Raw genomic sequence first — 56,764 nt, 5'->3', positions numbered from 1 at the left:
ATTTTCGATCTCCAACCGGATGCGTTCAGCAACTTTCAGGGCACCACTCATCGGTGTCTCGGGCAGCAGCACCACGAATTCCTCACCACCGTATCGGGCTGCCAGGTCCTGAGGGCGGGTGATGAATTTCTGGATGCACTGAGACACCATCTTCAGACAGTCGTCACCGACCAGATGGCCGTAGGTATCGTTAAACTTCTTGAAGTGATCGATGTCGAGCACCAACAGCGACAGGATTTCATCGTACCGGTAAGCCCGCACCACAGCCGACTGGAAGATCCGATCAAAATGCCCACGGTTCTTTAGCCGGGTTAAGGCGTCGGTGGCACTGAGCTCCTGCAACTGCTCGTTCAGGTGTTCCAGGTCCTGGGTGCGTTGCTGAACCCGTTCTTCAAGCTGGGTATTGGCCTCCCTCTGCACCTGCAAAGATTTTTCCTGGGCCATTCGCGCTTTACGTTCTTCACGAATCAGTCGCTGCTGGGTTTCGAAAACCCGCTTCTTTTCCCTTTCCAGACGGTCTGCCAGGGCAATGGACAGCAGAATCACACCCAGCGCGGAGCCAACCTGGGTGGCATTTTCCGTCAACAGGTTTCGCGGCAAAACCGTGAACTTGCTCAGCGCCAGCACCATACCGCCGAACAGCATGGATACCCAGGCAAAGGTGTAGTAGCGGGCCGCTGGATCTTGTTGAATCCACCGAACAATGCTCATCACCAACATGGTGGAACAGGTAATGAAAGCCAGCAATATGGTGGGCAGAATCAGATACTTGTAAGGCACCATCAAACCCGCGAACGCGAGCACAGCGGCGGCCACGACGACCCCGACCGCCCACCGGTGTAGAAACGGGTGATTGCTGGGTGAGACATTGATGAATCGAAGACTGAACGTACCGCCGAACACCAGAGCCAGATTCAGAAACACGGTGATTGCCTGGTCATTCCACCAGGTTGCCTGCGGCCAGAGATACTGAAAGGCCAAGCCATGGAGGCTGGCCAGGAACAGGGGCATTGCCGTGATATAGCCAACATAATGCAGAAAGCTCTGCTCTTTGACCGCCATAAACACGAACAGATTGTAAAGCACCATGACCAGGATAATGCCGTAATAAAACCCCTGGAAGATGCTGCGCGCCTGCTCTGCGGAAAGGAAGTTGTCCTGCTCCCACAAGATCAGCGGCACCTGCATGGAACTGGTGGTTTCCACCCGCAGGTAAATCCAGGTTTGCTCGCCGGCCGCCAGATTCAGGGGAACCACGAAGTTACGATGCTCGATGGGCCGAGCATGAAATGGCTGCTTGTCGCCGAGCACTAAAGGTTCGGCGCCTTCGCTTTCCGGATTGATGAAGATCTCTATCCGATCCAGTACCGGGTAGGCGATTTCCATCACGGGCTGCAGAGCTTGGTCGGTTGGATTTTCCACCGCTAACCGAAACCAGTAAGCCGATTTTCCATAGCCCAGGCTGAGGCTTTCACTGTTATTCGGCGTCCAGCGTTGTGAATCAAGGTCCGTCACGTCCGCAATGCCCATGGGCAGCTCTGGTTCCGGCCAGTAATCAACGAAGCGCGAGAGTTCAATGCGCTTGGATTGCAGATCCCAGGTAGCCTGGCGATCCGCAGCCGCAGCAACGAGAGAGAAAAAGCCAACCATCAGGCCGAAGAAAATGGTCAGTACACGCAACAATGGCATCCGTAATCCGCCGCTCAGAATTTGTTGTTTTCGACCGCATTATCGTTTAGGAAGTCGGTTCTTGCTGGTAATTACTACCATTCGAAGCAAAACAACATAAAAAACTACAAACTGCGAACTCACGGAAAGATCGATAGCACCTGCTGGAAACTGGATTCCGGCGCGGCTTCAATCACCAGCGTCTCGCCTGTGACCGGATGAGCAAATTCAATACCCGTGGCCGCGAGCATCAACCGTCCCTGCCCGAACCTCTCGGCAAAGTACCGGTTATGGCGACCACGACCGTGATTGGCGTCGCCGATGATAGGATGGTTAATGTGCTTCATGTGCCGGCGCAGTTGATGCTTGCGCCCCGTTTCCGGATAAAGTTCAACCAGCGCGTAGCGGCTACTCGGGTACCGTTCGATTGCCACCGGAATTTCCGTGGTCGCCAGGGTTCTGTAGCGACTCCGAGCATCCCGCACCGGCTGTTCCGAGCCTTTCTGACGCCGATCCTCCGGCTCTTCTCGCAACGGATGATCGATGAAACCGGACTCCGCCGGCCAGCCGCGAACTACGGCCTGGTAGGTTTTGCTCACCTCTCCCGCCATCATGGCCAGACCGAGTGTCCGTGCCGTTTCTGAATCTTTCGCAAACACCAGCACTCCCGACGTCGGCCGATCCAGCCGATGAACCGGGTAAACATGTTCACCACCGTTCAGTGCCCGGGCATATTGCAGCGCGAATTCCGTTTCGTGCTTATCGATCGGGCTTCGGTGCACCAGCAGCCCCGCGGGTTTATGAACCACCAAAAGGCATTCATCCCGGTAAAGAACACTCAGGGGATTGCTCGACGTCAACACCATCAAAACGAACCCATCTAGCAAGCACCGTAAAAAGAAGCATGAAATTCCCGGAATTTGCTCCCGAAAATTAAAGAAACTGAAATATCCGCCGATTATAGTCTTAAGAGCCGGTGCATAGGGACATTCGCTGGCATGAGCGATTTACGTCCCTTGCAAAAAGGCCACCCAATGAATTGGTACTCCCGCAGTATTCTCAACCGCATTCTCACCATCGTATTTATCGCCAACCTGGTTATTGCGATTGTGGCAGGTTTCTATTTCAAGGCTTCGCTCGAAACAGGTGACGATTACAGCAGCCTGGTTGGTAGCGAAATGGTTCATGCGCTTGAAGCGCAGGACATACTGGCCAGTTTCAAGACCCAGGTTCAGGAATGGAAAAACGTTCTGATACGAGGCGATGACGACGGCCAGCGCGAGAAATACTGGGGTCGGTTCCAGGAGCGGGAAGCAGAAATACAGTCTGAGCTGAACGAACTGATTCCGAAGCTAACAGACCCGGAAGCCAAGAAGCTGATGACCCAGTTCCGCAGATCGCATGAGCGTATGGGCAGCGCCTACCGCAAAGGATTCGAAGCTTTTGTGGAGTCTGGCTATGAACACGCCGCCGGCGACGCCGCGGTAGCCGGTATCGACCGCGAGCCGGCCAAACTGGTTGAAGAGGCATCGAGCCTAATCCGTGCGTCCAGTCTGACTTACGCTGGTGACCTGAAAGAATCGGTACAATCCAGCACCTGGCAGATCGGTACCCTGCTGTTCGCCGCGATTCTGCTCGGCACCCTGGCCTGCGTCATCGTTCTGATCCGATCTGTGGTGCGACCGGCCCAGCAGCTCATTGGACAACTCGATAAGCTGGGCAAGGGTGACCTGTCTGAGCCCACTACCCTGACCCGAAACGATGAGCTCGGCAAACTGGCAGACACCTCCCGTCTGCTACACAGCTTCCTGGCCGAAACCGGTGGTCTGATGCAGAGCAACGCCACCCAGATGGAGCATACCGGAGCGCTGATCCGAAACAATGCCGACCGGGTATCGTCCCAGTCTGACCAGGCCCACCAGCGTATTGATCAAATTGCCACTGCCATGAACGAGATGTCGGCAACGGCACAGGATGTAGCCCACCACGCGGCTTCCGTAGCCTCTCAGGTGACAGAGACCACGGGCCAGACCCAGCAGGCTGACCAGCAGATCAACCAGGCGGTCGAGAGCATGCGACGGCTGACCGACCAGATCCAAAGCTCGGCCAAAACGGTGAACCAACTGGCCAGTGATGGCCGCCGGGTTGGCGACGTCATGCGGGTAATTCGAGAAATTGCCGATCAGACCAACCTGCTGGCCCTGAACGCCGCCATTGAAGCAGCCCGGGCCGGCGAAGCCGGACGTGGCTTTGCCGTAGTGGCGGATGAAGTCCGCAACCTGGCCGCCAAAACCCAGGAAGCCACGGTGGAAATTGACCAGATCATTGAGACCATTGGCTCCGCCTCGCGGGATGCCACCGAATACATGCAGGCCTCCGGCGTGGTTGCCGAGGAAAGCAGCGAATCGGTAGAAGCGGTCCGACACACTCTGAGCGAAATCAGCCAGCGTATGGCCAGCGTCAACGACGCTACCACTCAGGTAGCCACCGCAGCCGAGCAGCAGACCAGCGTCAGCGAAGACATCAGCCGCAACGTAACCGAAGTGGCCGAGATCTCGGAAAGCATGAGCGAAGCGGCTGAAGAAAACCTGCGCACTGTCCCGGAGCTGGACAACATGGCGCGAAAGGCCCGTGAAATGGCTGGCCGAATTCGCAGCTAGAATTCGCAGCTAATAGGATCGTTTTGTGCGGGCCGGATGGCACAGCCACCGAGCCCGCACGAAAAAACTGACAAGAAACGGTTGCAACCGGTTAAAAACGTGGGGTAGATTCTAACCTTACGCAGTTAACGAATTCAGAGCAGATTGTTGATCTTATGAATCTCAGCGCAGTGATTGTCCTAGTGAAGCTTGTCCTGGTGGTCGTGGTACCGTCCGGGGGCTTTTGCGTGGACAAGCGGGTGAGATAGCAACAACCTGACAAGACACCAAGAGCCCCCGGCACCGAAAGGTCCCGGGGGCTTTTTTTGCCGCCACAAAAAGGAAAACATCGATCATGAACGGCGCACAGTACATCCTCGACGCGTTCCATCGCCACGGCATCTCCACCGTTTTCGGCTACCCGGGTGGCTGCATCATGCCGCTCTACGATGCACTCGTGGATGATGTCGGAACCGAACACGTGCTGTGTCGCCACGAACAGGGATGCGCCTTAGCCGCCGACGGCTATGCCCGGGCCAGTGGCCAATTGGGCGTATGCATCGCCACCTCCGGGCCGGGTGCCACCAACCTGATCACCGGTGTTGCCAACGCCCACCGGGATTCCATCCCGATGCTGGTGATCACCGGGCAAGTGCCCTCCGGCCTGATCGGCACCGACGCCTTCCAGGAAACCGACGTTCTGGGCATGACCCTGGGCATCGTCAAACACAGTTACCTGGTGGACAGCACCGACGAGCTGGCCGAGATCATGGACGAAGCGATTGATCTTGCCCAGAGCGGACGCCCCGGGCCGGTATGGATCGACATTCCCAAAGACGTATTGCTGGCATCGGCTCCAACACCCTCATGCGAGCCTCAGACCGCGAGTGCCGCTACCACCAGCACCGATGTTTCCGAAGCGGTGGCCATGCTGCGCTCGGCCCGAAAGCCCCTGCTCTACAGCGGTGGCGGTGTGAGCCTGGCCCACGCTGAAGACAACTTCCGCGAATTTTCCGAAACCTCCGCCCTGCCCAGCGTTGTCACCCTGAAAGGCATTGGTAACGGCGGTAAACACAGCACCCATCACTTGGGCATGCTGGGTATGCACGGCTCCCGCGCCGCCAACCGCGCCGTCGACGAATGCGACCTGCTGCTGGTCATCGGCGCCCGCCTGGATGACCGGGCCACTGGCAAACTGGACACCTTTGCCCCCAACGCCCGAACCATCCACATCGACGCCGATGCCGCCGAGATCAATAAACTGCGTTCGGTGGATTTGGCCCTGCGCGGTGATTTGAACGGCATTCTGAAGGCAATGACCGCCGAGCTTGAATCGTCACCGCTGGCAATCGGCGACTGGCAGACCCAGTGCCGCACCTGGAACACCACCGGCGGCTTCAGCGCCGCGGACAACGAGGAGCCTTTGGCGCCCATCACCGGACCGGCCTTCGTGCGGCAATTGTCCCGTATTGCACCGGACGACACCGTTATTGCCTGCGACGTTGGCCAACACCAGATGTGGGTGGCCCAGCATTACCAGTTCGACCACCCGCGCCACCATCTCTCCAGCGGTGGCCTGGGCACCATGGGCTTTGGCTTGCCCGCCGCCATTGGCGCGCAGTTTTCCGATCGCCGCAGCACGGTTATCAACGTCGCGGGCGATGGCTCGTTCATGATGAACGCCCAGGAGTTGGCCACTATTCGCCGCTACAACCTGCCGCTGAAAATGATCATCCTGGACAACCAGTGCCTGGGCATGGTCCGCCAGCAACAGGAGCTGTTCTACAACAATCGGGAAAGCCAGATCGACCTTAACGACAACCCGGACTTCGTCGCCATGGCCCGCGCGTTCGACATCCCTGCCCTGCACATCGAACGCACCGATCAGATCCGCCGCGGCATCGAAACCATCCTTGCCTACGATGGCCCCATGCTGCTGCACGTTGCCATTGCCCGTGAAGAAAACGTCTGGCCCATCGTCAAACCCGGTGCCAGTAACCGCGAAATGATCGACGAAACCAAGCGCACCGCCAAACAGAACAGGGAGCAAGTTGCATGAACTCTGAAAACCAGCCCGCAACGCCGAGTTACACCATTACTTGTCGGATGTCGCAGGAAGCCGCCGCCCTTGAGCGGTTATGTCAGGTGGTCCGCATTCGCGGTTTTAAGATTGCCCGCATGGCAGTCGAAAGTGCCGGGGAGCATCTGGATATCGCCCTCACCCTGGAAGGCACCCGGCCCATTGCGATGCTTCAGTCGCAGTTGCTGAAGTTGCATACGGTGGCGGAGGTTGTCCTCGATCAGGGGGCTTTGGCGCGTTCGCTTCGGGCATGAGTTAGGAGGCGGGCTCTTTGAAGCCCGCCCCCAAACCAACCAGTCTACGAGCCGAAAAAACTACCAAGCCTTATAAGGCAAAAACTTCCCATTCATAGTCACAACCACCCGATCACCCTTCGGATTTTCTTCCTTCTCCACATCCATGGTGAAATCGATCGCACTCATGATGCCGTCACCGAACTTCTCGTGGATGAGCTCTTTCAGGGTGTCACCATACACACCGACAATTTCGTACAGCCGGTAGATAAGAGGGTCCTGGGGAATGGCGTCGTCCCAGGATTTTTTGGGGCACACCTGCAGGGTCTCGGCGACTTCCTTATCCAGGCCCAGGGTTTCGCACAGAGCAAAGGCCTTGTCTTCCGTCAGGCTGTTCATGCCCAGGCAGGCCGAGGTGGTAAACACGGGAGACAGGCCAATCGCCGAAGCCAATTTTTCCCAGGACACACCTTGGGTCGCTTTGGCTTCCAGAATTTTTGCTGTCATCAGCTCTTTGTTCATCATGAGGCACTTACCCTTCGATTCAGTTAATTGTGCACCAGTAAGGCGCAGGGCAATTCACAGGGAACCGCCTGCAGTGGAACATTACGTCTGTATCACCGAGGGTTTTGCAGGGTTCGTGCCAGAAGGCCGTGCAAAAAAACACCCGCCAAACCGGACGGTCGGGCGGGTGCAAGCACAGGAAACTGTGTTATTCGATTAGATCAGTTCGATAGCAACCGCAGTGCCCTCACCGCCACCGATGCACAGTGAGGCAACACCGCGCTTCAGGCCGCGTTGCTTCAGGGCGTTGATCAGGGTGATCAGGATGCGTGAGCCTGAAGAACCGATGGGATGGCCGAGCGCACAAGCGCCGCCGTGGACGTTCACCTTCTCCGGGGCCAGACCCAGCTCGTTGATGGCTGCCAGGGTCACCACGGCGAAGGCTTCGTTGATCTCGAACAGATCGACGTCGTCTTTGCTCCAGCCGGCTTTCACCAGAACCTTCTCAATGGCACCGATGGGCGCCAGGGTAAACTCGGACGGCAGGCGCGCGTGAGTCGCGTGGGCAATGATTCGAGCCTGCGCAGTCAAGCCGCGGGCGTCGGCTTCAGCGGCTGAAGCCAGCACCAGGGCCGAGGCGCCATCGCTAATGGAGCTGGAGTTAGCGGCGGTGACCGAACCGTCTTTTGCGAAGGCCGGTTTCAGATTCGGAATTTTTTCCGGCTTGGCATTGCCCGGCTGCTCGTCGGTATCGACAACGGTACCGCCGCCCCGGCCCGGCACGATGACCGGTACGATCTCATCCCTGAACCAGCCATTTTCGATGGCGGCCAGGGACTTCTGCAGGGAGCCGATGGCGAATTCGTCCATGGCCTGGCGACTGATGTCGTACTTGTCCGCGGTGCGCTGGGCAAATACGCCCATCAGACCACCTTCGTAGGCGTCTTCCAGACCGTCCAGGAACATGCTGTCCATCACCTGGCCGTGACCCATGCGCATGCCTGAGCGGGCCTTGGGCAGCAGGTACGGGGCCTGGCTCATATTCTCCATGCCGCCGGCGATCATGATGTTATTGGTGCCGGCCTTGATCTGGTCGTGGGCCATAATCACAGACTGCATGCCGGAGCCACACATCTTGTTGATGGTGGTGCAGCCGGAGCTGTCCGGGATACCCGCGGCGCGGGAGGCCTGACGAGCAGGCGCCTGGCCGAGGCCGGCCGGCAACACGCAGCCCATGATCACTTCCTGGACATCCGCAGGCTGGAGCCCGGCCCGCTCGATGGCTGCCTTGATGGATTCGGCACCCAGTTGCGGTGACCGCACCGAGCTCAGTGAGCCCATCATGCCGCCCATGGGGGTTCGGGCGGAGCCTGCAATTACAACGCTGTTGTCACTCATAAACTTTCCTCACTAAAACTTGTTGGCTTGTCAGCCTCTGCCCACCTTTCAACTCAACCTCTGCCCAAGACGGAGCGGGCAATGATTTCTTTCATGACTTCCGAGGTACCGCCATAGATTCGCTGAACCCGCGCATCCATGAACGCCCGGGAAATCGGGTATTCGGTGGTGTAGCCATAGCCGCCGAAAAGCTGTAGACAGCCATCGGCTACCCGGCACTGCATCTCGGTGGCGCTGTACTTGGCCATGGAGGCTGTCGGAGCATCCAGATCACCGCGCTCGTACTCGGCGATGCACTGATTCACGAACGCCTGGTTAACGCGGTAATCGGTCTCCATGCGCGCGATTTCAAAACGGGTGTTCTGCAGTTGGGCCAGTTTCTGACCGAACAGTTCCCGCTCCTGGGCGTAGGCAATGGTCAGATCCAACGCACCACGGGCCGCCGCGACGCCCAAAGCACCGATGACCAGACGCTCCCGCGGCAGCTCGTTCATCAGGTACATGAAGCCCTGCCCCTCTCCGCCCAGCAGCGCGGACGAAGGAATTCGCATATCGGAGAAGAACAGCTCGGAGGTGTCGCCGGAGTGCTGGCCGATCTTGTCCAGGTTACGGCCCTTGCTGTATCCCGACAGAGAGGTATCCACCAGGAACAGACTGATCCCGCGCGCACCAGCGGTCGGATTGGTCTTGGCCGCCACAATTACCATGTCGGCGTGCTGGCCGTTGGTAATGAAGGTCTTGGAACCGTTGAGGATGTAGTCGTCACCGTCTTTCACGGCGCTGGTGCGAATGGCCTGCAGGTCACTGCCAGCACCCGGCTCGGTCATGGCGATGGCACCCACCGCCTCACCGGAAACCAGCTTTGGCAACCAGTACTGACGCTGCTCCTCGCTGCCCATGTGGCTCAGATACGGAGCAACAATGTCTGAGTGCACCATAACGTTGGTCGACAGGGCACCGAAGCCCATGCGGGCAAGCTCTTCGCCGACCACCACCGAGTACTGGAAAGGCGCACCACAACCGCCCCACTCTTCCGGCACATCCACGCAGAGCATGCCGGCGTTGCCCAGGGTGTTCCAGAGCTCACGCGGCACCAGGCCGGACTTTTCCCAGGCTTCGTAGTGCGGCTTCACCTCGGTTTCGAGGGCCTTGATAACCGAATCCCGGAACAGGGCCAGTTCTTCTTGATCAACAGGGCTGCTCATTACTTTCTCCCGCCAATTAAGGCTATTACTTCGGCGCCATGCGCAGGGCACAGTCGAGACGAATCACTTCGCCATTCAAAATCGGGTTGCGAACCATCTGGTCCACCATCATGCCAAACTCTTCGGGCTTACCCAGACGCTTCGGGAACGGCAGGGTCGCCGCCAGGCTCTCTTGAACTTCCTCCGGCATACCCGCCAACATCGGCGTCATGAACAGACCCGGGGCAATGGTGTTCACCCGGATGCCCTCACGGGCCAGTTCGCGGGCTGACTGCAGGGTCAGAGACACCACGCCGCCCTTCGATGCACTGTAGGCCGCCTGGCCAATCTGGCCTTCATAGGCAGCCACGGAGGCAGTATTGATGATCACACCTCGCTCGCCATCGGCGTTGGGCTCACGGGTTGCCATATCAGCAGCCGCCAGTCTCAGGATGTTAAAGGTACCGATCAGGTTGACCTGAATAACCTTGCTGAACTTCTCCAGCGGCATCACGCCCTCGCGGCCCAGAATCTTAGAGGCAGGGGCGATACCCGCACAGCTCACCGCCACACCGCAGGGGCCGTGGGCTTCACGCGCTGCGGTGATCGCCGCTTCCGCGCTGTCTGGCGAGGTGACGTCGCAATGTAGAAAGAGGCCACCGATATCTGCAGCCACTTTCTCACCCTGTTCCTGGTTAACATCCAGAATGGCGACCTTGCAACCAGCCGCAGCCAGTGCCCGGGCAGCGCCCTCACCAAGGCCGGAGGCCCCACCTGTTACAATCGCCGCAACGTTTTTGAATTCCATTGTTTGCTCCTTTCTCGCGAATCCCGATGGATCTTTTTGTATAAATGTCGACCGCAAATACTTTACGTTTACGTAAACTTTATCTAACCTAGCTCTAAAAAGGAAATAGCTATGGTCAAAAAAGAAACATACAGCATCAGTGAGCTCGCCAAAGAGTTCGATGTGACCACCCGAAGCATCCGGTTCTACGAGGATCAGGAGCTGCTCAAGCCCACGCGCCGTGGGCAGACACGCATCTTCAGTTCCAAGGATCGTGTACGGCTGAAACTTATTCTCAGGGGCAAGCGCATGGGCTTCTCCCTGTCAGAAACCAAAGAACTGTTCGACTTGTGGGACGAGACTCTCAGCGGTAACGAAAAGCAGTTGCTGCTGATGCTGGACACCCTGGGCCGCAAGCGCGCTCAACTCGAACAACAGAAGAACGACATCGCGATGGCCGAAATGGAAATGGACACCGCTGAAGCACGGTGCCGTGAAGCATTGGCTGATCTGGAAAAGCGAAAGAAAGAACAGAAGATGCCGGCCAACGATGAAGAATCAACCACTGCCGAACAGCGATAGTCAGCAAACCACCCGATCAACAGGTGCCCTGCTCCCCAGCTGTCCGGTCTGAAAAAATTGCCAGTAGAGATCATAGGAAAGGTAACTAACATGAAATCACAATACTCAGAGCTCAACTTTGGCCTTGGTGAAACCCTGGACATGCTGCGCGAGCAGATCAACGGCTTCGCGGCCTCCGAAATTGCCCCCCGTGCCGAAGAAATTGACCGCAACAACGAGTTCCCCATGGACCTCTGGCGCAAAATGGGCGACATGGGCCTGCTGGGTATTACCGTTTCCGAGGAATACGGTGGTTCTGACATGGGCTACCTGGCGCACGTTATCGCCATGGAAGAAATCAGCCGCGCGTCTGCCTCTGTTGGCCTGTCCTACGGTGCCCACTCCAACCTGTGCGTGAACCAGATTCACCGCAACGGTACCGAAGAACAGAAGAAAAAATACCTGCCCAAACTGGTGAGCGGCGAGCACGTAGGTGCCCTGGCCATGTCCGAGCCTAACGCCGGCTCCGACGTAATCTCCATGAAACTCTCTGCCCGGGACGAAGGCGACCACTTCGTGCTGAACGGCAACAAGATGTGGATCACCAACGGCCCCGACGCCAGCACCTTCGTGATCTACGCCAAGACCGACACCTCGGCCGGCTCACGCGGTGTTACCGCCTTCATTGTTGAGCATGACGCACCGGGCTTCACCCGCCACCAGAAACTCGACAAGCTCGGCATGCGCGGCTCCAACACCTGTGAACTGGTATTCCAGGACTGCAAAGTACCCCGGGAAAACATCCTGGGCGGCGAAGGCAACGGCGCCAAGGTACTGATGAGCGGTCTCGACTACGAGCGCCTGGTACTCTCCGGTGGCCCGCTGGGCATCATGCAGGCAGCCCTGGACGTAACCGTGCCCTACATCCGCGAGCGCAAACAGTTCGGCCAGGCCATCGGCGAGTTTGAGCTGGTTCAGGGCAAAGTGGCTGACATGTACACCTGGATGAACACGGCCAAGTCCTACGTCTACATGGTGGCTATGTCTGCCGACCGCGGCGAGACCACCCGCAAAGACGCTGCCGGCGCCATCCTCTACTCGGCAGAAATGGCCACCAAACTGGCTCTGGATGCCATCCAGCTGCTCGGTGGTAACGGTTACATCAACGAATACCCGACAGGCCGCCTGCTGCGTGACGCCAAGCTGTATGAAATCGGCGCGGGCACCTCAGAAATCCGCCGGATGCTGATCGGTCGAGAGCTGTTCCTGAACAAGTAACAGCACCAGGACGTCAGCACCTAATGTTCGACAAGGAGTTGGCGGAAGGACGGACCGGGAATGTTGTAGGCCAGGGATGGCCGAAAACAAGCGCACATGGATGTGCTAGTAGCGGTTCCCGGGCCGTCCTTCCGCCAACTCCGACGCCCCCGAATGCACGGATGAAGAAGCTATGACCACACTCCAAAGCAAAATAAATCCAAGGTCTGAAGAGTTCCTGGCAAACCAGGAAGCCATGGCGAAAGCTGTCGCCGACTTGCGAGACAAAGTGACCACCATCCAACAAGGTGGCGGCCCCTCCTACCAGGAACGGCACATCGCCCGCGGCAAGCTGCTGCCCCGGGAGCGCATCAACCGCCTGCTGGACGACGGCTCCCCATTCCTCGAAATCGGCCAGTTTGCCGCTTACAACGTCTACGGTGAGGAAGTCCCGGCGGCCGGCGTAATTGCGGGCGTGGGCCGGGTGTCCGGCACTGAGTGCATGATCATCGCCAACGATGCCACGGTAAAAGGCGGCAGCTACTACCCACTGAGCGTGAAAAAGCACCTGCGGGCCCAGGAAATTGCCCTGGAAAACCGCCTGCCCTGCATCTACCTGGTGGACTCCGGCGGTGCCAACCTGCCCCGCCAGGATGAAGTCTTCCCGGACCGCGACCACTTTGGCCGCATCTTCTACAACCAGGCCCGCATGTCTGCCGACGACATTCCGCAGATTGCCGTGGTCATGGGCCTGTGTACCGCCGGTGGCGCCTACGTGCCGGCCATGGCCGACGAATCCATCATCGTCCGCAACCAGGGCACCATCTTCCTGGCGGGTCCGCCGCTGGTCAAAGCAGCCACCGGTGAAGTGGTCACCGCCGAAGAACTGGGCGGTGCCGACGTGCACTGCAAGACCTCCGGTGTTGCCGACCATTATGCCGAGAACGACGCTCACGCCCTGGAAATCGCCCGGCGCAGCATCTCCAACCTGAACCGCCGCAAGCCGGCTGAGGTGGAAATCCGCAAGCCCAAGGCACCACTGTACGACGCCGAGGAAATCTATGGCATCGTGGGCACCGACCTGCGCAAGCAGTTTGACGTGCGCGACGTGATTGCCCGTATCGTCGACGGCTCCGAGTTCGACGAATTCAAACGCTATTACGGCCAGACCCTGGTCACCGGCTTTGCCCACATCCACGGCTACCCGGTCGGCATCATTGCCAACAACGGCATTCTGTTCAGTGAAGCCGCCCAGAAAGGCGCCCACTTCATCGAACTGTGCTGCCAGCGCAACATCCCGCTGCTGTTCCTGCAGAACATCACCGGCTTCATGGTCGGCCAGAAATACGAGGCCGAAGGCATCGCCAAGCACGGCGCCAAGATGGTTATGGCCGTGGCTTGCGCCAACGTGCCAAAAATCACCGTGCTGATTGGCGGCAGCTTTGGCGCCGGTAACTACGGCATGTGTGGCCGCGCCTACAGCCCGGATTTCCTGTGGATGTGGCCGAACGCGCGTATCTCGGTCATGGGTGGCGAGCAGGCCGCCGGTGTACTGGCGCAGGTTAAGCGTGAAGGCATGGAGCGCAAAGGCCAGGACTGGAGCACCGAAGAAGAGGCCGAGTTCAAGCAACCGGTCATCGACAAGTACGAGGAGCAGGGGCACCCCTACTACGCCAGCGCCCGCCTGTGGGACGACGGTGTCATCGACCCGGCCCAAACCCGGGAAGTGGTTGCCCTCAGCCTGTCCGCCACGCTTAACCGACCCGCGAAGCCGACACGCTTTGGCGTGTTCCGCATGTAATCGGGAGATCAGTCATGACAGAACAAGAGAATGCGGTTCTGATCAAACGCCGCGCACAGGGCGTCACCGACGTGGTGCTAAACCGCCCGGACAAACGCAACGCCTTTGACGACGTCATCATCCAGCAGCTGATCAACGCGCTGGACGAGGTCAACCAGGATCCTGACACCAAGGTTGTGGTGCTTCGCTCCGAAGGCAAACACTTCTCCGCCGGTGCGGATCTCGGCTGGATGCGTCGCATGGCCGACAACACCCGCCAGGAAAACCTGGACGATTCCCGGGAACTGGCGCGGCTGATGAACGTGCTCAACCACTTATCCAAGCCGGTTATCGGTCTGGTGCAGGGTGCTGCCTTTGGCGGCGCGGTGGGCTTGGCCGCATGCTGCGACATTGTCATCGCCACCGAGAAAGCCAGCTTCTGCCTGAGTGAAGTGAAGCTGGGGTTGATACCTGCTGTCATCAGCCCCTATGTCGTGCGTGCCATCGGCGAACGCCAGGCCCGCCGGTATTTCATTTCAGCCGAAGTGTTCACCGCCCGAAAGGCGAAAGATTACGGCCTGGTGCACATCGTTTGTGACACAGTAGAAGCCATGGAAAGCCAATGCGACGCCATGGTTCAGCAACTGGCCCAGAACGGCCCGGAAGCCATGACGGCGGCCAAGGACCTGGTGTTCGCAGTCAGCAACAAACCGATCGACGACGTTGTGATTGACGATACCGCCCATCGCATTGCCGATATTCGCGTGGGAGAAGAGGGACAGGAAGGGCTGAGTGCCTTCCTGAACAAGCGTCGCGCCAACTGGATTCCGGAGAACAATTGATATGTTCAGCAAAATTCTGATCGCCAACCGGGGCGAAATCGCCTGCCGGATCATACAGACGGCCCACGACATGGGAATCCGCTGCGTCGCGGTCTATTCCGACGCAGACGCCAACGCCCGCCACGTGGCCATGGCCGACGAAGCCTTCCACATTGGCCCGGCACCCAGCTCAGAGAGCTACCTGCGGTCCGAGAAGATCATCGAGATCGCCAAGGAAAGCGGCGCCCAGGCAATCCACCCGGGCTACGGCTTCCTGTCGGAAAACACCGGGTTCGCCGAAGCCTGTGAAGCCAACGATCTGGTCTTTATCGGCCCGCCCTCTTCCGCCATCGCGGCCATGGGTTCCAAGTCGGCCGCCAAGGCCATCATGGAAAAAGCCGGCGTACCGCTGGTACCGGGTTACCACGGCGACGACCAGGCTCCGGAAACCCTGCGCACCGAAGCCGAAAAATGCGGCTTCCCGCTGTTGCTGAAAGCCGTCGCCGGTGGCGGTGGTAAAGGCATGCGGGTTGTGGAACGCATGGAAGAATTTGACGATGCCCTGGCCGCGGCCAAGCGTGAAGCCAAGAACGCTTTTGGCAACCCGGACATGCTGATCGAGCGCTACCTGACCCAGCCACGTCACGTGGAAATTCAGGTGTTCTGCGATCAGGACGGCAAGGGCGTGTACCTGGCCGAACGTGACTGTTCTGTGCAGCGCCGCCACCAGAAGGTTCTGGAAGAAGCCCCGGCCCCGGGCCTCAGCGAGGACACCCGCAAGGCCATGGGTGAAGCCGCCGTGCGCGCAGCCCAGGCCATCGATTATGTGGGTGCCGGTACCGTCGAGTTCCTGTACGACGTGGACGGTTCCTTCTTCTTCATGGAAATGAACACCCGCCTGCAGGTGGAGCACCCGGTCACCGAAATGGTCACCGGCCAGGACCTGGTGGAATGGCAGCTGAAAATCGCCTGGGGCGAGCCGCTGCCACTTCAGCAATCCGAGGTGAAAACCCGCGGCCACGCGCTGGAAGCACGAATCTACGCCGAAGACCCGGATCACGACTTCCTGCCCGCCACCGGTCACCTGCGCTACCTGAGCACCCCGGATGAAAACGCCCACGTGCGCGTTGATACCGGTGTGACCGAAGGCGACGACATCAGCATTCACTACGACCCGATGATCGCCAAACTGATCGTGTGGGACGAAACCCGGGACCAGGCCATCAACCGCATGGTCCAGGCGCTGGAGCATTACCGCATCGCCGGCGTGAAAACCAACATCCGATTCCTGCACGCTCTGGCCGATGCCCAGCCGTTCCGGGAGCAGGATCTGACCACCGGCTTCATCGACATCCACCGGGAGCTGCTGTTCCCGAAATCGAAGCTCGATACCCACAAGGCCCTGGTGCTGGCCGCCGGTTTTGTTCTGGAAGCACGCAAGTCCAGTGAGCCGGCCTCGACCGATCCCTGGTCACCGTTTGGCCGTCGCAACAGCTGGCGCCTGAATTCCGAGTACGCCCAGCCGCTGCAACTGCAGGTCGGTGAAGAGATCCACGATCTCAAGATTCTGGAACGGGACGATCGCTACCAGGTGTACGTTGGCGACAGCGTCTACAACCTGACTGCGCGCCTGGACGAAGACTTTCTTCAGGCAGTGGTGAACGGCCACCGGATCAGCATCCACGGCAACCTGCACAACGACCAGTTGGTGCTGTTCTACGAGGGTGACACCTTCCAGTGCAACGTTTACCGGGAAACCTACGGCTTTGAAGACATGGCCGGAGAAGGCAGCCTGGAAGCGCCAATGAACGGTGCCATTGTGGCGGTGCAGGCCAAGGTGGGCGATAAGGTAACTGCTGGCCAGACTCTGGTGATCATGGAAGCCATGAAAATGGAACATGCCATCAAGGCCCCCGCCGATGGTGTGGTGAGCGAGATTTTCTTCGCCGAAGGCGACCAGGTCTCCGAAGGCGCTGAACTGATCGCCATTGACGTGGCGGAAGAAGGAGCAGAGTAATGGCCTTTCCAAAGCAGGTTCGGATGGTGGAGATGAGCCCGCGGGACGGACTACAGAACGAACCCGGCCCGGTCATCGCCACGCGTATCAAGACTGGCCTGATTGACCGTCTGGCCGACTGTGGTTTGACCCACATCGAGTCCGCCAGCTTTGTGTCGCCCAAATGGGTGCCCCAGATGGGCGACGCTGACAAGGTCATGGCCGGCATCAAACGCAAACCCGGTGTTCGCTACTCCGTGCTCACCCCCAACCTGCGCGGTTTCGAAAACGCGCTGGCAGCGGGTGTCGACGAAGTCGCCGTGTTCGGTGCCGCCTCCGAATCGTTCAGCCAGAAAAACATCAACTGCTCCATCGCCGAAAGCCTGGATCGCTTCCTGCCGGTGATGGAAGCGGCGAAACAGCACAACATCCCGGTGCGCGGTTATGTCTCCACCGTGCTGGGCTGCCCTTACGAAGGCGACATCGCTCCCGAACAGGTCGCCAAGGTCGCCAAGGCGCTGGCTGATATGGGCTGCTACGAAATCTCCCTGGGCGATACCATTGGTGTCGGCACTCCCCAGAAAGCCAAGCGCATGCTTGAAGCCGTAGCCGCTCATGTACCCGTCGAGAAGCTGGCCGCCCACTTCCACGACACCTATGGCCAGGCCCTGGCCAACCTGTATGCGGTGCTGGAAGAAGGCGTTGCGGTTATTGATGCCTCAGTCGCCGGCCTTGGAGGCTGCCCCTACGCCAAAGGAGCCTCTGGCAACGTCGCCACCGAGGACGTGCTGTATCTGCTGCAAGGACTTGGCATTGAGACCGGCGTGGACCTGAACAAACTGGTCACTACCGGTAACTGGATCAGTGGCCAGCTGCGCCGCCACAACGGCTCCAAGGTGGGCCAGGCTCTCGGCGGTCAGTGCTAAAAACAAAGGATGTGACATGAATCAGAACAAGAACGTCGTAGCCCTGGATCTCCCGATCCCTGACATTGCGGACATGCCCGAGGATACCCAGAAGTATTTCGAAATCTGCCAGGAAAAGCTGGGCATGATTCCGAACGTGCTGACAGCGTACAGCCAGAACCTCAAGCAGCTCGAAGGCTTCACCCGCCTGTATAACGAGCTGATGCTGGGCGAAGGCGAGCTCAGCAAGCTGGAGCGGGAAATGATCGCGGTGGTGGTCTCGTCCGAGAACAAGTGCTTCTACTGCCTGGTGGCCCACGGTGCCGCCGTGCGCGTGCTTAGCGGCGATCCGACGCTGGGTGAGCACCTGGTGATGAACTACCGCAGTGCCCGCCTGGATAAGCGCCAGCGCGCGATGCTGGATTTCGCCTCGCACCTGACCCGTTCGCCGGCAACGGTTACTGAAGAGCACAGTCAGGCTCTGCGTGATGTTGGCTTCAGCGACCGCGCCATCTGGGACATCAGCAACCTGATCGGCTTCTACAACATGTCCAATCGCGTGGCTATTGCGAGCGATATGCAACCAAACACTGAATATCACAGCCAGAGCCGCTAGCAGGATCACCGCCCTGCTCGCCCTCGACTATAAAAACAACGGAGGCAGAGACAATGAGTAAGACTCTTCCAAGTTACTTTCCAAGTTATTCGAGCGGCACCTCTGAAACGCCGCTGCTGGGCATGACCATCGGCGAGATGCTGGACCGCACCGCCGAGAAGTACCCCGACACCGAAGCCCTGGTGTGCCTGCACCAGGACATCCGCTGGACCTACAAAGAGTTCGTCGACAAAGTGAATGAAGCCGCCCGCGCCTTCATGGCGATCGGCGTGAAGCGTGGCGACCGGGTCGGCATCTGGTCACCCAACCGGTACGAGTGGACCGTCACCCAGTTTGCCACCGCCAAAGTCGGCGCCATCCTGGTGAACATCAACCCGGCCTACGGCATGCACGAGCTGGAATACGCCATGAACCTGGCGGGCATCAGCGTGCTGGTCACTGCCGACCGCTTCAAGGCCTCCGATTACCGTAAAACCCTGTACGACCTGGCGCCCGAACTGAAAGCCTGCCAGCCAGGCGAGACCAAGGCCCGTCGCCTGCAGGATCTGCGCGCCGTGATCAACCTGGATACCGACAAGCACGACGGCATGTGGACCTGGAACGAGTTCGTACAGCTGTCCAGCAAGGTCAGTCAAGAGGAGCTGAACAAGGCTCAGAGCCAGCTCCAGTTCGACGACCCGATCAATATCCAGTTTACCTCCGGCACCACCGGCAACCCCAAGGGCGCTACCCTCACCCACCACAACATCCTGAACAACGGCTATTTTGTGGCCGAGAGCCAGCGCTTTACCGAGAAAGATCGGTTGGTGATTCCAGTGCCCCTGTACCACTGCTTTGGCATGGTCATGGGCAACCTGGGCTGCATTACCCACGGCTCCACCATGATCTATCCGGACGAAGGCTTCGAGCCCAAGTCCGTGTTGCAGGCCGTGCATCAGGAAAAGGCAACAGCTCTTTACGGTGTGCCCACCATGTTCATTGCCGAACTGTCCGATCCGGAGTTCGAAACCTACGACCTATCCACCCTGCGCACCGGCATCATGGCCGGCTCCATCTGCCCGGCCGAGGTAATGAAGCAGGTTAACGGCAAGATGAACATGAAAGAGGTCCAGATTGCCTACGGCATGACCGAGACCAGTCCGGTGTCGACCCAGACCAGTTCCCTCGACCCGTTCGAGAAGCAGGTCACCACCGTGGGCCGCACCCAGCCACACCTGGAAACCAAGATCGTCGATCCCGGCTCCGGCAATGTGATGCCCCGTGGCGAGATTGGCGAGCTGTGCACCCGTGGCTACAGCGTGATGCTGAAGTACTGGAACAACGAAGAGAAAACCCGCGAGTCGATTGATAACGCCGGCTGGATGCACACCGGCGACCTGGCGACCATGGACGAGGACGGCTACATCCAGATTGTCGGCCGGATCAAGGACATGGTGATCCGCGGCGGCGAGAACATCTACCCGAAAGAGATCGAGGAATTCCTGTACACCCATCCGTCCATCGAGGAAGTTCAGGTTACCGGCATTCCCGATGAAAAGTACGGCGAGGAACTGATCGCCTGGGTGAAACTGCGCCCGGAAGCCGACCCCGTGGATGCGGACGGCCTAATCGAATTCTGCAAAGGCCAGATTGCCCACTTCAAGATCCCCCGCAACTACAAGTTCGTGGAGGAATTCCCGATGACCGTCACCGGGAAGATCCAGAAGTTCAAGATGCGGGAGATTTCCATTGAGGAAATGGGGCTGAAGAAGTAAGGCCTTCCCCTTCCCCTTCCCCAGTTAAAACCAGTAAACCCCGGCAGCTTGTCGGGGTTTGTTTTTTTGTATGTGGCCCATATCTTCCTGGAGAAACTGGAATCATGCAGTGCGCTTTGTTGTTACGCAGGGATATTACGGGAACACCAACTCGCGGCTCTAACAGCTCAGCCCCCAGTGCAAAGTGATACTCATTTCAGCGCCAGCAGCCAGTTCGCCGGGCGTCCCTGACGGGCCGCCGCTGTTCTCCGCCCTAGCAACTGCACTACTACTCCCGCACCTTGTGACCTTGTAATCCCCTCGCTAAAAATAGCGCGATTACGCGGGTCTTTATTGATTTTCTGGCTGCTGACTTCGAAGTTCCACTGGCAGCCGGCGGTGCTGGGTCGGACTCACCGTGAAGTAGCGCTTATAGTCGCGACTGAATTGCGGCACGCTTCGGTACCCGACCGCTGACGCCGCCTGGTTAACGTTGAGTTGGTTGCGGGTCATCAACTGGCGGGCCTTAATGAGGCGGAAACGCTTGAGATACTGCACCGGCGATGTGCGCGTGATTTCCTTGAAGTGCTGGTGAAATGCCGACGGGCTCATGTTGGCCAGCGCTGACAACTCCTCCACCGTGTATTCCCGTGCGTACTCCGCATGCATATGCTGAAGCACCCGTACTATCCGCGAGTATTGCCCTCGGTTCTGCACCAACGCACGGAGAGCGGGACCCTGACCGCCTTTCAGGGCTTCATAGATCACCTCGCGGACTCGTCCACGGCCCATGATTCGGGCATCCATCGGGTCCATTATGGCGCGGAGCAGCCGCATCATCGCCTCATGCATCCCTTCTGTCATGGCCACGGATGCCATCGGCAGGGGATCGGCCTCTTCATGGTTGCTGAATTCTTCGGCCGTCTCATGCACCAGTTCGCTGAGGATAGATGGCTCAATGCGAACGGCCACCCCCATCAATGGAGCGTCCGGTGTGGCTTGGGTTTCGCACTCGAATGGCAGCGGCAACGACTGAACCAGGTACTGGCCCGGGTTGTAGTGAATCGTCCGGTCCCCGAGGTAGCCTACCTTCTGCCCCTGAGCAATCACCATCAGGCTCGGCTCGTAAATGAGCGGTGTGCGCGGGATGGGATGGCGCGATGCCACCAGATAAACCTCTGCCAGTGAGGTTTGGATAAGGCCGTCCCGGGTAATCAACGGCTCAATCAGCTCTGTCAGTTGCAGCGAGGGACTTTGCAGCATGGGTTCCCAACTCGAACAGGGTGTAACCGTATTATGCATATTCGAAGCCTTCAGGGTGACTTTGTAACCACGTCTCTGGAGAAATAGGCAAAAACGCAGCAGGAATGGCTATGGCCCTCGCGCCCTGGACTCCGCCAGAATGAAGCCTCTCATCAAGCCCCCACTCACTCCGGGAAGTATTGAATATGAGCACAAAAGCCTTTGCCGCCCACACCGCCAATGCCCCCCTGAAGCCGATACAGTTCGACCGTCGCGATCTGCGCCCGGACGATGTTGCCATCGAGATCGACTACTGCGGCGTGTGCCACACCGACATCCATTTTGCCCAGAATGACTGGGGTTTCACGCAATACCCGGTGGTGCCGGGGCACGAGATCATCGGTCGGGTTACTGCGGTCGGTGACCGGGTGACTGAGTATTGCGAAGGCGACCGGGTAGGTGTCGGTTGCATGGTGGATTCGTGCCGCAGTTGCAGCGCCTGCGAATCGGGGCTGGAGCAATACTGTATCGAGGGCAATACCGCCACCTACAATGGCGTCGACCGCCATGATGGCTCAATTACCTTCGGCGGCTATTCGGAGCGCGTCGTAGTCAGTGAACGCTTCGTGGTACGTATTCCTCAACAGCTCGACCCGGCCGCCGCCGCCCCCCTGCTCTGCGCGGGGATCACCACCTACTCCCCATTACGCCACTTTGGTATCGGCTCTGGCCACAGGGTTGGGATCATCGGCATGGGCGGATTGGGCCACATGGGCATTAAGTTCGCCAAAGCCTTTGGCGCCGAGGTAACACTCTTCACCCGCTCGGAAAACAAGGTGGCGGAAGCCCGCAAGCAGGGAGCGGACCATGTGATCGTTTCTACGAACCAAGAGCAAATGAAGGCGGCCACTGACCAGTTCGACTTTCTGCTTGATACGGTTCCGGTCAAACACGACCTCAATCCATATCTGAGCTGCCTGAAATACGATGGCACCCACATCCTGGTGGGCCTGGTGGAGCCCATCGAGCCGACCATCCACGCCGGGCAACTGGTCATGAAACGCCGCGTATTGGCTGGCTCATTGATCGGTGGCATGCCGGAAACCCAGGAGGTGTTGGATTTCTGCGCCGAGAACGGTATCAGCTGTGACATCGAGATGCTGGATATCCGCGACATCGACGAGGCCTATGAGCGCATGAAACAGGGCGACGTCAAATACCGGTTTGTCATCGACATGGCCTCCCTGCGGGATGTCGTCGTTGCCCCAACTCAATAGAGGAGAATTCCATGATCAAGGTAAGCATTTTTTATCCCAACGGCGACGACATCGAATTTGATGTCAACTACTACCGGCAACAGCATTTTCCCCTGGTGCGCAGCAAACTGGGAGCCGCCCTCCTGGACGACGCCATTGAGGTGGGTATCTGCGGCGCCCACACCGGGGAAATACCGGCCTTCGCGGCAGCCGGCCACCTTTACTTCGAATCGGTGGAAGCGTTCCAGACCGCCTTTGCTCCGCACATGAAGGCGATTCAGTCGGACCTTCCCAACTACACTAACGCCCGGCCCCTGCTTCAGGTTAGCGAGGTGGTCAATACCAAGGAAAGCGATCATGCTTGAGGTAGCGTTCATTATCGTGCTTGTTGCCAATGCCCTCTGGTTCGGATCAGCGTTCCGGGTGTTCTGGCTCAAGGGGCCGCAGACATCCAACATGCTGATACGGCGGGAACACCGGGACTCGCCATTGCGGGAGACGGTGATCGCCTCGGGGCGTTTTCTTGGTGGGATGAACCTGGGTTTTTCCGTCCTGTCTGTGTTGTTGATTCTGTTCTCGGCTCACTTCACCCAGCCCATACAGATGTTTGTAGTCTGCACTGCCTTCGGTGTCGCCCATGGCAGCCAATTTGTTGGTAACGTCCCGCCGGCACTACGGGAGCGGAAAGGGGAAACACCAGTTTGGCCGGTCTTGCGCGGCCCTATGCTGTTCATCTTCGTGGTGGATCTGATCATGGCCGCCGTTAATGGAGCGCTGGCTATCGTCGCCCTCAGCATTTGAGGGAACTCCGAGTAGGGAACGAAGTACCGCACAAACAAAAGACTCAATGGCTTCAATTCGCGGCCGGAAGACGGTGCTAAGGCTAGTGGCAGCTATACTGTCTGGTGCGCAACATTGAGAAGCCGGCGATCGCATTAGTCGGCGGCAAAATCTACGTCGTGGGCAGTCGGCAGTTTCTCGAACAGCCGAATGGCAACGCCTACACTCTTGATCGCAAGAATTATCACTAATGACTTTCCAGCCCCTATGCCAATCGGAGACTCCTTCATGTCCATCCCTGTCACTGCAGTAACGTCATCCGGTACACGCAAGCTGTGGCCGTTGCTGCTCAGTGTTGCCCTGCTGGGCGGCTGTTCTTCGCTGTATTACAACACCATGGAAAAGCTCGGGTTTGAAAAGCGCGACATCCTGGTGGACCGGGTAGAAGACGCTCGGGACAGCCAGAACGACGCCCAGGAAACCTTCCGTTCATCTCTCGAGCGTTTTCAGAGCGTGGTGGATACGCCGGATACCGAGCTCAAGCAGCGGTATGCCGAGATCAGCGACGCCTATGACGACAGCAAATCGAGCGCGGACGATGTGCGCAATCGCATCGACGAAGTGGAAGAGGTTGCGGAAGACCTGTTCGATGAATGGGAGGATGAGCTTGATGAATATGAAAGTGCCTCTCTGCGGCGTAATAGCGAACAACAGCTCGATGAGACGCGCGCTCAGTACAGCCAGCTAATCAGCCGGATGCACAACGCCGAAGAGCGCATGGATCCAGTATTGGAGGCCTTTCAGGATCAGGTGCTGTATCTCAAGCATAACCTTAACGCCCAGGCGATCGGCTCGCTGGAGAACGAGCTGGTGAGTATCCGCCAGGACGTGGATGAGCTGATTCGCAATATGGAGCAGTCAATCGCGGAGTCCGAAGCGTTTATCAAACGTTTCCGTGAGGGTGGTTAACGCCCTCCCGACTGGCCGCTCAGACTTTGAGCGGCTGCACTAGGAGGTGGAGGGTTAAGGCGTTGAGAGTTAAGAGGTGGGAACCAAGGCTGCCTCAAAGCCATGGTTCGCCAACCTCTCTGCCTGTTCATCGGTCATCCCGAGTTGCGCTCTCAATGCCTCGAAGTTCTCGGTCATGTATCCCCCGAAATAAGCAGGATCATCGGAATTGACCGTGACTTTCAGGCCATCCTCCAACAGGTCCAGAATCGGGTGCTGTTTCAGGCTGTCATACACCTTCAGGCGAATATTGGACAGTGGGCAGACCGTTAGCGGAATCTGATCCTGGCGCAAGCGGTCGATCAGCGCGGGGTCTTCGGTTGCTCGCACGCCATGGTCCACCCGCACAACACCGAGTTCGTCGAGCGCTTCCCAAATGTAGCTGGGCGGCCCTTCCTCACCGGCGTGTGCCACCGGTAGCAGCCCCATGTCCCGGCCTCGTGCAAACACATTCTTGAACTTGGAAGGCGGATGGCCTTGCTCGCTGCTGTCCAGGCCGATGCCCACGAAGTGCTCGCGGAACGGCAGTGCGGCGTCCAGGGTATGTTGCGCCTCATCCTCACTGAGGTGCCGGAGAAAACACAGGATCAAGCCATAACTCAGTCCCCAATCGGCCTTAGCTTCTTTCAGGGCACGGGTGATGCCACCAATCACTGTTGCCATTGAAACGCCCCGGTCGGTATGGGTCTGGGGGTCAAAGAATGGCTCGACATGGGTCACATTCTGAGTCCGGCAACGGTCCAGATAGGCCCGAGTCAGATCGTAGAAATCTTCTTCCTGCAAGAGCACCTGGGCGCCTCGGTAGTACAAGTCGAGAAACTCCTGCAGGTTATTGAAATCGTAGGCTGCACGAAGACTTTCCACGTTGGCGTAGGGCAGCGCAATACCGTTGCGCTTCGCCAACCTGAACATCAGTTCTGGCTCAAGACTGCCTTCGAGGTGAATGTGCAGCTCTGACTTTTTGAGCGCGTTCAGGTCAAGGGACATGTGAGCCTCACTCCTGTAATGGGCATAGATTATCCAGCTACGCTATCACAATCCTCATGACTCCCAGCACCGCTAACAACCCGTATATTAATCCAACAGAATTCATTGACACCGGATCGTCCACTGTGATGTTATCACCGTTAACAATGTTATAACCGTTAACTTATTCTGCGAACAACCCATGGCCCGAACTGCTTCCTATCACCACGGCGATCTCCGCCAAGAGGCCAGCCTGCTGGCACTAGAGACGCTCCGTGAGCAAGGCGACACCGCCATCAGCTTGCGCGCGCTCGCCAAACAGCTTGGTGTCAGCGCACCCGCCCTGTACCGACATTTCTCGGATCGCGAAAGCCTGCTGGCAGAGCTTGCCGTCTCCGGCTTCGAAGAACTCAGGGAACGACTGTTGGCGGTGGATCAGCAGGTACCGCGCCGGGCGCTGATCGATATTGGCCTGGTCTATGTGGCGTTCGCCCAGGACGAGCCCAAGCTTTACCGACTGATGTTCGGTGGCCGGGTGTTGCCGAAGGAGGCCCACCCTCACCTGGATAACGCCGGCCATGGTGCTTTCCACGTTTTACAAGACACCATCGACCGGGCCCAACAGGCCGGTTACCTGAAACCCATGCCCCTGGCCCTGATGACCGCGGCAGCCTGGTCCCTGGTGCATGGCCTGGCGCAACTGACCATCGATGGCCACCTGCCGGCGGCCAACGCGGAACCCATGCTGGCCGAGGGCGTTCTCAGCCTGCTGCTGGATGGTTCCCGCTCTGACCTGACATAACAACACGAGGAAAACATCCCATGAGCAGCCCCAAACCCAGCACCATCCGCGTCGGCAAGCGCTATCGCGCCAAACGTTTAAATGGCCCCTACGACGCTATTGTCATCGGCTCCGGTATCGGCGGCCTCACTACCGCCGCCTGCATGAGCAAACTGGGCAAGAAAGTGGTGGTGTTCGAACAGCACTATACTGCCGGCGGTTTCACCCACAGCTACGATCGCAACGGCTACGAATGGGACGTGGGGGTGCACTACATTGGCGACATGGGCGCCGACCACACCCTGAGCAAGCGCCTGTTCGATCACATTACCGACGGTGAATTGAAATGGGCGCCACTGGATGACCGTTACGACCGTATTTTCCTGGGTGACCGGCACGTAGACCTGGTGGCTGGCCCGAAAGCCTTCAAAGCCGAGCTCAAGCAGGCCTTCCCCGGCGAAGAACAAGCCATCGATACCTACGTGAAGTATCTGCGCCAGGTTGCCAAAGCCATGCCTGGTCTGGTGGTTGGCAAGGTACTGCCGGATCTCGCCGCCGGCCCGCTGCGCAAAATCGTGGGCCGCGCCGCACCGGATTTTCTCAACAAACCCACCCGTGAAGTGTTGGAAAGCCTGACCAGCAACCAGGAACTGATTGCGGTACTGGCCGGCCAATGGGGCGACAACGGCCTGCCACCGGCAGAATCCAGCTTCATCATCCACGCATTGATTGCGCGGCATTACCTGTACGGCGGCTACTACCCCATCGGCGGCGCCTCCGAGATGGCCAAGACTATTATTCCGGTGGTGCAGCAAAGCGGCGGCGAAGTATTCACCTATGCCGATGTGAAAGAGATTCTGATCGAGAAAGGCAAAGCCGTGGGCGTGCGCATGGCCGATGGTGAGGAAGTTCGGGCGCCACTGGTGATCAGCAACGCAGGTGTATTCAACACCTTTGGCACCCTGCTGCCTGAGACGGCCCCTGAAAAAGATTTCTACCAGCAAAAACTGCAAACTGTGGAACGCTCCATGGCCAGCAACTGCCTGTACATCGGCCTGCAGGACACCGCCGAAAACCTGAAGCTTCCGAAAACGAACTACTGGATTTACCCTGGCCCCAACTATGAAAAGAACCTTGAAGAGTTTATGGCAGCGCCGGACAAAGCCGACATCCCGCTGACCTATATTTCCTTCCCGTCCGCCAAGGATCCGAGTTTCTCTGATCGTTACCCGGGCCGCGCCACCATCGAGATTGTCGCTCCCGGCCCCCACGAGTGGTACGCGGAGTGGGCTGACAAAACCTGGGGCAAACGGGGTGAAGAGTACGAGGCGGAGAAAGAAGCCTACGCCCAGCGCTTGCTGGCCAAGCTGTACGAGAAGTTTCCGCACCTGGAAGGCAAGGTGGACTACTACGAGCTGTCCACGCCGCTATCCACCGATTACTTCTGCCGCTACAGCAAAGGTGAGATCTATGGCCTGAACCACACCCCGGATCGCTTCGAGCAGGACTGGCTCAAACCCAAGACCCGAATCCCGGGGCTGTACCTGACCGGCCAGGACGTAATGACCTGCGGCGTGGTGGGTGCCATGATTGGCGGCCTGCTGACGACGATCGCAGTCAGCGGCCTGAAAGGCCTACCCCTGGCCAAGAAGATGTTCGTCGGTTAGATGTTCGTCGTTTAATGGGCGCTCTCAGTGCCTACCAACACCTTGTAGATACAGCACGGCAGCCCCGATCCACTATGGTCGGGGCTGTCCTTTTCCCATAAGCACATCCCCTTAATCGGATTCCAATCCTCGCACGCAATCCTTCCGTACAATCCCGAGATTGAGATAACCAACCAACCTTGCAAACGAGGTGTACTATGCGATTGAAGCTAAAACAGGCACTGGCTGCACTGGCAATTACTGCTTTCTCCAGCGGCGTATTCGCAGCAGAGCACGTTGTCGAAATGAAGAACGCAGGCGCTGATGGAGCGATGGTATTCGAGCCAGGCTTCGTGAAAGCCGAGCCGGGTGACACCGTGAAGTTCGTCCTGGTCGGCCAGGCGCACAACTCCGCCACCGTAGCAGCTCCGGATGGTGCCAGTGGCTGGCAGGGTGGTATCAATGAAGAGATTACCGTGACCCTGGACGAGGAAGGCGTATACGTCTACAAGTGCACCCCGCACGCTGCGCTGAACATGGCAGGCGTGATCCAGGTGGGCGAAGCCACTAACTACGACAGCGCCAAGGCTGCCGTGGCGGAGCTGACCGCTGCCGCGGCCACCAACAAAGATCGTCTTGAGAAGTACTTCGCGAACGTCACCCGGTAATTGCGACGTTGACGAGGCAAAGCCGCACCCCTGGGTGCGGCTTTTTTTTGGATAAGCTATGCTGATGGCGTTGCCCGAGCAGCGATAACACCCTATACCGCTTCAACTCCCGAGCCTTAACTGGATGTCCTTCAAAGCAACCCTACCTGCCTTTTGCACCGAACGGGACGACCGCCTGCCCTGGCCGCGTCCGCTGCCACACCTCCCCCTGGTCGCAGTGGACTTCGATTCAGACGGGCTTCAGGACCGGGACTTCGAACATTGCGGTATTACGATGCCCTCCAACCTTCACCGAGCGGTCGCCAAGCGCAAAGCCGAATATCTGGCCGGGCGATTGTGTGCGCGTGAAGCTTTGCGGAAGGCCATCGGGTTGGGCGCTGTGCCCGGTACGGGCGAGGATCGTGCACCCCAGTGGCCAGCAGGTAGCGTGGGGTCTATTACCCACAGTCATGGCAAGGCGGCGGCCATTGTGGGAGCAGCGCCCCACTACGCCAGCGTGGGCCTGGACCTGGAACACTTGATGCCGGATGAGAGGGCCCTGAAACTGACCGATCAGATTCTGACCAAGGCCGAGCAAGACCGCTTTGCGACCACTCTGACGGATACACCCGGGGAATTTCTTACGCTTGCGTTTTCTTTGAAGGAAACCCTGTTCAAGACGCTCTATCCGCTAACCCTGAAACGGTTCTACTTTGAACATGCGGAACTGCTTGGGTGGCAGGCCGATGGCACCGCGCGGCTGCGCCTGCTCACCGACCTGTCGGAGCACTGGTGCTGCGACCGGGAGCTGGACGCCCAGTTCGTAAACCGGGACGGCCAGATCCTCAGCCTTATCGCAATCTCGAAAGAGACTTAGCCCAGATTCTTTTTGAAGAACTTCTGGAGCTCACCAACGAAGCCGCTGCGGAACGCCAGTACTACCAGAATGAAGATGCCGCCGAGGATCGGATCCACCCAGTCGCGCAAGGCGCCCTGAGACAGGTGATACTCTACGTTCACCACGAAGGTGGCGCCAACCACGGGACCAAGCAAGGTGCCCATGCCGCCAACCAGAGTCATCAGGATGACCTCGCCCGACATGTGCCAGTGAGCGTCGTTCAATGACGCCAGCTGGAACACTACCGACTTCATCGAGCCCGCCAGGCCAGCCAAAGCCGCCGAAATCACAAACGCCAGCACCTTGTAGCGGTTCACGTTGTAGCCCAGTGAAACCGCTCTAGGTTCGTTCTGCTTGATGGACTTGAGTACCTGCCCGTACGGGCTGGAGACAATACGCTGAACCAGCAGGTAGCACCCCAGGAACACCGCCAACACGAAGTAGTACATGTTGAAGTTGTTATTGAGATCGATCATTCCCAGCAAGTGGCCACGGGGAATCCCGTGCATGCCATCCTCACCGCCGGTGAACTCCGACTGTACGAAGAAGAAGAACACCAACTGTGCCAGCGCCAGGGTCACCATGGCGAAGTAGATGCCCTGGCGGCGAATGGACAGCAGCGCAAAGGCCAGGCCCAGCAAGGTTGCAACCGCAGTACCCGCCAGAATGCCCATTTCAGTGCTCAAACCGGAAAAGTTGGTGAGCAGGTAACCGGTGGTGTAGCCACCCGTTGCCAGGAACGCGGCATGGCCGAATGACAACAGCCCGGTGAAACCGAACAGCAGGTTAAAGGCCACCGCGAACAGTGCAAAACACAGGATCTTCATCAGGAAGACCGGGTACAGCACAAACGGGGCGGCGACCAAAAGCAGGACCAGCACCGCGTTGAGTAACATCTTCTTGCGGCCATCGGCTTTCTGCTGTTCCAGGATGGCTTGATGAATCGCCGTCGAATCGAATGACTGGCTCATGATTACGCCTCCTTACCAAACAGACCCGCAGGCCGGAACATCAGAACTACCACCATGACCAGGAAGATCACTGCGGACGAAGCAGGCGGGTAGAAGGTTTTAGTGAGGCCCTCCACAACACCCATCAGGATGCCGGTGATAATCGCACCACTAATGGACCCCATACCGCCAATCACCACCACAGCGAACACGGTAATGAGAATGTGCGAGCCCATTACCGGTGTCACCGAGTAGATGGGCGCTGCCAGGACACCGGCGAACGCCGCCAGAGCCACACCAAAGCCATAAGTCAGACTGACCAGCAGCGGCACGTTGATACCGAAGCCCTGCATCAGCTGGGCATCTTCGGTACCGGCGCGCAGATAAGCACCGAGCTTGGTTTTCTCGATCATGAACCAGGTACCGAAGCACACCACCAGCGCGATGCCGATAACCCAGGCCCGATAGTACGGGAGGAACATAAACCCGAGGTTGATCCCGCCCTTGAAGAGATCCGGCATAGAGTAACGCAGGCCGGATACACCATAGATATTAGTCAGTACACCCTGCATCAACAGAGCAATACCAAAGGTCAGCAACAGGCTGTAGATGTGGTCCTGGCCGGCGATGCGGCGAAGCAGGAAGTACTCGATCAATACCCCGACCGCGCCTACCAGCAACGGTGCCATAAACAGGGCAACCCAGTAGTTGACACCCATTACATCGAACATAATGACGGTGACCATTGCACCGAGCATGTACATTGCCCCGTGGGCAAAGTTGATGATCTTGAGCAGACCGAATATGACGGCAAGCCCGAGACTCAACAGTGCGTAGAACGCACCGTTAATGACCCCGATCAGAAGCTGACCAGACAGCACAGCAAGGGGGACACCGAAAATCATGGACATGTTGCTAACTCCAGAAGCTGCGCAGACGGGGGCGCAAAGACCACCGCTGCGGATTCCGGGGACCCTCCGGCTCAATTCGCCGAAGGGTCCCCTGGGTTACGCTCTTACTTATTAACCAGAGGGCACTTGCTCTCAGAGAGCGGACGGTAAGCTTCTTCAGCCGGGATGGTGCGCAGGATCTTGTACAGGTCCCACTCGTTCTTGGACTCGGCCGGAGTTTTAACTTCCGCCAGGTACATGTCGTGCACCATGCGGCCGTCTTCACGAATCACACCGTTCTTGGTGAACATGTCGTTGATTGGCGTGTTCATCATCTGCTTACGAACCGTTTGGGCATCGTCAGAACCAGTGGCTTCGATGGCCTTCAGGTACTGCATGGTGCTGGAGTAGACACCGGCGTGAATCATGGTCGGACGTGCGCCGGTTTCTTCCATGAAGCGATCAGACCAGGCACGGGTCTCGTCGTTCATGTCCCAGTACCAGCCAGTGGTCAGCTGGATACCCTGGGCGGCTTCAACACCCAGTGCTTTCACGTCGTTCAGGAACAGCAGCAGCGCGGCAAGGGTCTGGCCAGACTGGGTCAGGCCGAACTCACTGGCGGTGTTGATGGCGTTGGTGGTGTCGGCACCGGCGTTCGCCAGAGCAACAACGTCTGCACCTGAAGCCTGGGCCTGCAGGATGAACGATGAGAAGTCAGGTGTCGGGAACGGGTGACGCAGGGTTCCGATGATTTCACCACCGTTGGCTTCAACCACGCGAGTAACGTCGCCTTCCAGAGCATGGCCGAAAGCGTAATCGGCGGTCAGGACGTACCAGGTTTTACCGCCCTCTTTCACCACGGCACTGGCGGTACCGTTAGCCAGCGGGTAGGTGTCGTACACATAGTGAATGTGGTTCGGGGTGCAGTGCTCGTTGGTGATGCTGGAGGCCGCAGAACCGGAAACGATACCAAGGCGGCCGTTCTCTTCCAGAATGTCACTCACCGCGATGGAAACGGATGAAGCGACAAGGCCGGCAACCAGATCCACGTCTTCGTTCTCAACCCAGCGACGCACGGTGCTGGAGGCAACGTCGGCGCTGTTACGGTCGTCGGCGCTGACCACTTCAATCTTGGCGCCATTCACTTCACCGCCGAAATCGGCGATGGCCATTTCCATGGCTTTCAGGCCGTTCGGGCCGGCCAGATCACGATAGGTACCAGACATGTCCGCCAGGTAGCCGATCTTTACGGTATCGTTGGAAATTGCAGCCTGGGCACCAGTAGCCATCATGGCTGAGGCAACGGCTGAGGTCAGAAGCTTTTTCATCATTGTCATTGTTGTATCTCCGCTACTGTGTTGCGTTGTTTCAGGTTTATTTTTGCTTTTTAACGCTCGTTCTTTCCTATTTCTGGGTCATACCCCCAGATAGCTATCCAGCACCGACTGCTTGGCACTCAGTTCATTGGCACTGATTTCTTCCACAATCTGCCCGTGCTCAACGACATAATGCCGGTCAGCCAGGGGCGCTGCGAAATGAAAATTCTGCTCCACGAGTACGATCGTCAAGCCCTTTTCCTTGAGCTTGGTAAGAACATGACCAAGTTTCTCGACGATTACCGGAGCCAGGCCCTCGGTGATCTCATCCAGCAACAGCATGTTGGCGCCGGTGCGCAGGATGCGGGCCAGGGCCAGCATCTGCTGCTCACCGCCAGACAGCTTGGTGCCTTGGCTGAAGCGACGCTCGTACAAGTTGGGGAACATGGTGTAGATTTCTTCCAGGCTCATACCGCCACTGCGCACAACCGGCGGCAGAGTGAGGTTTTCCTGGACACTGAGGGCCGAAAAAATGCCCCGATGTTCGGGGCAGTAGCCGACACCTAATCTGGCAATATGGTGCGGGGCGCAAGACATCGTCTCCTCCCCATTGATCATGATGGAACCGGTGCGACGACCCACCATGTTCATGATCGATTTGAGGGTAGTACTGCGGCCTGCACCATTACGGCCAAGCAACGTAACCAGCTCACCCCGGTTCACCACCAGATCAATGCCGTGGAGGATGTGGGATTCGCCGTAAAAAGAGTGCAGCCCGGAAACCCGCAACTGTTCGTATTCTTTCTGCTGGGCCTGGCTCATTCTGCCGCCTCCGCTTCGCTGGCTTCAGACGATGAGCCACGCTCACCACTGGAATCTGTCCCCATATAGACTTCCCGAACCCGTGGGTCGGCGGATACCGTGTCGTAATCACCCTCGGTGAGCACCGCGCCCTGGGCCAGCACAGTAATCCGGTCACACAGTTTGCTGACCACGCTCAAGTTGTGTTCCACCATCAGCACGGTACGGCCCTGGGCCGCCTTGCGTACCAGTTCCACGACCCGGTCAACGTCTTCGGCGCCCATACCCTGGGTTGGCTCGTCCAGCAACAGCAGCTCCGGCTCCATCGCCAGTGTGGTGGCGAGCTCCAGTGCCCGCTTGCGGCCGTAGGCCAGCTCAACGGTGGTTGTGTTGGCGTATTCCGCCAGACCAACCTGATCCAGCAGATCCATGCAACGCTCATTCAGCCGGTTCAGGCTGGCTCCCGATTTCCAGAAGCTATAGGAGGTGCCTTCAAAGCTCTGCAGCGCCACCCGGATATTCTCCAGGGCGGTCATGTGCGGGAAAACCGCAGAGATCTGGAAGGAACGCACCACGCCTTTGCGAGCAATGGCCGCTGATTTCAGGGCGGTGATGTCGTTGCCGTTAAACAGGATCTGGCCGCGGGTGGGGATTAGAAACTTGGTGAGAAGATTGAAAACGGTGGTCTTGCCGGCGCCATTAGGACCGATAAGGGCATGGATGTGGCCTTTCTGAATCTTCAGATTCACGTCGTCGACTGCAACAAAGCCCTTGAACTCTTTGACAAGGTTGCGGGTCTCCAGAACGTACTGTTCACTCATGAGCCAGTCTACCTTTGTTATTGTTGTACATTTGAACTAGTTTACAGAGTAAATTGACGTCTACGTAAACGTCAATGTCTATTTTCGCTTTTCACCGGTTCTGGACTTAGCAAAAAGTCGCAGACGCACTCTAAAAGCTCGTCCGGTTTTTCAAGGTGCGGCGAGTGACCCGTGTCTGGCATAAAGAGTGGCTGGGCAGACACCCCAATGCCCGCGACGATTTCGGTGACCTGTTCAGGCACCCCGTATTCATCGATCTCCCCTTGAATGATCATAGACGGACATTGGATGCCCGCCAGCCAATCACTGAAATCCAGTGACTCATCAAACGCCTCATCCAGCCACACCGTATGCCAGGCCCGGAACAAATCGTCGGTCCTCGCACCGTGGTAGCGCTGGAGTTTCTCGCGCAGATCGGTGGTCTGATAGCGATCCATCATCTCGGTGATGCCATCAACCGTCAGCCTGTCCGCGTAGGTGTGGGCCGCCATGGTAATCAGCGCATGAGCTCGCTCGCCCAGCGCACCGGCCGCGATGAGGGCGATTGAGCCACCGTCGCTGTGGCCGATCAGCACCACCTTGTCCAGGCCCAGCTCATCCAGCAGGCGCGGTAGAATGACTGCACCTTCCCGCTCCTGATATCCGTAGGGCCGTGGCAGCTCCTCATCGGAAGAATTGCCGTAACCCAGGCGGTTATAGATCAGGGCATCATAACCTGTGGCCTTGGCCAGGCGTTCAGGAAACTTGCGCCACAAGGCGATGCTGCCCAGGGACTCGTGCAGGAATACCAGCGTGGGCCGCGGGGATTGGAGCGGCGAGCCGGGGTCAGCATGGGTGATGCGACGCACTTCCACATGGATGCCGTCACCCAGAGGTACTATGGAGTCTCGGATCTGCATGGCTTTACCGTTCAGGCGGGATGGAATACGTCATGGTGGAATGAGCGACCGGCTCTTCCGCACCTTCGGAATAGACGAGTACCTCGCCCACGCCCATGGTCCGGCCAACTTTCAGCATGGTGGCCCGAGCCCATATTGGTTTATGGGCAACGGGTTTGCGCAGAAAATTAATGTTGAGATTGGTAGTAACCGCCAGCGGCACCAGCCCAATTTTGCTCAACAGAGCGGCGTACAGGGTGACATCTGCCAATCCCATCATCGCAGGACCAGAGACGGTGCCTCCGGGCCTCAGGTGCTCCTCATCCACGCACAGCTTCATTTCCGCCCAGCCATCACCGAGCTCCTGCAGAGTGCCAAAGGCGGCACCCTGCGGAAACTGTTCGTCGAGAAACGCCTGCAGTTCCTCAAAGGTAATGATCATGCGCCGGGCTCGTCCTTGGCGCGATTGCGCAGCACGAAGCGCTGGATCTTACCGCTGGGAGTCTTCGGCAGCTCGTCCACAAATTCGATTTCACGCGGGAAGGCGTGGGTGGACAACCGGCGGCGCACCAGCTCCTGAAGTTCGTCTTTCAGAGCCTGATCGTCCGCCGGCGCCTGATCGCTTTTCACAACCACGTAAGCCTTGATGATGGAGCCACGCTTCTCGTCGGGCTTGCCCACCACACCGGACTCGGCCACGGCCGCGTGTTCCAGCAATGTGCTTTCCACGTCGGCGGGGCCAACGCGATAACCCGCAGTGGTAATGATGTCGTCGTCCCGGCCACTGAAGGAGTAGCAGCCGCCGCCGTTGTTAATCACCATGTCACCGGTCAGGTAGTAGCCTTTCACGAACGGATCTTTCTCGCCCCAAGTGTAGCCGTCGAAGTGGAACAGGGGTGAGGCCGCAACATCTACCGCCAGCTGACCGACTTCGCCCTCGCCTACTTCCTCGTTCTTTTCGTTCAGTGCCACCACCCGGTGCCCGGGCGATGCAAAGCCCATAGAGCCTTCCTTAACCGGGTGCTCCAGGCCGTGGAAGTTGCAGCAGGTCATGCCGGTTTCGGTCTGGCCGTAGTGATCTTTCACTGGGCAGAAATGACGGTTCTTGATCCAGTTCACCACTTCAGGGTTCAGCGGCTCGCCGGCACTGCTGGCAACCCGCAGACCCAGATTCTCGCCTTCCGGCAGCACGTGGTCATTGGCCTTGAGCAAACGGTACGCCGTGGGCGCCGCCGCCAGGTTGGTGATCTTGTACTTGCGGATCATGTCGTAGGTGGATTCCGGAGTGAAACCGCCCGGATTGAAATGAGTCGCGTGGCCCATCAGCAGCGGGCCCACCACAGCATAATAAAGGCCGTAGGCCCAGCCCGGGTCAGCTACGTTCCAGAACACGTCGTCGTCGCGCAGTTCAATGGCGTACTTCATGTACACGTAGAACGCCAGCAGAGCCTTGGCGGGCACCGCCACACCCTTGGACTTACCTACGGTACCGGAGGTAAACATCTGCAAGAACGGATCATCGCCGGTCACCATCACCGGTTCGAAATCGCTGGACTGAGCCGCCAGGGTTTCCTCGAAATCAGGAATGTCGGCATCAATGTCTTTGGCATTCACACCCACCACTGGCGGACAACCCTTCACGTCCAGCAGCTTTGGGAAATTCTCGGGGTTGGTCACCACCAGCTTGGTGCTGGCCCGCTCAAAGCGGTACTCAATGGCGCCGGAACCAAAGGCAGTAAAGAGGGGCTGGTACACCGCACCTGCGCGCAGAGCGCCGGCAATCACAATCAGTAGTTCAGGGGTGCGTGGCAGCAGTGCGGCTACCCGGTCACCCTTGCCGATGCCCTGGGCCTTCAAATAGTTGGCAAAACGGGCAGAGGCTTCTTTCAATTCCGCAAAGGTCAGTGCGCCGTCGCCACCGTCCTCTTTTTCGTAGTAGAGCGCCACTTTCTGGGGATCGGTCGCCCACTTGTCGACAATTTCGTGGCAAACGTTCAGGCCGCTGTTCAGGCGGCCGTCCAGAACCTCCGCTTCCAGTGCGGCAGGATCAAAACTGTTGTAGACGGCAGTGTATTCCGGGAGGCTCATTTTCAACTCCTGTTGTTGTTGTCGTTAAGTCCACGAGTTTCAGGTTTATCACAGGGTTCACTTTACGTAAAGGTAAACTTTAGACCAAAACGACCCAAAATCCAGCCATTTTATGAGCGAGTATTGGAGGACAAATTCAGCACCGGAGCTCAGGGCTCCGGATCAATCGGATGGGAATGACGGCCAGACAGAATGTGATGAAGGCTGGAACAGTCCACCATTGGATCGTCACAGTTAATAACGATATCCGAGTGAGCGATGACATAGCCTTTGCCGGTGATGTTGTTCTTCACCACCTCCAGATCGCCCTCTCGCTCCACGCCGCTGAACTGGCCAATAAAGCCAGTTTCTCGCAGGGATACGGTTTCCAGCCGATCGCCGGGCTGGATGCTGCCCTCGTAGTTCATCAAAGCCAGCCGGGCCGACGTACCAGTGCCGGTGGTGCTGCGACAAATCACGCCCGGGTGCACATAGGTGGCCGACCGGGATCGGTAATAACCTTCAGCCACATGCTCCACCGGCCCCATAAAGTGCAGGAACGGCAAGGGCCCGACATCACCAAGAGTGTAATGGGAGAAGCCCCGCTCGGCCTTGATCGCTTCCACGATGGCGTGGGCAGTTGCCGCCAGCGCCCGCTCCTCGTCCAGGGTGAGATGGAACCCCAGTTGCTGGGCGTCCACCAGCGCATAGAAACCGCCGCTGTACGCCACACTGTAGGTCACCCTACCCAGAGAAGGAACCTCAATGGTCGCCCGGTAGGTATCGATGTAACTGGGCAGGCCCTCACAGGTGATGGCTTCCACCACGCCGTCGCGCACAGTGGCGTCGATCTGCACCAAGCCAGCCGGCGATTCCAGCATGAACTGCTGACGCCCTTCCTGTTTTGGCACTATGCCGGCTTCCAGCACCGCCGTGGCGGTGCAGATGGTGTTGGAGCCGGAGTAGATCGGGTAACCCATCACCTCCATGATGATGTAGCCGGCAGCGGCCCGGGAATCAGTCGGTGGCACCAGCAGGTCCACCGACATCTCGGGAATACCGTGGGGCTCTTCCAGCAGCAGCCGGCGCAGGCCATCGGCATCATCCCGCAGGTACTCCATCTGCGCCCGAACGGTATCGCCCGGCAAAGGATCAATACCGCCAGTCACAATCCGGCTCACGTCGCCACCGGCGTGGGTATCCATCAATTGAATGGTCAGTTCCGGTTTCATCACAGTGTCTCCAGTGACCAGGGTTGGCCGTGTTCGTCCCACTGGGCATCGGGCACAATCACGATCTTGCCGAGGTAGTTGCTGCCCCGGTTCACAAAGTAGTTTTCTGCGTGACGCAAATTCGAGAGCCGGAAGGCACCGTGCAGTACCGGCCTGAGCTGGCCGCCCCGAATCCAGGCCATCAACTGGTCCGCCTCTTCACGGGTGCCGTGAGACACCCCGAATATCTGCACCTGGTACAGGTAAATCCGGGTCCACAGGATTTCGCTGATATTGCCCCCGCTGGCCCCGGCAATGCTCAGGCGCGGGTAAGTGGAACGCGCGTTCATATCAAAGATCATGGTATCGATGAACACATCGGTCATCTCTCCGCCCACCAGATCCATAACCGCATCAATGGGCTTGCCGCCGGTGGCCGCCTTTACCCGCTCAACGAAGTTGTCCATATCGGAGCGATCCAACACCGCCTCGGCGCCCATTGCCATCAACAGCTCGGCCTTATCCTGCTTACTCAGAGCATAGGGAATGGCGCCCACGATTCGGCACAACTGAATCAGCGCGGTGCCAACCCCGCCGCTGGCGCCGGTGACCAGCACCCGTTCGCCCGACTTGATATTGGCGGAGGTGACCATGTGATAGGCAGTCTGGTAGGAACACATGCCCATGGACGCCAGCTCGGCATCAGAAAGATCGGGGTTGGGAATGTGATGAAATTGGTCGGAAGGCAGCGCCACATACTCAGCGTAACCGCCATCGGCACCGTGGCCGAAATAGTCCGGGGTGAGATTGATGTCTCGGCGGGTATCGGCGTAGATGTTGAAATCCAGCAGGCCGCGCTCGCCGATGCGGCTTTCATCCACGCCCTCGCCTACGGCCACTATCCGGCCGGAAATGTCTGCCCCCTGAATGCGGGGGAACAGCAAGGTGGGCTTGCCCCCCATCTGGAAGGACGTCATTTCCCCTTTCTTGGTGGGGTACAACCCTTCCCGTGCCTTGCGGTCAGTGTTGTTCTTGGCCGTGGCCGTCACCTGAACCAGCACCTCGCCGGGTGCAGGTTGGGGCGTCGCCACATCCTGATATTCAAGCTTATCAACACCGCCGTGCCCGGTAAGCACCATGGCCTTCATGGAAGTGGGAATCATGGGCGGGAATCCTCCCTGCTAACTGAATGTAGGCTTCAGATCAGCATAGGTTAGATCCCCCGAGGTGTCAGTGAGTGTTGCGGGTATCCGTAATGCACCTAGCGCGCAATGACCTTGTACACCGGCCGCAGTTTCGGGATCTGCTTCAGCACCACCTGAATCACCGTCATCAGTGGCACCGCCAGCAGTACGCCTACCGGCCCCCACAACCAGCCCCAAAAGAAGATCGAGACAAAGATCACCACCGGGTTAATAGCCATCCGGAAACCGTGCACCCAGGGCTCGATGAAAAAGCCCACCAGCGTCGTCAGTGCCAGGTAGCCCAGCGGGGCAAACGCCATCAGCCAGACCACATCCAGACTGATCGCCGACACCACCGCCAACAGCGAGATGGTCAGAATCACACCAAGGTAAGGGATAAACCGTGCGAGGCCGGCGATCAGCCCCCAAACCGCCGGATCGGGCAGGCCAATGGCCCAACACATCAGGCCCGTTGCCACGCCCACGGCCGTGTTACTCAGGGCCAGCACACCCAGGTACTGGGCAATCTGGTGCTGGGAATCGTGGGTGATGCGCAGCACTGTTTTACGCTGCACCCTCGGCAGCTGGCGCACAAAATTCTTGATAATCCGGTCACCGCCCACCAACAGGAAATAGGTCAATGCCAGCGCTAACAGCAGGCCGGCAACGCCATCCCGGGCTTTACTCATCAACTGGCTACGCCAGGAGTCGGTTTTCAGTACCACCGTGGTCGGCTTTGTCTTGTTGCTGTCAGACAACTCCTCCATGGACTTCTCAACCTTCTCGGCCGATTCCGTGACCTTGCTGATCTGACGCTTGATCTCGCTCTGCCCCACCAACAACCGGGAAATGCCCTGGGGCGCCTCTTCCGCCCAGGTCAGCACCGGCGATGCCACCGCGTATGTCACCCCCGCAATGCCACCCAGCACCATCAGCACCAGCAACAACGCGCTCACCATGCGCGGCACCCGAAAGGCCACGTACAGCTTCTTAACCACCGGCGACAGCAACAGGCTGGTCAGAATCGCCAAAATAATGGGCAGAACAATCTGGTGCGCCACATACAGGGTGTACAGAACACCCAGCGCAAAAATGCCGTAAATGGGCGTGGATAGCTCAGATGAGATTAGCGGGCGAGGCCCAGCAACTGCAGCATTATCAGCGTTGTGGTCTGAGTTATCAGAAGAGTTGTTTTGAGAGTTATTTTGAGAGCTATCGGCGTTATTTTCGTCCACGGTGAGCGAGTCGTCCCTGTGTTAAAAAGGTTGAAAGGATCCTACTTTACGCTTCCTGACAACCGTTCGCACCACTGAGACGTTGCTGTCGGGTCACGTCGCTACTGTTTGAGGGGCTTCCGGTGGCTGAGCAGAAGCAGCCGTACCGCTACCCGGCGCGCCGCCGGAATTCATCCGCACCAGCGGCCCGGAGACAGTGACGCCACTCGGGTCCACCTTCACAAAACTGCCCCCGGCCTGCAGAGTCACTTCCGCCCCGGCTTCAATCACAATCTTCATACCAGCCTTGTGATGAATCTCCCGGCCCGCCTCGATGAACTGGGCTCGGCCCTGGTGGACGTGGTGGCTGCCACCCACGGTGTGGCTAAAATCGCCAGCGATGTGTTCTCTGCTCTCACCTTCTACCGTGCTGTGACTGTTGCCACCCACGCGCCCGAACCGGTTGTTGACGACGGTCAGGTGGCTGTCGTTCTTGATCACTTCGGTTCGATTGTGTTCGGTGAGCAGGTCCAGATCTTTCTGGGCGTGGACGTAGATCTGTTCCTTATCCGCTTCGTCCTCGAATCGTAATTCGTTGCTGCCCTCGCCCTTGTGAGTCTGGGTTTTCAGGGTGGTGCGGGTTTTGTGCTCAGGTAATGCGTACGGTGGTTTGTTGGTGGCGTGGTATGTGCGCCCGGTGATGATCGGCTGGTCCGGGTCGCCATCCAGAAAGGACACTATCACTTCATGGCCGATGCGGGGCAGCGCTACGAAACCATATTGCCCGCCGGCCCAACCCTGGCTAACCCGCAGCCAGGCGCCGCTGTGTTCATCATTTTGGCTGTAGCAATCCCACGGGAAGCGCACCTTCACCCGGCCGTGTTCGTCGCAGTGGATTTCTTCTCCTTCGGGCCCGGTGACGATGGCGATCTGCGGCCCGTCCATGATGGGGCGATGAACACACTGCGGCCGCCAGGTGAGGTTCGCGGGGATGGCGCTGAAGCTGTTGTGGTAGGTAGTTGGTTCCGACCCGCCCTCTTCCTCTAAAGCCTGAGGCTGTTGGCCCTGATGAGTAACGGCAGTGAGCAGCCAGTCCCGGTTCAGATTCGGTTGGTCATGATCGGTGAGTTCAACCTTGGCGCCCGGTGCGAAGTCCGGGCGATTGCTCTCGCCCTGGGCGGTGCTGGCGTCGTTTCGAAGCGCGTCCAGTTTTGCCTGGGTAAAAGGCTGGCCACTGGCATCGGCCTTGAATCGGCCCGGGTAGTCGAAATGCTGGTAGTCGTCGCGATGGTTGGGGGTGCTGGCGCCCTGCTCATGAATCAAGGCGTAGGCGGGATTCTTGAAGGTATAGTCTTTGAGCGCCACCGAAGCGGCTCGGACCCGCTCCTGGTAGCGAAACCGGAACACCGACAATTGCCGGTGACTGCCACCCGTAGAGGCGTTATATCCGACTGGAACCAGAACCGGCGCATCGCCGTGATGGTCGGCGAGGATCAGGCCAGCCGATGCACTGCCGTCCACCGCGCCATGCTGATAGCGGTAATGCCAGCCTTCCTCAGCCGCCAGCCGTTCCAGAAACGCCAAGTCACTCTCCCGGTGCTGAACGCAGTATTCGCGCTCCGCAGGCTCGCGCTTAACCTCAAACACCGAGTCTACGATGCCCCGCTCTTCCAGCAGTGTGCGTGCAATGGCGTCGGGACGTTGCTTCTGGAAAATCCGGCTGTTGTGCATCAACCCCAACCGCCACAACGGCGGCTGGATGACCAGTTCATAGCGGGTTCGGCGATGGCCGGAGTCGCCGCGAACAAACTCGCTGACCACACCGGTGAAGCGACGCAGCGGTTCTCCATCCTGCCAGATCAACAGTTCGACAGGCTGCTCGAGCACATCCACGGCGCCAATAGCGGGATCGGTACTCGCCAGCTGTAAGCGGCCATGAAATAACTCGGAAAGGGCTTCGGTCAGCGCAAAGCCGACTACAGAAAAAACGTCTGAGGGAAACTCACCGACACGGACGGTGAACTGCAATCCATTTGCCTGGGGCATGCCTTCAATCCTTTGAAGCAGTAACGATGTGCACACCGGGTTACGCGCAACACCAAATCCTTGGCTACCCTACCCGGTGAAACTGGGTTGAAATTACCAGCACGGCACCTCTGAAGCAACGCGCGAACACTGAATCTGCGCACTCGGTAGCACTGCAGGCTGGAGTTATAAGAACAAGCTCGCAAAAGCCCGAGGGAAAGACGGGAAAGCTCGCTAACCATCTGATAGGGTTGAAACTAAATTGCTAGGGATTGGAGTTATACGCCCCTTTGGCTATCGCAGGCTGATCGCAGGTGGGCGTATAAATTCGGACGGTGGTTGCTTTGAGTTGTCTATGGCATTGATTGAAAGGCCGATATTGCTGGGCACAGAGCATCCGAAGATGGATTTATGCGAACGTGTGTTATACGAACGTGTTCGTTGAATACGGTGTTAGATTTTTCAAGGAATCGTATGCAAGATTATTTTGAACAGTTGAAGAATGAACTTGATGCCATCAAGCAGCTTGGGTCGAGAAGCGGTGCAAATGGTTTCTTTGGTCAAGAAGCATTGCGTTTTTATTCTATAGCAGGAACTCTTCTTGAGAGTTTTAGCTGTGACAAAGGTGCTGGCCTAGATGAGCGCTATATAACTCATATTCTTTCCAGATCCATCCTGGAAAACTATTTCTGGATTATCTACTTATTTGACGATCCTGCTCAAACAGCCAATCGATACGCTGGTCTGATTGATGCTTTCAAGCTGGATTACCACAAGCTCTTAAATGAGCCGCTGTTGCCTCATAAAGATAAGCTAGAGCCTTCAGATCCTTCTTGGTCAAGTCTGAATCGAACAATGGATGTAAATAGCATGCTTGCCCAGGTTAAAAACGATTATGGTGATAGGCTAAGTTACCTATATTTTATTTACCGTATCACCAGTTTTGACACGCATGGAAAGAGTTTAGACACCATCTTCCAAGAGGCATTCGGTAAACAAGTGAATTTCCCGGTATTGGATATTGGCTATGCAATTGAACTCATTGCCAACCAATATATGGTTACCTTGGAGCAGCTTAGAGATGCAGGTGAAATCTAACAATTTTCTGCACTCGGAAAAATTACTCGCTACGCTCCTAATTTTCCGGTGAGCAAGGCGTTACGCACACTACTGAGTGACCTCATGGGTAGAGTTAGCCAAAAAAGAAGAACGAGGGCCCTCAAACAGATTTTGGGAGTTTGGCCAAATAGGTTTGGCCGGAAAGTTTTTGATAGGGTGCTACGAACAGACAGTTCTCCCAAGAAAAACTTGGAGTCTGATTTTATTTTTTATAACCGTTCTGCCAGGCCAGAAATGGGGTCTGTCAGGGATCTCATTGAAGAGTGTGTTGCAAACTATCCAGAATCGGAAGTAGAAGAGCTTATTTCCCGTCTCAGGTCAGGTGATGACGTTCATTTTAGATCAGCTACTTTTGAACTATTTTTGCACGACGCCCTGAGAAGAAGGGGTTTCCTCCTTACTCCGCACCCCGAACTTCCAAATGGAAAACGCTATAAACCTGACTTCTATGTTTTAGATCCGAACGGTGAGAGCTTTTATCTCGAGGCGGTTCTCGCAACCGAAAATAACGGGTTAGACAAAGGCGGAGAAGCAAGAAAAGGGGCTGTATTAGATACATTGACAAAGTCGCCCCATCATAACTTTATGATTTCGCTCGATGATGAAGGTAGTCCTAAAAGTCCCCCTAGCGGGAAAAAGTTAAAAAATACGGTACACAGGTGGTTAGATTCTCTTGATCCTGATGAGGTAAACCAAAAAATAGAGGATTCAGGATTTGATTCGTTAGAACCCATTTTGTGGAGCCACGATGGTTGGAATCTGCAAATTCGCCCTATTCCAATTAAGCCGGAACGCCGAGGGAAAAGTTCGAACCTTATCGGGATCGGAGGGGTTGGCGGCGGTTGGGTCGATGCCTGGAGTCCTATTCGCGACGCGATCAAATTTAAGGGAGGAAAATATGGCGATCTCAATACTCCCTTGGTGGTGGCTGTAAATCTAGATAGCTTTCACCTTGATCCTATTGATGAGATGCAGGCTCTTTTTGGGCAAGAGCAATTTGTATTTTCTCCTAATGTCGATGCCGAGCCAAAATTGCGGAGGGCGCCAAATGGTGCGTGGCAAGGAAACAATGGGCCACAATACTCGCGCGTCAGCGCAGCATGGTTATTTAATGATTTACAAGCATCATCACTCGCTACAAGGAACGGCACCGTGTACTTCAACCCATGGGCAACTATGCCAGCTCCTGAATCACTCAAATGCTTCCCTTTTGCTACTCCTGAAGAAAACAGAATGAAATGGCATGAAGGTTTGTCGTTAAGAGAGATTTTTGGACTTCATGAGGAGTGGCCAAGAGGTGCGTAACAAGTTGCTGCACACGGATAAATTACTCGCTGCGCTCCTAATTTACCGGTGAGCAAAGCGTTAAAACTTGCAAAGCACTATAGAGCGCTCTAAAGTTCTCCATATAAACCGTGGAGGAACCACGTCATGTCTAGTGTCTCTCAACTCGATTTCGTAGCAGTACCGATTCAACTTGAGCTTTATCAAGAGCTCATGCGTCGTCACGGCACAGCCGCTAACGCTGTTATAGAAGAGCAAGTAGAAGCCTTTTTAAAGCGCACTCAAGATGACCCAATCAGGCCGCGAGTAACAGAGGGACTGACTTGGAATAATCTGTTCTTATGTGAGAAAACTCGTATTCGAACAAAGTACTACAGTGAATACAGATACGCTGAAATCTTAGGCGATTGTGTCGTTTATGGCGGGGAGAGCTTTCCATCTGTGTCGAGAGCAGTGAACAAGATGCGGGGTGGAACTCAAAACAATGCGTGGAAAGTTGTGGAAATCCTCCGACCTTCCGATTCTAAGTGGATTGCTGCGGAGCAATTGCGTCGCAAGTGATCGAGTTTTAACCAGTAGGTGAAGCCGACCGGTACTACGCGCTGCTCCGTACCGGTGGCTTACCTTGGCGTTTTGTGTAATAAGGAAACCACGATGAACTATTGGCGTATGCAACTGCACCCCGATGATTCAGCGAACGCGGGCTTTTACGCAAATCAAAGCATCGCCGCCGGATTCATCGGTCTCGATTTTGCTACTAAAGTGGGAGATCTCCTCTCGGATGCACAGCAACAAATTCTCTCTACTCAGAAAGATTACGTTGATTTTGCAAAAAATATGGAGGTCGGCGATAAGGTTTTAATCATCGTTCACCATTTCCCGTTTGCTGTTGTCACGGTTGCGGGTGATTACAACTACATCAGAAGAACAGAACCTGAACTGGGTGTTTGGTTTAGGCATTTTCGCAGGATCGAAAATGCTATTTACTTCTCAGATTTCCAAACTAATGCGAAGTCGTGGGAGCAGTACATCATGACCGATACCATCTCAATCTTGCGCGACCCTGGTTCAAAATCGTACAGATTGATCGAACAAATGAGCGAAAAAACATAACAAGTGACATCACGTCGACCGATTTTACGCCGCTTCGTGGCTCCAAATCGGCGCATGTGCCGAGCGTTAGTGAAAAAAGATATGGATGAAATCGGCGAGCAAATTCAGGAATTAAAGAAAGCGCTCTTGGAAGCGGGCCTTTCGTACGATATCTGGTGGGAGCTTTCTAATAGGGAAGCTCGAACAGAGCACTTAGATGACTTAAACCAATACACAATTTTCTTTCAATCGACCATTCATGCTCACTTTTTGACTGCAGTAATTACCCTCTACCGATTGTTTGAGAACAGGCGGGACACGATAAACCTGCCAAATCTTTTCCAACAAGTTCGAGAGAAAAAACTCGTTGCTCCCGAGGTGGAAAATAAACTGGAGTCTGCTGCCGAGGAGATTCGGGAAAACTGGACGAAGATCTGCATACTTCGGTCGAACGTGTTTGGGCATAGGAGCAGAAAGCTCAGTATTGAGGAGTCCTACAAGCGTGCTGGTATCACGCCAGATCAAATCAAAAACCTAATCAAGCACATGCAAGATGCCATGAACATAGTCAGCGGTGAGGTGTTGGAGCTTGAGCATTCCTTCGAACTCAATCCCGCGGAGGAAGTGAAGAGGTTGCTAGACGATATCGCCACACTACGAAAGTCCCGCTAACAAGTCAGGGCACCGGTGTGCCAGGCGTTAAATCTAGGAAGAACTGTGAATTCTGACCTCACACTTGTGATAGGAGCGATTATCTCTACCATTTAAGCATGCACCCTTCTGACTACCCCCGATCAATCACTGGGAGGGCAATCTAATGAGAATAGTCCTGCTGATCATCTCAGCATTCTGGTTCCTTCCAGTTTCGTCGCAAACGCTCCAGATCATGGGGTCGGATCAGGGCTTCCTGCCGTTTTATTATGGTGACAACCTTAACAAGGGCATCCTGGTCGAGGTGATTAATGAGTTCACGGTGGAGACGGGTATCGCAGCTGATTTCCGCCCTATGGCGCGCAAACGCCACGCCTGGGCCCTGGGAAAAGGACTAGCTAACGCGGTTTTCGCCAGCCCGCGTTGGATGCCGGTGCCGGACCGGATGCACGCTGTCGGACCGGTGTTAATCTGGCGTGACCGAGTGTTCGCTCAGACTGGCCGACAACCGGACTCCTTCGATGACCTTCAGGGCAACATCTGTCTGCGCAAATGGTTTGTTTACAGTGATCGACTCGAGCGGCGGATCGGGACCGACTTGGTCCGCCATGACGGTTACAATGCACAGCAGATGCTGGGAATGTTTCTGCGTAACCGGTGCGATTACATCGTCATGAACGAAATGGAGTTCCGGTTTTTGGCGCTGCAGGTGGAAGTCGATTCGGAACGTTACAGCACGGATCTGATCGACGCCGAATGGCCGGTCTATCTTGGTATCCTCAAAACCGAGACGGCTCTGATTGAAGCGGCGGAAACTTTTTTCGCTACCTACACGGTTGACGTGGAGGCCATGTTGCCCAAACTTCCGCCGCCGGACAGGCAAACCTCGATTCAGTGGGACAATTAGGGCAGATAGCGGCCAATGGCCGGCAGACGCTCTTGCCAGGATGGCTCACTCAGACGTTACGCGTAACATATGGATTCAATTTTCAAGCTGGCATTCAGTGGCTTGGCGATAGCGCTCACGTTTGTCGCCTTCGTGCCCTATATCTTCTCGATACTGTCGGGAGCCACAAAACCGCATGTATTCTCCTGGGTTATTTGGGGAACGACCACATCGATCGTATTCTTTGCTCAAGTTGAAGCCAAAGGTGGTATTGGCGCCTGGCCGATTGGTGTTTCAGGAGCCATTGCCGTTTTCATTGCGTTTCTTGCGTTCGTAAAACGTTCGGATATCTCAATAACGAAAACGGACTGGGTGTTTTTTCTATCGGCATTGGCTTCACTACCCTTTTGGTACCTTACGTCAAACCCGTTGTGGGCTGTGGTCGTCCTTACAACCGTCGACCTGCTTGGTTTTGGGCCCACAATTCGTAAAGCCTATGACGCCCCTCACCAGGAAAACGTTCTTTTCTTTACATTGTTTATGGCAAGAAATGTATTTGCTCTATTGGCTTTGGAGACCTATTCGCTGACAACGGTGCTCTTTCCGCTGTCCGTTAGTATCGCCTGTTTAATCTTGCTCATTTTCATTGGCTACCGTCGCAGGGAGGTGCGCGCCTAACAACTGCAAGCAGTGCAATAGTGCTTCTACTGCTGCCTCGCCTTCATTGCTGAGCCAAAGGATGTCTTTTCCCGGCAGGAACGTCATAACGGGCAATCGGTATTCCCAGCCAGCGCTGTCACCTCTCTGTCTCCAAACTGTCGCAAAGCTGACGCAGAACCGTCATTAGTCAGCTCTAGGGTGTTGAATCACAACATATCCATCGATTGATTCACTCACACCCGAGGCAACTATGGAACTTCGCACCGCCACTTTCCGCCAAACCCTGCTTTCAATGGCCGTGGCCAGCTCACTGGTCGTCCTTGCCGGCTGTACCGACGACGGCGACGACGGCAGCAATGGCGCAAATGGAACTAGCCAGACCCTGATCGAAATGAACGTACTGGGCACATACGCCAGCGGTTCGTTTGATGAAAGCGCCGCGGAAATTGTCGCCCACGACGCCGCCAACCAACGCCTGTTTGTGGTGAACGCCAATAACTCTACCGTGGACGTACTGGACATCAATGACCCGGAGGTGCCCACCCTGCTTGGCACCATCGACGCCACGGCTGAGGGCGCCTCTGCCAACAGCGTGGCGGTATACGGCGATCTGGTGGCCGTCGCCATTGAGGCCAACGTAAAGCAGGACAACGGCAAGGTGGTTTTTTACAACACCACCGACCTGAATAAAGTCGGCGAAGCCACCGTAGGTGCACTTCCAGACATGGTGACGTTCACCCGCGACGGTCAGAAAGTACTGGTGGCCAACGAGGGCGAGCCCAACTCCGACTACAGTAACGATCCGGAAGGCTCCGTCAGCATCATCGACCTCTCTAACGGCGTTGCCTCCGCCACCGTAACCACCGCCGGTTTCACATCGTTCAACGCCCAACAGGCAACACTGGAAACCGCCGGCCTGCGCGTGTTTGGCCCAAACGCCACACTGGCCCAGGATATGGAGCCGGAGTACATCGCGGTATCCATTGATGATCAAACCGCCTGGGTCGCCCTGCAGGAAAACAACGCCGTGGCCGAGCTGGACATCGCCGCTGGTGAAATCACCGCCATCCTTCCGCTGGGCTTCAAAGACTACAACCTGATCGGCAACGAGCTAGACGCCAGCAACCGCGACAGTGGCATCAACATTCGCAACTGGCCGGTTAAGGGCATGTACAACCCGGATTCCATGGCCAGCTATGGTTACAACGGCAAAACCTATTACCTCACCGCCAATGAGGGCGACGCCCGGGACTACGACACCTGGACTGAGGAATTCCGGGTGGGCGACCTGACCCTGACCGGTGCTCTGACGGGCATCGCCGGGCTGCAGGATGATGAAAACCTGGGCCGCCTACGCATTACCTCTACCCTGGGCTCCAGCAACGGCTGCAACGCCTCCCAGCTTCCCGCTGACTTGGGCGACCGGAATGGTGACACCCAGATTGATATCGATGATGTGGTATTCCATGTGGAGAATAATTGCGAGTACGACACCCTTTACGGTTACGGCGCTCGCTCCTTCAGCATCTGGTCTGCCGATGGCAAACGTGTCTTCGACAGCGGCAGCGAGTTTGAACGCATCACCGCCAGCCTGATTCCGGAAGGCTTTAATGCCTCCAACGACGAAAATGCCTCAGACGATCGATCTGACGACAAAGGCCCGGAGCCAGAAGCCATCACCGTGGGTGAAATCAACGGCCAGACCTTCGCCTTCATCGGCCTGGAACGGGTGGGCGGTATTATGGTGTACAACGTTACTAACCCCCAGAGCCCCGAGTTTGTGCAATACATCAACAACCGAGACTTCAGCGCGAGCCAGACTGACCTGGAAGCCGGTTTGGCTGGCGATCTGGGCCCCGAAGGCCTAGCCTTCATCCCTGCAAGCAGCAGCCCGAACAGCAAGCCGATGCTGGCGGTGGGGAATGAAGTGAGTGGGACAACTACTCTGTATGGGATTGATGTGATTGAGCTGACAGCCAACTAAGCAATAACTCCAACACCAAAAAGCACTACTCCGTGACGCGCCGGTCGGCAACAGCCCCGGCGCGTTTTTTGTTCATGAATACAGCGGCTTAACGGTAAGACTGACCTGCCCCCCAGAATTCAGTTCAACTGCGCCAAAACACTGTTAACCTTCGCAGCATTGCCCGAACTGCATCCCTGCGGGCCCGAAGTTGGTCCCGCCTTACCCGCTGCAGATCAATGCCTCCTCGCCCATCCTGGTATTTGCACGGGATGGACTCACCAATGGGTTCGTGGACACTCCTCCCCTCTTCCTGCCTGCCAACGCGACGGTTCAGTGCGGTTCCGCCACAGTACTGTTGCGCCTCTTCGAAATACATCATGCCTCTGCCCTCCAATCCGCCGCTCCAGTCACTGAAGACGTGGTTATCTCATGGGTTCAGATACATGCTAATGTTGTTCTATGCTGCAAACTATTCCATATGGATGAATAAGAACTTTGCAAAAACGAACAACATCGTCAGCTAAAAAATCCTCCGATGCGACCCCGACATTGCGGGGGCATCTTGCCTGGAATGACTTTGAAACCGTGCTCGCTATAGTGTCGGAAGGGTCTTTGTCTGGAGCCTCTCGCGCCCTGGGCGTGAGCCATGCCACCGTGTTTCGCAGGTTGGGCGATATCGAGCGGCGCTTGGGCGTTACTTTGTTTGAACGGAGCCGTACCGGTTACCGGCCGACACTGGCAGGGGAAGAGCTCGCGGAAACGGCGAAGGTCATGGATGAGGCCGCCCTGGCAGCCGAACGGAAGGTCGCCGGGCGCGACCTGGCGCCCAGTGGCGAGATCTGGGCCACCACAACGGATTCACTGATGATGGGGTTGCTGGCGCCGCTGCTTACGCAGTTCCAGCACAAGTATCCGGCCATCGTGCTGGATGTCGCTATTTCCAACCATCTGTTCAACCTGACGCGCCGGGAAGCAGACGTTGCCGTGCGCCCCTCCAATCGGCCACCCGAAAACCTGATTGGCCGACCACTGACCAAAATTGGCCAAGCGGTATACGGCCATCGGAGTTTTGGCCTGACACCAGGTGCGTCCATCGAATTTCTCGCCAACCAACCATGGATAGGCAGCGGGCCTCGGCTGCAGGATTCGGAAGTGGACCAATGGATGGACGCCAACGAGCTGAAGTCCGCCTGCGTTTACCGCGTGGATACTCTTGTGGGCATACTCAGCGCCATTCGCGCCGGTATGGGGCTGGCTGTGCTGCCCTGTTATCTCGCCGACAACGAGCCCGACATCGTTCAGCTGACCGACCCCATCCCGGAACTGGAATATGGCCTCTGGTTCCTGATGCACCCCGACTTAAGAGGCGTGGTTAGGATTCATGCCTTGATGGACTTTTTAACGGAGGCGATTCGAGGGGAGGAAAAGCGGTTGGCTGGATTGCGGCTATCTTAGTGGGATGAACATTGCGATCCAACATGCCAACAGAGAACACCTGAAGGGAATCCACGAACTGGTTCTCGACTGGGGCTATTCCGCTAACGAATCACACACCCAGGAATGGCTTGAGGCGCAGTTGAACTCCCCGAATCATCGAATTGTTGTAGCCATTGCCGACGGTTCTGTTGCTGGTTGGGCTGTCGCCGAGAAGCGCATCACGCTGGGCTATGGTTGGGTTTCCGAGATTACTGCGCTGGTCGTGGGATCAACCTACCGGCGCTTGGGCATAGGCAAGCTGCTGGTGAATGCTGTCGAAGCGTGGTCCAAGACCTTAGGTCTGTCGCGGCTTGTTGTTCGCTCAAATGTGACTCGCCTGGAGTCCCATGAGTTTTACCCTGCCATCGGTTTTGAGCTCACAAAAACGACGCATGTTTATGCGAAAGCACTCAAACCTTCGGGCAAATGATTTAAGCTGAGCACCTGATTAGCACCACCTATTTTCAACACCACCGGTAAGGACTCAGCCATCAAATCCGTAGCACTCGCCACCCTGATCATCATCCTGCTCGGAGGCATCGTCTTCCAGTACTACATCACCGCCCTGCCCGATCTGGAACAGCCGATCACCCTCAGCTCTGCGTCCGTTGGGGCAGATGGCGAGTCCATCTCTGCCGCCTTCGTGGATAACGACGGCCACGAATTTCATTTTGGTGTTCGGGGTTATGGAGAGAGCGATGGAGAGGGTAATGGGGAAAGTAATGTAGAGAGTGATCGTGAATCCTTCCCGGCCTTTTACATCAGAAACCCTGAGCTGGTGCCCTACGTTTACTGGCCCTCGACCGGTGGGCCGGATGAAAGAAAGCTCCTACGCTTGCTAGCAGGTTGGCTAGAAAGAAATGTGGACCAGGAGTTTAGGGAACGGCTGGAACAGAGCAATGCTGAGGACTTCAGTGGCTCTGAAAAGGAAGTGGCAGCCGTGTACGAAATTTATGAGATATTGATGGGCCGACACCGCCTTTAATCGGACTTAAGCCGATAGATTTACTGCTTCCCTGCCGTATCTGCTACTACTGTAAATGACCGGCATGGAGCAAAAAGGAGGTTCAACATGAGCGTGCAACTGAACCACACCATCGTCTGGTGCCGCGACAAGCAAAAGTCGGCAACCTTCCTCACTGAGGTCCTGGGTCTTCCCGCCCCGACCCGTTACGGGCCGTTCCTTGTGGTAGAGCTTAGCAATGGCGTGTCCCTGGATTTCTACGAAACCAATGGCGAGATTTCTCCGCAGCACTACGCCTTTCTGATTGGTGAAGAAGACTTTGACGAGAGCTTCGACAGAATCTGTAGCCGCGGCATTCCCTATTGGGCAGATCCCAGCAAGAAGTCCCCAGGCGAGATAAACCGGCACGATGGCGGGCGCGGTGTGTATTTCGATGACCCTGATGGGCATTTTATGGAAATGATCACCCGGCCGTACGGGAGTGGTGGCTGATGCCTACAGAATTCACTAATTCAAATGCGGGTTTCGTTGCAGCATGTGGACATGGGCCGGCGCAAACCATCAAAGTTCAAAGTCTCGAGATGGTTCAATGTTACTCGAGTCCTGGCTTGCGTTCGCTGTTACATCGGCAGTATTGCCGGTTATCCTAGGCCCCACGATCCTGGCGACAATCAGTTATTCCATCACCCATAGGCGCCAAGCCAATATTCCACTCGTTGCTGCGGTTCAACGTCACCGGTGGAGCGCTTCTCACGACAGCGGACTTTTGGGCGCTGTTGGCAAAGCGCCCTGCCTTGTAAGCGCTACTCGTCATAGCAAGGAGCTTCCACAACTGTGAAAGTCATTCTGATGGGAAATGCCGGTTCTGGAAAAAGCACCCTGGCCAAAGAGCTAAGCGCGAAGAATTCAGCTGAACGGCTTTCGCTGGATGAAGTCGCCTTCAAACGCGGAACGCCAGAGCGACGCCCTCTTCAGGAAAGCATTCAGGCTGTTAAGCACTTCATCCAAGAAAACGAAAGCTGGATCATTGAGGGCTGCTACTCTGACATCATCGAAGCCATCCTGGATGAATGCGAGGAGCTAATCTTTCTCAATCCGGGAATCGATACCTGCGTTGCTCACTGCCGTACCCGATCCTGGGAGTCCGAGAAGTATTCGAGCAAGCAAGAACAGGATGCCAATCTGGAAAACCTGATAGCGTGGGTTCGTGATTATGAGACCCGCCAAGATGAGTACGGACTGCAGCAACACCGGGCGCTGTTCGATTCGTTTGCTGGAAACAAAAGAGAGCTGACTCTGAGCCAGCCGAGTATCACACTGTCGGCCTACAACACGTCTGACAAGCAGGAAGTTCAGCAGCTATTCACTCGGACCTTCGCAGAATCGGACCGCCCGGCGGAAGGCGAGCTAGTTGGGCAGTTAGCGCAGCGACTTATGGACGAGACCGATGCTGAAAATGCCTCCGGTTTTGTTGCCTCTGAGCACCAGGAAATAGTCGGGTGTATTTTCTTCACACCGCTAAAGTTCGATTCCTCGATCAAAGCAGCTCTGTTGTCGCCCGTTGCCGTTCGCACAGAGCATCAAGGCCAAGGCGTCGGCCAACGGCTTATCAGATTCGGCATGGAGCAAATGGGAAAATCCGGCGTGGAACTTGTCTTCACCTATGGCGATCCGAACTATTATTCAAAGGTGGGTTTCAAGCCAGTTTCTCAGCAGGTTGTGAAGCCGCCGTTTGAATTAACGCAACCGGAGGGATGGTTGGTTCTGTCCCTGACAGGCGCGGAGATTAAGCCCCTGCCCGGGGTCGCCCAATGCGTTGACGCATTCAACGATCCGGCGCTTTGGTAAGACCATCTATCAGGCCGGACATCACACTTACCGCACGCTAGGCAGAAGTCCCTGCGGTGCCGTTGCCTTCAGCGTGTTCACGCCAAGGAGAGCCAACCATGGACTACGTAGAAGGATTTGTCGCCGCCGTACCTACCAGGAACAAAGACGATTACATCCGCCACGCCAGTGAAGCTGCCCAGATTTTCAAAGAGCACGGAGCCACCCGTTTGGTTGAGTGCTGGGGCGACGATGTGCCCACCGGCAAGATAACCTCTTTCCCGCAAGCGGTGCAGTGTGGCGAGGATGAGACGGTGGTGTTTTCATGGGCGCTGTGGCCATCGCGAGAAGCCCGGGACTCCGGCATGACCGGGATCATGAACGATCCGCGCATGCGCGATAACCCGATGCCATTTGATGGCAGCCGATTGATATACGGTGGCTTCCAGATGATTTTGGATGAATAGACCCTTTTTTCCTGAATGTCTATGCCCGCACTGTGCTTTTGATCAACGTCAGACAACGGTCGAGTAACTACACTCTGCCTGTAGTACCCCTTAATCGAATCAAGGTTGCGGGAGACTGGAAACAAGCAATTCAGCTGCAAAGGATATGCGGCATACGGAGCAGCAGTGATTGCTGCTCCAAACACAAAGAAAGGGAGTTCAAAACTTTGCGTTTAGGGTCAATCGCAGTTTTCGCATGGCTACTCATTGCAGCCAACCCAGCTCGTGCTTACAACCTATCCCACCTCTTTCAACCGGTATTATTACCGGAGGAAGATCAGAGCGAGTTTGTCGCCATACCAACGATAATAGCGGGGTTTGTCGGCCTAACACCGGGTGTCATCATTGGAATTCCACTGGCCGTGGTTGGCGGCACTCTAACAACCCTGATTGAGGGCGACCCCAGCGGCGGTGCCGCAGCTGGCATGTTCTTCGGCGTAGTTGGAGGCTCTCAGATCTTTAGCAATGCCGTTGGCGTTCCATTATGGACCGCTGAAAAGGTTTTTTACGATCTGCCTGAAGCCGCTTTTTCGTCGGAAGACGCGGTGCCACCGCCCCCCTCCACAGCGCGCTGAAACAACCTCCCAGCAAAAAATATAACCCTCACAATCGTCGCTGTGACCGGCTAAACCACCTAAACTTTGAAGAGGCGACGAGCAGGCTCTTGGCCTGTTCAGGAGGTCTCTATGCGCACCCACGGTTTAACCCTCGCAGTCCTTGTGTTTGCCCTGCCTGTTTTCGCCGCAGATCCGGTTGTTACAGACGGCGATAAGTACAAAGTCCTTCTGGAAAACGACTGTGTCCGCGTACTTGAGTACCGCGACGAGCCGGGCCAGATCACTCAGGAGCACCAGCACCCGGCCTTCGTGCTCTATGCGCTGGCACCGTTTGAGCGGGTGATTCATCTGCCCGGAGGCAAGGTCATCAACCGAAGCTTTGCCGCAGGCGACGTCATCTGGTCACCGGCACAAACCCACACCGGCGAAAATACGGGCAGCACTCCAACCCACGCGGTTATCGTGGAATCAAAGGCGTCTGGCAGCCGGTTGTCCCAGTGCAGTAACGAATAAGTTTCGAGCTTGATATAGGCCGCACAAACTAGGGGCCATTGGGGTAGGAGCAGAGACCCTGGGCACAGTTTTCAGTGCCCAGGGAATCGCATTACGTGCGGGTTTATTCTGGCTTGTACAGGCGCTGGATGCTGGAGAAATCCAGCGTGCCATTGCCCTGCCCTGCGTGGAGCGAGAACAGGTTGCGAGCCAGTGAACCCATGGGGATGGACGCCTGGTTCTTCACCGCGTTGTCGAACGCCAAACCCAGGTCCTTAGTCATCAGGTTGACCAGGAAGCCGCCCTCGTAGTTACGCGAGGCAGGTGCGTTTTCCATCACCCCCGGCCACGGGTTGTAAACGTTCAGCGCCCAGTTACCACCGGAGCTCTGCTTCATGATTTCCGACAGCACCGCCGGATCCAGACCGTTCTTCACACCCAGGGCCAGCGCTTCGCTGGTGCCGGCCATCAGAATCGCCAGCAGCATGTTGTTACAGATCTTGGCGACCTGGCCGGAACCGTGCGGGCCGGCATGGAAGAT

The 56,764-nt window shown here is 56.9% G+C and carries 56 protein-coding genes (2 of these 56 cut by a window edge); 34 read left to right on the top strand and 22 right to left on the bottom strand.

Annotated features, from left to right (window positions below):
* Window positions 1-1,689 carry the 5' portion of a sensor domain-containing diguanylate cyclase gene (locus QUE89_RS05590; RefSeq protein ID WP_286222236.1) on the bottom strand. 207 nt of this gene lie to the left of the window's left edge, so only the first 1,689 of its 1,896 coding nucleotides appear in the window; the start codon lies at window positions 1,687-1,689; its stop codon lies beyond the left edge, outside the window.
* A 119-nt stretch (window positions 1,690-1,808) separates the two neighbouring features.
* Window positions 1,809-2,534 carry a pseudouridine synthase gene (locus QUE89_RS05585; RefSeq protein WP_286222235.1) on the bottom strand — a complete coding sequence of 242 codons (726 nt, stop codon included), beginning with the start codon at window positions 2,532-2,534 and terminating at the stop codon, window positions 1,809-1,811.
* A 132-nt stretch (window positions 2,535-2,666) separates the two neighbouring features.
* Between QUE89_RS05585 and QUE89_RS05580 the strand changes: the two genes are divergently transcribed.
* The 3 genes from QUE89_RS05580 to QUE89_RS05570 all read left to right on the top strand — a co-directional run bounded on the left by QUE89_RS05580 (window position 2,667) and on the right by QUE89_RS05570 (window position 6,641).
* Window positions 2,667-4,328 (top strand): methyl-accepting chemotaxis protein, encoded by a 1,662-nt coding sequence (locus QUE89_RS05580; protein WP_286222234.1) that lies wholly within the window; start codon window positions 2,667-2,669, stop codon window positions 4,326-4,328.
* Window positions 4,329-4,662: 334 nt separating this feature from the next.
* Entirely contained in the window at window positions 4,663-6,366 is a 1,704-nt protein-coding gene (ilvG, locus tag QUE89_RS05575) for an acetolactate synthase 2 catalytic subunit (protein WP_286222233.1), read from the top strand.
* Window positions 6,363-6,641 (top strand): ACT domain-containing protein, encoded by a 279-nt coding sequence (locus QUE89_RS05570; protein ID WP_286222232.1) that lies wholly within the window; start codon window positions 6,363-6,365, stop codon window positions 6,639-6,641. Before ilvG ends, QUE89_RS05570 begins: the two co-directional genes overlap by 4 nt.
* Before the next feature lie 60 nt (window positions 6,642-6,701).
* On the opposite strand, the gene cynS is transcribed toward QUE89_RS05570, so the two are convergent.
* From cynS to QUE89_RS05550, 4 genes are all read right to left on the bottom strand, one after another.
* Entirely contained in the window at window positions 6,702-7,145 is a 444-nt protein-coding gene (gene cynS / locus QUE89_RS05565) for a cyanase (protein ID WP_286222231.1), read from the bottom strand.
* 195 nt (window positions 7,146-7,340) lie between these two features.
* On the bottom strand, window positions 7,341-8,522 hold the full coding sequence (locus QUE89_RS05560) for a thiolase family protein (RefSeq protein WP_286222230.1): 1,182 nt from the start codon (window positions 8,520-8,522) through the stop codon (window positions 7,341-7,343).
* 53 nt (window positions 8,523-8,575) lie between these two features.
* A complete protein-coding gene (locus QUE89_RS05555) occupies window positions 8,576-9,727 on the bottom strand; it encodes an acyl-CoA dehydrogenase family protein (protein ID WP_286222229.1) in 1,152 nt (383 codons plus the stop codon).
* Window positions 9,728-9,752: 25 nt separating this feature from the next.
* The gene (locus QUE89_RS05550) at window positions 9,753-10,514 is read right to left on the bottom strand and encodes an SDR family NAD(P)-dependent oxidoreductase (protein WP_138440619.1); all 762 of its coding nucleotides are present in this window, start codon (window positions 10,512-10,514) and stop codon (window positions 9,753-9,755) included.
* 111 nt (window positions 10,515-10,625) lie between these two features.
* On the opposite strand from QUE89_RS05550, the gene QUE89_RS05545 reads away from it, so the two are divergent.
* The 8 genes from QUE89_RS05545 (at window position 10,626) to QUE89_RS05510 (ending at window position 20,183) form a co-directional block, all read left to right on the top strand.
* Window positions 10,626-11,075: a MerR family transcriptional regulator gene (locus tag QUE89_RS05545; RefSeq protein WP_286222227.1), complete on the top strand. Its 450-nt coding sequence runs from the start codon at window positions 10,626-10,628 to the stop codon at window positions 11,073-11,075.
* 90 nt (window positions 11,076-11,165) lie between these two features.
* On the top strand, window positions 11,166-12,332 hold the full coding sequence (locus QUE89_RS05540; RefSeq protein ID WP_286222226.1) for an isovaleryl-CoA dehydrogenase: 1,167 nt from the start codon (window positions 11,166-11,168) through the stop codon (window positions 12,330-12,332).
* Window positions 12,333-12,504: 172 nt separating this feature from the next.
* Complete coding sequence (locus tag QUE89_RS05535) at window positions 12,505-14,112, top strand: carboxyl transferase domain-containing protein (RefSeq protein WP_286222225.1); 1,608 nt, start codon at window positions 12,505-12,507, stop codon at window positions 14,110-14,112.
* Between the two features lie 14 nt (window positions 14,113-14,126).
* On the top strand, window positions 14,127-14,933 hold the full coding sequence (locus tag QUE89_RS05530) for an enoyl-CoA hydratase-related protein (RefSeq protein WP_286222224.1): 807 nt from the start codon (window positions 14,127-14,129) through the stop codon (window positions 14,931-14,933).
* A 1-nt stretch (window position 14,934) separates the two neighbouring features.
* Window positions 14,935-16,929: an acetyl/propionyl/methylcrotonyl-CoA carboxylase subunit alpha gene (locus QUE89_RS05525; RefSeq protein ID WP_286222222.1), complete on the top strand. Its 1,995-nt coding sequence runs from the start codon at window positions 14,935-14,937 to the stop codon at window positions 16,927-16,929.
* Window positions 16,929-17,834: a hydroxymethylglutaryl-CoA lyase gene (locus QUE89_RS05520; RefSeq protein ID WP_286222221.1), complete on the top strand. Its 906-nt coding sequence runs from the start codon at window positions 16,929-16,931 to the stop codon at window positions 17,832-17,834. Before QUE89_RS05525 ends, QUE89_RS05520 begins: the two co-directional genes overlap by 1 nt.
* Before the next feature lie 16 nt (window positions 17,835-17,850).
* Complete coding sequence (locus tag QUE89_RS05515; protein ID WP_286222220.1) at window positions 17,851-18,429, top strand: peroxidase-related enzyme; 579 nt, start codon at window positions 17,851-17,853, stop codon at window positions 18,427-18,429.
* Between the two features lie 53 nt (window positions 18,430-18,482).
* Window positions 18,483-20,183 carry an AMP-binding protein gene (locus QUE89_RS05510; protein WP_286222219.1) on the top strand — a complete coding sequence of 567 codons (1,701 nt, stop codon included), beginning with the start codon at window positions 18,483-18,485 and terminating at the stop codon, window positions 20,181-20,183.
* 330 nt (window positions 20,184-20,513) lie between these two features.
* Here QUE89_RS05510 and QUE89_RS05505 read toward each other — a convergent pair whose 3' ends face one another.
* Complete coding sequence (locus QUE89_RS05505; protein WP_286222218.1) at window positions 20,514-21,425, bottom strand: AraC family transcriptional regulator; 912 nt, start codon at window positions 21,423-21,425, stop codon at window positions 20,514-20,516.
* A gap of 185 nt (window positions 21,426-21,610) precedes the next feature.
* On the opposite strand from QUE89_RS05505, the gene QUE89_RS05500 reads away from it, so the two are divergent.
* From QUE89_RS05500 to QUE89_RS05485, 4 genes are all read left to right on the top strand, one after another.
* The gene (locus QUE89_RS05500; RefSeq protein WP_286222217.1) at window positions 21,611-22,681 is read left to right on the top strand and encodes an NAD(P)-dependent alcohol dehydrogenase; all 1,071 of its coding nucleotides are present in this window, start codon (window positions 21,611-21,613) and stop codon (window positions 22,679-22,681) included.
* A gap of 11 nt (window positions 22,682-22,692) precedes the next feature.
* Window positions 22,693-23,025: an EthD family reductase gene (locus tag QUE89_RS05495; protein ID WP_286222216.1), complete on the top strand. Its 333-nt coding sequence runs from the start codon at window positions 22,693-22,695 to the stop codon at window positions 23,023-23,025.
* Complete coding sequence (locus QUE89_RS05490) at window positions 23,018-23,461, top strand: hypothetical protein (protein WP_286222215.1); 444 nt, start codon at window positions 23,018-23,020, stop codon at window positions 23,459-23,461. Before QUE89_RS05495 ends, QUE89_RS05490 begins: the two co-directional genes overlap by 8 nt.
* Window positions 23,462-23,728: 267 nt before the next feature.
* The gene (locus tag QUE89_RS05485; RefSeq protein ID WP_286222214.1) at window positions 23,729-24,409 is read left to right on the top strand and encodes a DUF2959 domain-containing protein; all 681 of its coding nucleotides are present in this window, start codon (window positions 23,729-23,731) and stop codon (window positions 24,407-24,409) included.
* Between the two features lie 69 nt (window positions 24,410-24,478).
* Here the strand turns inward: QUE89_RS05485 and QUE89_RS05480 are convergent, their stop codons facing one another.
* On the bottom strand, window positions 24,479-25,435 hold the full coding sequence (locus QUE89_RS05480) for an adenosine deaminase (protein ID WP_286222213.1): 957 nt from the start codon (window positions 25,433-25,435) through the stop codon (window positions 24,479-24,481).
* 181 nt (window positions 25,436-25,616) lie between these two features.
* Between QUE89_RS05480 and QUE89_RS05475 the strand changes: the two genes are divergently transcribed.
* The 4 genes from QUE89_RS05475 to QUE89_RS05460 all read left to right on the top strand — a co-directional run bounded on the left by QUE89_RS05475 (window position 25,617) and on the right by QUE89_RS05460 (window position 29,365).
* Entirely contained in the window at window positions 25,617-26,216 is a 600-nt protein-coding gene (locus QUE89_RS05475; protein WP_286222212.1) for a TetR/AcrR family transcriptional regulator, read from the top strand.
* 20 nt (window positions 26,217-26,236) lie between these two features.
* Window positions 26,237-27,862: a phytoene desaturase family protein gene (locus tag QUE89_RS05470; RefSeq protein WP_286222211.1), complete on the top strand. Its 1,626-nt coding sequence runs from the start codon at window positions 26,237-26,239 to the stop codon at window positions 27,860-27,862.
* A gap of 197 nt (window positions 27,863-28,059) precedes the next feature.
* Window positions 28,060-28,509 (top strand): pseudoazurin, encoded by a 450-nt coding sequence (locus QUE89_RS05465; RefSeq protein WP_286222210.1) that lies wholly within the window; start codon window positions 28,060-28,062, stop codon window positions 28,507-28,509.
* A gap of 124 nt (window positions 28,510-28,633) precedes the next feature.
* The gene (locus QUE89_RS05460; RefSeq protein ID WP_286222209.1) at window positions 28,634-29,365 is read left to right on the top strand and encodes a 4'-phosphopantetheinyl transferase family protein; all 732 of its coding nucleotides are present in this window, start codon (window positions 28,634-28,636) and stop codon (window positions 29,363-29,365) included.
* Here QUE89_RS05460 and QUE89_RS05455 read toward each other — a convergent pair.
* The 12 genes from QUE89_RS05455 to QUE89_RS05400 all read right to left on the bottom strand — a co-directional run bounded on the left by QUE89_RS05455 (window position 29,362) and on the right by QUE89_RS05400 (window position 42,764).
* Complete coding sequence (locus QUE89_RS05455; protein ID WP_286222208.1) at window positions 29,362-30,357, bottom strand: branched-chain amino acid ABC transporter permease; 996 nt, start codon at window positions 30,355-30,357, stop codon at window positions 29,362-29,364. The two genes, QUE89_RS05460 and QUE89_RS05455, sit on opposite strands and share 4 nt — an antisense overlap.
* A 2-nt stretch (window positions 30,358-30,359) precedes the next feature.
* Window positions 30,360-31,247 carry a branched-chain amino acid ABC transporter permease gene (locus QUE89_RS05450; protein ID WP_286222207.1) on the bottom strand — a complete coding sequence of 296 codons (888 nt, stop codon included), beginning with the start codon at window positions 31,245-31,247 and terminating at the stop codon, window positions 30,360-30,362.
* Between the two features lie 104 nt (window positions 31,248-31,351).
* Window positions 31,352-32,563, bottom strand: coding sequence for an ABC transporter substrate-binding protein (locus QUE89_RS05445; RefSeq protein WP_286222206.1), 1,212 nt, complete (start codon window positions 32,561-32,563; stop codon window positions 31,352-31,354).
* Window positions 32,564-32,641: 78 nt separating this feature from the next.
* Complete coding sequence (locus QUE89_RS05440) at window positions 32,642-33,364, bottom strand: ABC transporter ATP-binding protein (protein ID WP_286222205.1); 723 nt, start codon at window positions 33,362-33,364, stop codon at window positions 32,642-32,644.
* The gene (locus QUE89_RS05435) at window positions 33,361-34,164 is read right to left on the bottom strand and encodes an ABC transporter ATP-binding protein (RefSeq protein WP_286222204.1); all 804 of its coding nucleotides are present in this window, start codon (window positions 34,162-34,164) and stop codon (window positions 33,361-33,363) included. The genes QUE89_RS05440 and QUE89_RS05435 overlap by 4 nt, the downstream gene beginning before the upstream one ends.
* Window positions 34,165-34,235: 71 nt before the next feature.
* On the bottom strand, window positions 34,236-35,063 hold the full coding sequence (locus tag QUE89_RS05430) for an alpha/beta fold hydrolase (protein ID WP_286222203.1): 828 nt from the start codon (window positions 35,061-35,063) through the stop codon (window positions 34,236-34,238).
* A gap of 4 nt (window positions 35,064-35,067) precedes the next feature.
* Entirely contained in the window at window positions 35,068-35,484 is a 417-nt protein-coding gene (locus QUE89_RS05425) for a PaaI family thioesterase (RefSeq protein WP_286222202.1), read from the bottom strand.
* Entirely contained in the window at window positions 35,481-37,130 is a 1,650-nt protein-coding gene (locus QUE89_RS05420; protein ID WP_286222201.1) for an AMP-binding protein, read from the bottom strand. The genes QUE89_RS05425 and QUE89_RS05420 overlap by 4 nt, the downstream gene beginning before the upstream one ends.
* 149 nt (window positions 37,131-37,279) lie before the next feature.
* Window positions 37,280-38,341 (bottom strand): proline racemase family protein, encoded by a 1,062-nt coding sequence (locus tag QUE89_RS05415; RefSeq protein ID WP_286222200.1) that lies wholly within the window; start codon window positions 38,339-38,341, stop codon window positions 37,280-37,282.
* Window positions 38,341-39,483: a zinc-binding dehydrogenase gene (locus QUE89_RS05410; RefSeq protein WP_286222199.1), complete on the bottom strand. Its 1,143-nt coding sequence runs from the start codon at window positions 39,481-39,483 to the stop codon at window positions 38,341-38,343. Before QUE89_RS05410 ends, QUE89_RS05415 begins: the two co-directional genes overlap by 1 nt.
* 98 nt (window positions 39,484-39,581) lie before the next feature.
* The gene (locus QUE89_RS05405; protein ID WP_286222826.1) at window positions 39,582-40,631 is read right to left on the bottom strand and encodes an AI-2E family transporter; all 1,050 of its coding nucleotides are present in this window, start codon (window positions 40,629-40,631) and stop codon (window positions 39,582-39,584) included.
* A gap of 201 nt (window positions 40,632-40,832) precedes the next feature.
* Window positions 40,833-42,764, bottom strand: coding sequence for a type VI secretion system Vgr family protein (locus QUE89_RS05400; protein ID WP_286222198.1), 1,932 nt, complete (start codon window positions 42,762-42,764; stop codon window positions 40,833-40,835).
* Between the two features lie 453 nt (window positions 42,765-43,217).
* Between QUE89_RS05400 and QUE89_RS05395 the strand changes: the two genes are divergently transcribed.
* The 10 genes from QUE89_RS05395 to QUE89_RS05350 all read left to right on the top strand — a co-directional run bounded on the left by QUE89_RS05395 (window position 43,218) and on the right by QUE89_RS05350 (window position 52,307).
* The gene (locus tag QUE89_RS05395; protein ID WP_286222197.1) at window positions 43,218-43,841 is read left to right on the top strand and encodes a hypothetical protein; all 624 of its coding nucleotides are present in this window, start codon (window positions 43,218-43,220) and stop codon (window positions 43,839-43,841) included.
* Between the two features lie 84 nt (window positions 43,842-43,925).
* Window positions 43,926-45,167 carry a hypothetical protein gene (locus QUE89_RS05390; protein WP_286222196.1) on the top strand — a complete coding sequence of 414 codons (1,242 nt, stop codon included), beginning with the start codon at window positions 43,926-43,928 and terminating at the stop codon, window positions 45,165-45,167.
* Between the two features lie 126 nt (window positions 45,168-45,293).
* Complete coding sequence (locus tag QUE89_RS05385; protein ID WP_286222195.1) at window positions 45,294-45,707, top strand: hypothetical protein; 414 nt, start codon at window positions 45,294-45,296, stop codon at window positions 45,705-45,707.
* 93 nt (window positions 45,708-45,800) lie between these two features.
* A complete protein-coding gene (locus tag QUE89_RS05380) occupies window positions 45,801-46,259 on the top strand; it encodes a hypothetical protein (protein ID WP_286222194.1) in 459 nt (152 codons plus the stop codon).
* Between the two features lie 69 nt (window positions 46,260-46,328).
* The gene (locus tag QUE89_RS05375) at window positions 46,329-46,910 is read left to right on the top strand and encodes an AbiU2 domain-containing protein (protein ID WP_286222193.1); all 582 of its coding nucleotides are present in this window, start codon (window positions 46,329-46,331) and stop codon (window positions 46,908-46,910) included.
* A 145-nt stretch (window positions 46,911-47,055) separates the two neighbouring features.
* Window positions 47,056-47,796, top strand: coding sequence for a type 2 periplasmic-binding domain-containing protein (locus QUE89_RS05370; protein WP_286222192.1), 741 nt, complete (start codon window positions 47,056-47,058; stop codon window positions 47,794-47,796).
* A 69-nt stretch (window positions 47,797-47,865) separates the two neighbouring features.
* Window positions 47,866-48,453: a hypothetical protein gene (locus tag QUE89_RS05365; protein WP_286222191.1), complete on the top strand. Its 588-nt coding sequence runs from the start codon at window positions 47,866-47,868 to the stop codon at window positions 48,451-48,453.
* A 232-nt stretch (window positions 48,454-48,685) separates the two neighbouring features.
* A complete protein-coding gene (locus QUE89_RS05360; RefSeq protein WP_286222190.1) occupies window positions 48,686-50,419 on the top strand; it encodes a choice-of-anchor I family protein in 1,734 nt (577 codons plus the stop codon).
* 594 nt (window positions 50,420-51,013) lie between these two features.
* A complete protein-coding gene (locus tag QUE89_RS05355; RefSeq protein WP_286222189.1) occupies window positions 51,014-51,856 on the top strand; it encodes a LysR family transcriptional regulator in 843 nt (280 codons plus the stop codon).
* A 4-nt stretch (window positions 51,857-51,860) separates the two neighbouring features.
* Window positions 51,861-52,307 carry a GNAT family N-acetyltransferase gene (locus QUE89_RS05350; RefSeq protein ID WP_286222188.1) on the top strand — a complete coding sequence of 149 codons (447 nt, stop codon included), beginning with the start codon at window positions 51,861-51,863 and terminating at the stop codon, window positions 52,305-52,307.
* A gap of 54 nt (window positions 52,308-52,361) precedes the next feature.
* On the opposite strand, the gene QUE89_RS05345 is transcribed toward QUE89_RS05350, so the two are convergent.
* Window positions 52,362-52,547, bottom strand: coding sequence for a hypothetical protein (locus QUE89_RS05345; RefSeq protein ID WP_286222187.1), 186 nt, complete (start codon window positions 52,545-52,547; stop codon window positions 52,362-52,364).
* Window positions 52,548-52,949: 402 nt separating this feature from the next.
* Between QUE89_RS05345 and QUE89_RS05340 the strand changes: the two genes are divergently transcribed.
* From QUE89_RS05340 to QUE89_RS05320, 5 genes are all read left to right on the top strand, one after another.
* Window positions 52,950-53,333: a VOC family protein gene (locus QUE89_RS05340; RefSeq protein ID WP_286222186.1), complete on the top strand. Its 384-nt coding sequence runs from the start codon at window positions 52,950-52,952 to the stop codon at window positions 53,331-53,333.
* 342 nt (window positions 53,334-53,675) lie between these two features.
* Entirely contained in the window at window positions 53,676-54,689 is a 1,014-nt protein-coding gene (locus QUE89_RS05335) for a GNAT family N-acetyltransferase (protein WP_286222185.1), read from the top strand.
* A 98-nt stretch (window positions 54,690-54,787) separates the two neighbouring features.
* Window positions 54,788-55,135, top strand: coding sequence for a DUF1428 domain-containing protein (locus QUE89_RS05330; RefSeq protein WP_286222184.1), 348 nt, complete (start codon window positions 54,788-54,790; stop codon window positions 55,133-55,135).
* A gap of 38 nt (window positions 55,136-55,173) precedes the next feature.
* Window positions 55,174-55,749: a hypothetical protein gene (locus tag QUE89_RS05325; protein ID WP_286222183.1), complete on the top strand. Its 576-nt coding sequence runs from the start codon at window positions 55,174-55,176 to the stop codon at window positions 55,747-55,749.
* 111 nt (window positions 55,750-55,860) lie between these two features.
* Window positions 55,861-56,244, top strand: coding sequence for a cupin domain-containing protein (locus QUE89_RS05320; protein WP_286222182.1), 384 nt, complete (start codon window positions 55,861-55,863; stop codon window positions 56,242-56,244).
* A gap of 103 nt (window positions 56,245-56,347) precedes the next feature.
* Here the strand turns inward: QUE89_RS05320 and mmsB are convergent, their stop codons facing one another.
* Window positions 56,348-56,764: the 3' end of a 3-hydroxyisobutyrate dehydrogenase gene (mmsB, locus tag QUE89_RS05315; RefSeq protein ID WP_286222181.1), read on the bottom strand. 471 nt of this gene lie beyond the right edge of the window; only the last 417 of its 888 coding nucleotides appear in the window; the start codon falls outside the window, past its right edge — the gene reads right to left on this strand; it ends in the stop codon at window positions 56,348-56,350.

Source organism: Marinobacter sp. LA51 (assembly GCF_030297175.1).
Classification (GTDB): domain Bacteria; phylum Pseudomonadota; class Gammaproteobacteria; order Pseudomonadales; family Oleiphilaceae; genus Marinobacter; species Marinobacter apostichopi.
This window is presented reverse-complemented; position numbering and strand designations above follow the sequence as displayed.

Excerpts from the sequence above, each read along its gene's own strand:
- QUE89_RS05585 (WP_286222235.1), bottom strand. The coding sequence starts at position 2,534 with ATGGTGTTGACGTCGAGCAATCCCCTGAGTGTTCTTTACCGGGATGAA.
- QUE89_RS05580 (WP_286222234.1), top strand. The coding sequence starts at position 2,667 with ATGAGCGATTTACGTCCCTTGCAAAAAGGCCACCCAATGAATTGGTAC.
- ilvG (WP_286222233.1), top strand. The coding sequence starts at position 4,663 with ATGAACGGCGCACAGTACATCCTCGACGCGTTCCATCGCCACGGCATC.
- QUE89_RS05570 (WP_286222232.1), top strand. The coding sequence starts at position 6,363 with ATGAACTCTGAAAACCAGCCCGCAACGCCGAGTTACACCATTACTTGT.
- cynS (WP_286222231.1), bottom strand. The coding sequence starts at position 7,145 with ATGATGAACAAAGAGCTGATGACAGCAAAAATTCTGGAAGCCAAAGCG.
- QUE89_RS05560 (WP_286222230.1), bottom strand. The coding sequence starts at position 8,522 with ATGAGTGACAACAGCGTTGTAATTGCAGGCTCCGCCCGAACCCCCATG.
- QUE89_RS05555 (WP_286222229.1), bottom strand. The coding sequence starts at position 9,727 with ATGAGCAGCCCTGTTGATCAAGAAGAACTGGCCCTGTTCCGGGATTCG.
- QUE89_RS05550 (WP_138440619.1), bottom strand. The coding sequence starts at position 10,514 with ATGGAATTCAAAAACGTTGCGGCGATTGTAACAGGTGGGGCCTCCGGC.
- QUE89_RS05545 (WP_286222227.1), top strand. The coding sequence starts at position 10,626 with ATGGTCAAAAAAGAAACATACAGCATCAGTGAGCTCGCCAAAGAGTTC.
- QUE89_RS05540 (WP_286222226.1), top strand. The coding sequence starts at position 11,166 with ATGAAATCACAATACTCAGAGCTCAACTTTGGCCTTGGTGAAACCCTG.
- QUE89_RS05535 (WP_286222225.1), top strand. The coding sequence starts at position 12,505 with ATGACCACACTCCAAAGCAAAATAAATCCAAGGTCTGAAGAGTTCCTG.
- QUE89_RS05530 (WP_286222224.1), top strand. The coding sequence starts at position 14,127 with ATGACAGAACAAGAGAATGCGGTTCTGATCAAACGCCGCGCACAGGGC.
- QUE89_RS05525 (WP_286222222.1), top strand. The coding sequence starts at position 14,935 with ATGTTCAGCAAAATTCTGATCGCCAACCGGGGCGAAATCGCCTGCCGG.
- QUE89_RS05520 (WP_286222221.1), top strand. The coding sequence starts at position 16,929 with ATGGCCTTTCCAAAGCAGGTTCGGATGGTGGAGATGAGCCCGCGGGAC.
- QUE89_RS05515 (WP_286222220.1), top strand. The coding sequence starts at position 17,851 with ATGAATCAGAACAAGAACGTCGTAGCCCTGGATCTCCCGATCCCTGAC.
- QUE89_RS05510 (WP_286222219.1), top strand. The coding sequence starts at position 18,483 with ATGAGTAAGACTCTTCCAAGTTACTTTCCAAGTTATTCGAGCGGCACC.
- QUE89_RS05505 (WP_286222218.1), bottom strand. The coding sequence starts at position 21,425 with ATGCTGCAAAGTCCCTCGCTGCAACTGACAGAGCTGATTGAGCCGTTG.
- QUE89_RS05500 (WP_286222217.1), top strand. The coding sequence starts at position 21,611 with ATGAGCACAAAAGCCTTTGCCGCCCACACCGCCAATGCCCCCCTGAAG.
- QUE89_RS05495 (WP_286222216.1), top strand. The coding sequence starts at position 22,693 with ATGATCAAGGTAAGCATTTTTTATCCCAACGGCGACGACATCGAATTT.
- QUE89_RS05490 (WP_286222215.1), top strand. The coding sequence starts at position 23,018 with ATGCTTGAGGTAGCGTTCATTATCGTGCTTGTTGCCAATGCCCTCTGG.
- QUE89_RS05485 (WP_286222214.1), top strand. The coding sequence starts at position 23,729 with ATGTCCATCCCTGTCACTGCAGTAACGTCATCCGGTACACGCAAGCTG.
- QUE89_RS05480 (WP_286222213.1), bottom strand. The coding sequence starts at position 25,435 with ATGTCCCTTGACCTGAACGCGCTCAAAAAGTCAGAGCTGCACATTCAC.
- QUE89_RS05475 (WP_286222212.1), top strand. The coding sequence starts at position 25,617 with ATGGCCCGAACTGCTTCCTATCACCACGGCGATCTCCGCCAAGAGGCC.
- QUE89_RS05470 (WP_286222211.1), top strand. The coding sequence starts at position 26,237 with ATGAGCAGCCCCAAACCCAGCACCATCCGCGTCGGCAAGCGCTATCGC.
- QUE89_RS05465 (WP_286222210.1), top strand. The coding sequence starts at position 28,060 with ATGCGATTGAAGCTAAAACAGGCACTGGCTGCACTGGCAATTACTGCT.
- QUE89_RS05460 (WP_286222209.1), top strand. The coding sequence starts at position 28,634 with ATGTCCTTCAAAGCAACCCTACCTGCCTTTTGCACCGAACGGGACGAC.
- QUE89_RS05455 (WP_286222208.1), bottom strand. The coding sequence starts at position 30,357 with ATGAGCCAGTCATTCGATTCGACGGCGATTCATCAAGCCATCCTGGAA.
- QUE89_RS05450 (WP_286222207.1), bottom strand. The coding sequence starts at position 31,247 with ATGTCCATGATTTTCGGTGTCCCCCTTGCTGTGCTGTCTGGTCAGCTT.
- QUE89_RS05445 (WP_286222206.1), bottom strand. The coding sequence starts at position 32,563 with ATGACAATGATGAAAAAGCTTCTGACCTCAGCCGTTGCCTCAGCCATG.
- QUE89_RS05440 (WP_286222205.1), bottom strand. The coding sequence starts at position 33,364 with ATGAGCCAGGCCCAGCAGAAAGAATACGAACAGTTGCGGGTTTCCGGG.
- QUE89_RS05435 (WP_286222204.1), bottom strand. The coding sequence starts at position 34,164 with ATGAGTGAACAGTACGTTCTGGAGACCCGCAACCTTGTCAAAGAGTTC.
- QUE89_RS05430 (WP_286222203.1), bottom strand. The coding sequence starts at position 35,063 with ATGCAGATCCGAGACTCCATAGTACCTCTGGGTGACGGCATCCATGTG.
- QUE89_RS05425 (WP_286222202.1), bottom strand. The coding sequence starts at position 35,484 with ATGATCATTACCTTTGAGGAACTGCAGGCGTTTCTCGACGAACAGTTT.
- QUE89_RS05420 (WP_286222201.1), bottom strand. The coding sequence starts at position 37,130 with ATGAGCCTCCCGGAATACACTGCCGTCTACAACAGTTTTGATCCTGCC.
- QUE89_RS05415 (WP_286222200.1), bottom strand. The coding sequence starts at position 38,341 with ATGAAACCGGAACTGACCATTCAATTGATGGATACCCACGCCGGTGGC.
- QUE89_RS05410 (WP_286222199.1), bottom strand. The coding sequence starts at position 39,483 with ATGATTCCCACTTCCATGAAGGCCATGGTGCTTACCGGGCACGGCGGT.
- QUE89_RS05400 (WP_286222198.1), bottom strand. The coding sequence starts at position 42,764 with ATGCCCCAGGCAAATGGATTGCAGTTCACCGTCCGTGTCGGTGAGTTT.
- QUE89_RS05395 (WP_286222197.1), top strand. The coding sequence starts at position 43,218 with ATGCAAGATTATTTTGAACAGTTGAAGAATGAACTTGATGCCATCAAG.
- QUE89_RS05390 (WP_286222196.1), top strand. The coding sequence starts at position 43,926 with ATGGGTAGAGTTAGCCAAAAAAGAAGAACGAGGGCCCTCAAACAGATT.
- QUE89_RS05385 (WP_286222195.1), top strand. The coding sequence starts at position 45,294 with ATGTCTAGTGTCTCTCAACTCGATTTCGTAGCAGTACCGATTCAACTT.
- QUE89_RS05380 (WP_286222194.1), top strand. The coding sequence starts at position 45,801 with ATGAACTATTGGCGTATGCAACTGCACCCCGATGATTCAGCGAACGCG.
- QUE89_RS05370 (WP_286222192.1), top strand. The coding sequence starts at position 47,056 with ATGAGAATAGTCCTGCTGATCATCTCAGCATTCTGGTTCCTTCCAGTT.
- QUE89_RS05365 (WP_286222191.1), top strand. The coding sequence starts at position 47,866 with ATGGATTCAATTTTCAAGCTGGCATTCAGTGGCTTGGCGATAGCGCTC.
- QUE89_RS05360 (WP_286222190.1), top strand. The coding sequence starts at position 48,686 with ATGGAACTTCGCACCGCCACTTTCCGCCAAACCCTGCTTTCAATGGCC.
- QUE89_RS05350 (WP_286222188.1), top strand. The coding sequence starts at position 51,861 with ATGAACATTGCGATCCAACATGCCAACAGAGAACACCTGAAGGGAATC.
- QUE89_RS05345 (WP_286222187.1), bottom strand. The coding sequence starts at position 52,547 with ATGAAATTCGTGGCCGTCGTTATCCACGAAGGCGGCAGAGATGGACTC.
- QUE89_RS05340 (WP_286222186.1), top strand. The coding sequence starts at position 52,950 with ATGAGCGTGCAACTGAACCACACCATCGTCTGGTGCCGCGACAAGCAA.
- QUE89_RS05330 (WP_286222184.1), top strand. The coding sequence starts at position 54,788 with ATGGACTACGTAGAAGGATTTGTCGCCGCCGTACCTACCAGGAACAAA.
- QUE89_RS05320 (WP_286222182.1), top strand. The coding sequence starts at position 55,861 with ATGCGCACCCACGGTTTAACCCTCGCAGTCCTTGTGTTTGCCCTGCCT.